Below are 57671 nucleotides of genomic sequence, written 5' to 3' on the forward strand. Positions count from 1 at the left end.
TCCTGGATAACATCAGCTTCACCATCGAGCGCGGCGACCGCGTGGCCCTCGTAGGCGCCAACGGCGCGGGCAAATCGACGATGATTCGCCTGCTGAGCCAGCTCGAGAAGCCGACCAGCGGCGAGATCACGCTGGGGCACAACGTGCTGTCGGATTACTTCGCGCAGGACCAGTACAAGGTGCTGAACCACGATAACGAGATGCTCGACGACATCACCGGGGCGAACCCCAAGGTGGACGTCGTCACGTTGCGCTCGCTGCTGGGCTGCTTCATGTTTTCCGGTGACGATGTCTTCAAGAAGCTCGGAGTGCTCTCGGGCGGCGAACGCAATCGTTACGCCATGGCCAAGATGCTGGTCTCGCCGTCGAATTTCATCCTGCTGGATGAGCCGACCAACCATCTCGATCTGCGCGCGAAGGACGTACTGCTGGATGCGATCAAGAACTTCTCCGGCACGGTGCTGTTTGTCTCGCATGATCGCTACTTCATCGATGGCCTGGCGACGCGCGTCTTCGAGGTGGAAGACAAGCGGCTGCACATCTATCCCGGCAACTACGAGGATTACCTCTACCGCAAGAACAGCGGCGGGGCCGCTGCGGAAGCGGCGAAGAAGGCGGTGCTGGACTCGGGGGCGAAGGTCGATTCGGCGACCGGAATGCTGAAGCCGGTGAAGCAGGTGGGCGTCGTCCAGGAAAAGGCTCAGGAAAAGACTCCGGCCCCGCAAGCGAAGCCTGTGGTGGCACACGCAAAGCCTGCGGCAGCACAAGCAACGCCTGTCGCCGCCGCGCAGCCCGTGGTGATCGAAGGCGGCTACGATGAGCCGGCGGTCTCGGTGTCTGAGCCTGCGGGAGCGAACAGCACGCACGAGATCGAAGGCTCGCTGGCTGCGGTCACTTCGGCCCCGAAATCGAACGCAAAGCGCCTGAATCCCATCAAGCTCAAGCAGCTTGAGGACCGCGTGACGGCGGTCGAGGATGAGCTTGCTGACATGGAGTCGCGTATCGCGGCCGCGGAGCAACAGCAGGGCTTCTTCACCAACGCCGAGGCTGCACGCTCGCTGGCTGCGGAGATCGACTCGCTGCGCGAACAGCACGCCGCCCGCACCAGCGAGTGGGAACACCTGGCGATGCAGCTCGAGGAACAGGCCACGGCGTAGCTCGCTACGCAGCGAACCACTGGAGGGCAGTGTGAGTCCTTCGAAGCCACCGCAACCACATCGCGATTACTCCGGCACGCCCCTCGAGCGAAAGCTCGGCCTCATCACCGCGAAGGGTGGTGTAGGCGAAGTTGCGCTGTTGGCAGAGCCCGAAGGTTTTCGCGATCTGCTTGGCGAGTCGGAAGGCGTCACGCTGCAGACGAGGCTCCGGCCCACGACCGCGTTAGCGTTGGCTTTCGTGCGTTCGCGACGTGAGTTGGTCGCGATGATGGAGCTGCTGACGGTGCAGCTGCCTGCGGCGGCGCATGTGTGGATCATCCACCCCAAAGCCCATCGCAAGCCCGACTTCAACCAGAACGATGTGCGTGCCGTGGCGCTGGCAGCTGGCTTCGTCGACTACAAGGTCTGCTCGGTTGACCAGGATTGGTCGGGGCTGAAGTTCGCTCGCCGCAAGGAAGCATCCAAAGTCAGAGAATAGAAAAGGCGATGACGATGAAGAGTTTGAGATGGATGGTGGTGGCTTTGGCAGTGTTTGCTCTGGGTGCGGTCGCGCAACAGGAGCAGCCGTGGGAGGTTGCGCTCGCCAAGCGGCACGATGAGCTCGTGGCGAAGAACGGCCCGGGCACGGATGCGGCGCTGCGCGACCGTCTGCTCGCCATGGGCAAGGAAGACCAGGGCGTGCGCTTCCGGAGCGGCAACGCGCCGACGGATCAGAAGAACGCGACCGCGGCAGAGCTGTCCGCCGTGGACCACAAGCTCACCGCGGAACTGCAGGATATCTACGCTGCGCATGGCTGGCCCACGATCCAGATGGTCGGCTACGACGCGTCGCAGGCCGCGATGGTGATCCTGACGCATTCGCCCGACCACGCGTGGCAGCGTGCGCTGCTGCCTAGACTCGAAGGTCTGGCGCACGCGGACCGCATCGATGGCGCGCAGGTGGCGGTGGCCATAGACAAGGAGCTGGTCTCCGAGGGCAAGCCGCAACGTTATGGCTCGCAGTTCAAGTTCGTGGATGGCCAGGGCATGATGGTTGCGGTGGAAGATCCCGCCAACCTCGACAAGCGCCGCGCTGAGGTGTTGCTGCCGCCGATGGATGCGTACCGCAAGCAGCTCGGCGACATGTTTCATGTGCCGGTCTCGGACATGATTGTGCGTCCCGACGCGCCTCGCTAACCTTCGCTCTCCTGCAATTCGCTGCGGCTCTCAGCGAGGTCGAGGTCGCGCTCCATGGAGCGGATCACTTCATCGCCGACGCTGCTGGCGTTGCGCAGCTCCATCAGGGCCTCGCGTTCGACGGTGATGGTTCCGCGGATAAGGTCGAGCCGCTGGCGCGCGCGTCCCGCAAGCCGTTGCTCTTCGTCTTCGTCGATCGTTCCCGCACCGTGACGAGTGGCTTCCAGGCGATGCTCGTACTTGTGCTTCAGGTCGTCGATATCGTGCGCGAGTTCGTGATTGGCATCGACGCGTTTCGCATCAAGGAAGCTGATGGCGCTCTCTGAGAGCACACGCAGCGCGTAGCGGCGTTCTTCCGCGATGGCATGATCGCCGCCGCCCAGGCCCAGCCGCCGAATCAACGGAGGCAGCCCGAGGCCTTGCACCACCAGCGTCACGAAGATGATGGTGAAGGTGAGGAAGAGGATCAGGTTGCGCTGCTCGAAGGGCTGGCCGTTGGGCAGCGTCTCTGGCAAGCTGAGCGCCGCGGCCAACGAGACCACACCCCGCATGCCCATCCAGCCCACCATGAAGATGGACCGAGCAGGCGGCATTTGCAGCTCCGCCGGCAACGTCTTGAAGATCCGTCTGCGCAGCCAGAACGACACCTTGGCGCCGGGAAAGACCCACGCCATGCGCAGCGCAATCAGCAACGCGCTGAACACTACGCCATAAAGGATGAGCGTTCCCACGCTGTAGCCGCGGATGCCATCGAGGATGTAAGGCAGCTGCAGGCCGATGAGCGCAAAGAGCACGCCGTTCATCAGGAAGTCCAACGCGCGCCACGCGCTCAGCAGCTCCAGCCGCGCGCCCGGGGAGAGATACGTGGCGCTCTTGCGGCTGAGGAAGATGCCGCACGCCACCACGGCCAGCACACCGGACGAACGCAGCTCTTCCGCCGCGAAGTAAGCCACGTACGGCACGATGAGGCTGACCACCATCTCGATCGGGCCTTCGTCCACCCAGCGCTCGACCCATGCCATAACCCACCCCAGCAGCAGTCCGATGCCCCCACCTCCCACGATGAGCCACAACAGCCGCTGCACACTGGCGCCGACGGTGGGATCGTGCCCGCTGAGCAGCATCGTCGTCCCGAGCTCGACGGCCAGCAGAGCGGTCGCGTCGTTGAGCAGCGACTCGCCTTCGATGATGGTGACCAGCCGGCGTTCGAGGCCCAGCGAGTTCGCGATGGAGGTCGCGGCGACGGCGTCGGTGGCCGCCACGATGGCCCCGAGCAGAAAGCCCGAGCGGAAGTCGAAGGCGGAGATGAAGTGATCCGCAAAAAAGGCGACGCTGAGCACGGTAAAGAGGACTAGCCCTGTCGCGAGCATGGAGATGGAGACAATCTGCCTTCGGAACTCCGGCCAGTTGATGTTCCACGAGGCGGCGTACAGCAGCGGCGGCAGCGCGACGTTGAAGACCAGCTGTGGCTCCAGCCGCACGTGCGGCACATGCGGTACAAACGAGAGCACCAGCCCGGCGATGACCAGCAGGATCGGGTAGGAGACATTCCATCGCCGCGCCAGCGTTCCGAAAAGAGCGACCAGTACCAGCACGAAGAGCGCGATGCCCTGGGCGGTGTGCGTGATCGGGGTGACGTCGGGCATGGCAAGCTCCTGGCGTTCGGCCCGTGCGCTGCGTCGGGCCCGAGCTAAGAGAATATCGAAGACAGAGGCGATAGGTTGTAGCAGGCGCGTGGGCAGATGGCGAACTCTTCATCCCGCGCTCGACCTGCCGCGCGTAGGATGTGGCGAAAGCCCGAAACATCATGCAGACCACGCTTCGTAGTCTCGTTACGTCCATGCACGGCCTGCTCTTCGGCGGCCTGTTCCTCATCGCCCTCGCTGCGGCGGTGCTGGAGCTGCTGCGGCATCGCGCCACGGTGCGCCCCGCCGAGCTCACGCCACGCGGGCAGCTCTTCGAGCGCATCGCATACATCAAGATGGCCGCGTTTGGCTGGATCGCCGTGCTGCTCGGCACCTACGTTATCTACCCGTGGTATCGCGCCAAGCCTCCTGCGGGTGCGGACGTCAGCGCCTATCCTCGCAGCCTGCTGCTCTCGAATCCCAACACGGCCGCGTGGCACAACTTCGGCATGGAGTGGAAGGAGCATGTGGGCTGGATCGCCCCGATCATAGCGACGATGCTCGCCGTGGTGATGATCCGCCATGCGGCGGCGCTGCGTGCCGACAAGCGCCTTGGCCGCGCTGTGCTGCTGTTCGCGTGCGCCGGGTTGTTCGCCACAGCCGTGGCTGGCTTCTTCGGCGCGATGTTGGACAAGACCGCGCCGGTGGTCGGCGGAGCGACCTACACCGTGATGGCAGGCCACCATGACTGAGCTGAGGAAGCCCATCGAGCATGCCGGCGCATCCACCGCGCAGGGCAGCGTCGCCGCGGCACTGGTCAGCGCGGGCGTCGGCTGCTTCCTGCTGGGGCTCACGGATGTCCTCGCGGATGCCATCCCCGCGATGAACAAGCTCTTCAATATCTACAACCCTACCGGCGCACTCTCCGGCGAGACGACACTAGCCGTCCTGCTGTGGCTGGGGACGTGGTTCGTGCTGGAGCGGAAGTGGTCCGCGCGGCCGCCCAAGCTGGGTGCCGCGCTGGGATTGGCGCTCGTGCTGCTGGCGCTGGGGCTCGTCCTTACCTTCCCGCCGATCGTGGACCTCATCACGAAGCACTAGCCCTGCAGGATCTCGTGCGCGGCATCACCGCAGGTGGGCTTCCCGTTGGTAGCATGGGTGCCATGCGCATTCTTGTGGTCGGCGCCGGCGCGGTCGGCGGATACTTCGGTGCTCGTCTCATCGCTGCCGGGCGCGATGTCACCCTGTTGGTTCGCGAGGGCCGCGCGGAGCAGCTCCGCACGCTTGGCCTGCAGGTCATCAGTCCCTTCGGCGACCTCAACCTGCAGCCCAAACTCGTCACCGCAGCCGAGCTGCGCGCGACGCCAACGCCTTACGACCTCATTCTGCTCAGCACCAAGGCGTACTCGCTGGAGGCTGCGATGGAGGACTTTGCCCCCGCGGTCGGCGCGCAGACTTCGATCCTTCCGCTGCTGAACGGCATGCGCCATCTGGATGCGCTGGAAGCGCGCTTTGGCGCCCACGCTGTGCTGGGAGGCTCCACGCGCATCGTCTCGGACATGGATGCCGAGGGCCGCATCCTGCACCTCGAGCCGCTGCACGACATCGTCTTCGGCGAACGGGACAAGAGCGTGACGCCGCGCATCCAGGCTGTCGCCGCCGCGCTCCAGGACGCCAACTTCGAGGCCAAGCTCTCGCCCGATGTGCTGGCCTTCCTGTGGCAGAAGTGGGTCTTCCTCGCCGCGCTGGGCGGCATCACCTGTCTCATGCGCGGCAACATCGGCGAGGTTGCCGCTGCTCCTGGAGGCCTGGAGACGGCGGCTGCCATCCTCGATGAGACCGACGCCATCGCCACGGCGAACGGCTATCCCACGCCTCAGGCTTTCCTGGAGAACACCAAGTCGCGTCTGCTCAAGAAGGACTCTCCGCTGACGGCCTCCATGTATCGCGACCTGGAGCGCGGAGCAGCAGTGGAAGCGGACCAGATCCTTGGCGATCTCATCCGTCGTGGCCGCGACAAGGGAGTCGCCGCACCGCTGATTACCGCAGCGTACGCGCAATTGAGTGTGTATTCCGCTCGCCGCGCGAAGGCCTGAGCCAAACCATCCGGCGCCGCGCATGTCATCATCGGATATGCCTTCGTTTTGGAGCCCGGCCAGCTGGTCGGAACGTCTCGCCGAGCTGGAAGCCCGCACGGGTGAAGCCAAGCAGGCGCCGCTGCGTCGCGATGTCCGCTCGTTGGGAGCCCTGCTGGGGCAGGTGTTGCGCGAGCAGTCCCGCGACCTGCCGAATCATGCGATCTTCGACGCAGTAGAGACCCTGCGCCGTACGGCCATCGCCCGCCGCGAAGCCGACGCCAAGGGGCCCGAGCATAGTCCCGAGGCCCAGCGGCTTCTGGAAGTCGCGCTGGACCAGGTGCACCAGGCCGCTGGGGACATGCAGACCGGCGAGCATGGCCGACCGTCCGCTGCGTATCGCCTCGCGCGCGCCTTCGCGTTCTACTTCGAGCTCATCAATCTCGCCGAAACCAATCATCGCAAGCGCCGCCGCCGCGCCTCGTTGCTGGACGAGAGCACGCCGCCGCAGCGCGGCAGCCTGCGCGGCACCTTTCGCCGTTTGCGCGAGGTCGGCGTCACGCGCGACGAGGCGCTGAGGCTCCTCGAACGTGTATGCGTCACGGCAGTCTTCACCGCGCATCCCACCGAGGTCGCGCGCCGCAGCGTGATGTTCAAGCGCCGCCGCATCTCGGACCTGCTTGCCGCGCTTGACGCCGTTCCTCTGCCTGCTGCCGAGCTCGAGATGCTCGAGTCTTCGTTGCTCGCCGAGATCACCGCGTTGTGGCAGACCGATGATGTGCGCTCCGAGCGCCCCACCGTTCGCGACGAGATCCGCATGGCGCTCGACTACTACGAGGCCTCCATCTTCGAGACCATGCCCGTGCTCTATGCCGAAATCGCGCATGCGCTCGACGCCGAGTTTCCGACGGGCCAGCCGACACGGCTCTCCGACCTGCCCATCGTCGCGAGCTTCGGCTCGTGGATCGGCGGCGATCGCGATGGCAACCCGTTTGTCACTGCATCGACGACGGCGGAGGCCATGTCGATGGCGCGCAGTCTGCTGCGCGAGCACTATCTCGGTCAGCTCTCGCTGCTCTTCGAGCAGCTTGCGTCCTCGACGCGGCAGGCGCCCATTTCGCAGGCGCTGCACACGCGGCTCGAGGAGTACCTGGCGCAGCTCCGCTCTTCAGGAGCGAATGCCTTCGGCGACCGCTTCCCGCATGAGGCCGTGCGCCTGCATCTCGCCTGCATCACGCTGCGGCTGGGCGGCTCGCCACCGACGACGATGCACCGCAACCTCTCGTTGAGCAACCGGGCCACGTTGCCGGAGTACCGCAGCGCTTCCGAGCTGCTCGACGACCTGACGCTGCTGCGTGACTCACTCGCGGAAAACCTCGGCGAGCGCCTCGCCGAACTCTACGTCGATCCGCTGCTCATCACCGTGCGCACGTTCGGGCTGCACCTGCAGACGCTCGACATTCGCCAGCACGCGCGCGTACATGCGGCAGCGGTGGAGGAGCTGAGCGCCTCCACGACTTCGCCGGAGATGGCTACGCCGCTGAGCCGCGAGACCGCGGAGGTGCTTGCGACCTTCCGCGCCATCGCGGAGCTGAAGCAGCTTGAACCCGTTGCGATTCGCCAGTACGTCATCAGCGGCGCGAGCTCTGCCGAAGATTCGCTGCGCGTGCTGTGGCTCGCCCGCCTGGGAAACGTGCGCGTGGAAGGCGGAGATGTGGACGGCCGTCACGATCCCGGACTGCAACCCGTACCTTTATTCGAGTCCATCGAAGACCTGCAGCAGGCGCCGGCCATCTGCCGCGAGCTTTGGTCGAGCGAGCTCTACAAGCCGCTGTTGAAGGCCTGGAGCGGCACGCAGGAGGTTATGCTCGGCTACTCCGACTCCAACAAGGATGGCGGCATGATCGCCTCCACGTGGGAGATCTGGAAGGCGCATCGCGCGCTGCATGAAGTGGCGCGCGAGTGCGGCGTCACGCTGCGGCTCTTCCATGGCCGCGGTGGGACCGTAGGACGCGGCGGGGGACCGACGCATCGCTCCATCTATGCGCAGCCCTGGGACAGCTTTACTGGTGAGCTTCGCATCACGGAGCAGGGCGAGGTGCTGAACTGGAAGTATTCCGACGTGGTGCTGGCCGAGCGCAACCTGGAGCTGATGATCGCTGCCTCCCTCGATGCCATCGCACGTCCCGACAAGAAGGCCAATCCCGATTGCCAGGCGCACCTCACCGGCGAGATTCTGCCCGCGTGGGAAGCCGCGTTCGATGAGCTCTCGGAGTCGTCTTTCCGTTACTACAAGCAGCACATCATCGATAACCCGGACATCTTCACCTACTTCGAGCAGGCGACTCCCGTAGCCGAACTTGAGCATGCCCGCATCGGCTCGCGGCCGGCCAAGCGTGTGGATGCCAGCGCGACGAAGCAACGATCTCTCGCTGACTTGCGCGCGATCCCATGGGTCTTCGGATGGATGCAATCGCGCCACGTCGTGCCGGCGTATTTCGGCGTGGGTCACGCCATCGAGAGCTTCCTCGAGAAGCATGACGATGGTCTCGCGAGGCTGCAGCAGATGATGCGCAGCTTCCCGCTCTTTCTCGACATGATCCGCAACGTGGAGATGGCGCTGGCCAAGGCCGACTTCGGCATCGCGAGGCTCTACGCCGGTCTCGTCGAAGACGAATCTCTTCGCGAGCGAGTATTCCTCATGCTCGAAGACGAGTTCGATCGCACCCGGCGCATGGTGCTGGCGGTGACGGAACAGAAGGAGCTGCTGGAGCGCAATCCCGTGCTCTCCAACTCCATTCGCCTCCGCAATCCGTACGTGGATCCGCTGAGCCTGCTGCAGGTAGAGCTGCTGCGCCGCAAGCGCGCGGGCGAGCGTAGCGATGAGCTGGACCGCGCCATCACAGCGACGATCAATGGCATCAGCGCGGGGCTGCGGAACACGGGCTGATTGGCTTGCGCCGTCCCTACTTGAGCGCGTTCTTGTAGGTCTGCAGGGTTCCGGTCCCGATGTCGCGCAGTGCGCCAAGGTTCGCCAGCGCATCGCGTACAACTGGCTGTGCCTGACGCAGCTCCTCGTCGGTGAGGTCTGCCGGCTTCTTGGTGGCCACGAAGCTCTCGATCTTCAGGTAGGCCTCCAGCGCATGCTCCTCCATGCGCTCGTACTGATCCTGCTCCTTGTAGCACTCGGCGAAGGCTTCAACCTCGGAGTAGTCCATGTAGGAGGCGACGCCCGTGGTGGACGCTGTTCGCCACGCCGCGTCCTTCAACGGACCTTCGCTGAGACCAATATTGAGCATGCTTGCGTCGAATGGCTTCTTCGCGAGCCGAGCATCAATGAAGTGGAGCACCATCATGAGGTCGCTGGTCTCGGACTTGAGGCTCTTCGCTAACTCTTTGAGCTCAGCCTGATTTTCCTTCAACTCTTCGCGGATCTTCTCTTCCGCCTCGCGGCGCTGGTGGCGATGGTGCCATGCCTCGGCGGCGTTCTCCAGGGCCAGCGCAATCAGCAAACCCACGGTGATGGTTGCGAGATGCACGAAGAAGTCGCGTACCCCACTCACTCGGTGCTCCGGTGCATGCACGTCCAGCATGATGTCTGCTCCTGCCTGGTTTCGAAGGTTGACGGTAGACTACCAGCCCGCAGATGTGGCTCAATAGCTCGCATGAATCTTCTGAATCTTCGCCTGCTTGTCCTGCTCTTCGCCGCCGGAACCTCTGCCGGAGCGACCCTCTCCGCGCAGCTGATGCCCAACAAGCCGGTGGAGTACAAGACGCACGAGGTGAATGCGGACGACTCCATCACCTTCCGCTACGTGGACGGAGTCGCAAAGCAGATCGCAGTCGCAACGGACGCTGCTCTGAAGCCGCTGGAGATGACCCGCGACGAAAGTGGAATGTGGACCGTGACCACGCCGCCGCTGCAGCCCGAGGTCTACGCCTACACCTTTCTTGTGGATGGCGTGCAGCACCTGGACCCGCGCAACAGCGATGTGAGGCCCAATTACAACTCCTTCGTCAGTAACATTACCGTGCCGGCTATGCCGCCTGCGCCGTGGGAGATGAACTCCGTGCCGCACGGCCGCGTCGATCACCACACCTTCACCACGCATGTAGTGAAGAACCTGCCGCGCGACCAGGATCGCTACATCGTTTACACACCGGCCGGCTATGACGAGCATAAGAAGGGCGGCTATCCGGTGCTCTACCTGCTGCACGGTTGGAGCGACCCGGAGACGGGTTGGACCGGCGTGGGCAAGGCAGACATGATTCTCGACAAACTGATCGCCGACGGCAAAGCGTTGCCGATGATCGTAGTGATGCCGCTCGGCTATGGGAACTTCGACTTCGCCACCCACGGTGCGGGCGTCTGGCAGGATCCTGCGAAGGTGGCGGAGAACACGAACCTGTACGAACAGATGCTCCTGCAGGAGGTAATGCCCGCGGTGGAGCGCGAATACAACGTCGCGAAGGGCCGCGAACACCATGCGATTGCCGGCCTGTCGATGGGCGGGCTCGAAACGCTGACCATCGGCCTGCGCCACCCCGATCAGTTCGCATACGTCGCGGGCATGAGCTCAGCGCTGCAGGGTGGCAAGTACGACGAGTCGTGGCCGGGACTCGACGCGAAAAAGGCCAACCTGAAGCTGCTTTGGGTCAGTTGCGGAACGGACGATCCGCTCATCAAACCCAACCGCGCATTCGTCGTGTGGGCCAAGGCCAAAGGCCTCGACGTGAATGCGGTGGAGACTTCCGGTGCGCATACGTGGTTGGTGTGGCGAGATAACTTGCTCCACATTGCGCCGATGCTGTTTCGGTAAGACGAAGCTCTTAGCCGTTAGCCTTTAGCTAGAAGCTAATGGCTAGCAGCTAGAAGCTTCCCTACGTTCCCGGCTGCACATACGGCACCTGCCCAAGGTACCGCCGTTCGCGGCCGCGAGGGTCGTCTTCCACCTTTGGTGGATCGTTGAGGATCATCGTCGCGCGCTGCTTCAGGTCGAACGCCGGCCAGCGTGGCAGCTTCGGGTTGTTCGGATTTCCCGTTCGCGCGAAGGCGATGTAGGTCTCGCTGACGATCTCGGCCATGCGCTGCGTGCGTGCCTGGTCGGCGGTGCTCGCTCCCACCATGCCCGGCGAGAGCGCCACGTTGTCGAAGGCCAGCGGAATGTCGAGCGTGTGCGGCGCGCCCCATTTGCCGCCGTCGACGCCGCTCTTCCAGTTCAGCTGATAAACCCACGTGTGCGGCTGCGCCTTCGGATCGGCCGCGCGCCGGTCCGCCTCGATCACCTCACCGCGCCACGAGCGCGAGTCCGTCGTGACGGCGAAGAACACATCGGCGGGACTGTAGTCCGGATGCCACTCACGATACTTCGCGACCACCTCAGCCGCGGGCAACGAGACGATATCGCTGCGCAGGAACGGATCGTTCTTCTCCAGCGCTGCAGGGAGCTGTTCCCACGTCAGCGCGAACAGCGCTGGCTGGCCACCACCGATGAGTACGCGCGTCTCATCGTGCGTGTTGCCGAGGATCATCGGAATATTCGTCGACTGCTGCGGATCGGTGGGTGAGAACGGATCGACCGGCAGCGAGCGTCCATCGCGCACCGGACCGAAGTAGCCCACGCTGCGCGTGGCGCGTTGAATGTCCTCCATGCTCGCTGAGCGGAGTACCTTCGCGGCCTCTGCAGGAGATGCGCTGTCCGCAACGCCGAGCGCTTTGAGCGCAGCCCGCGCGCGAGGCGTGGCGTGTGCAGGTTCAACGCCCGTCACCTGCTGGCCGCTCATTGAGAGCACGCGATGAAATAGGCCCTTCGCAGGAGGTTGCGCCATCAGCGTCGCGCACTTCGCACCTCCACCGGACTGGCCAAAGATCATCACGCGATTGCGGTCGCCGCCGAACTCCGCGATGTTGTCGCGCACCCATTGGAGTGCCAGCACAAGGTCGAGCTGGCCGGCGTTGCCCGAGTCCTCAAAGCCCTGCCCGGGCACTGCCTCCGCGAGATACATGTAGCCGAAGGCGTTGAGCCGATGATTTACCGCGACCACGACCACGTCGCCACGCCGCGCCAGCCGCGAGCCATCGTAGAGCTGCGCGTTGGCGGTGCCGTTCGCGAAGGCCCCGCCGTGGATGTAGAACATCACTGGCCGCTTTTTGTTATCGCGCAACGCGGGTGTCCACACATTGACGTGCAGGCAGTCTTCGCTCTGCGGGCCTTCGTCAGGAGGCAGGTGATAGCCCGTCGGCGGCGGTGCATTGCGCTTGCCGCTCTCATACGTGGGCCGTGCGCCGACGACTTGCGGAGCACGCGGCGCCCACTCGAGGCAGTCACGAACCTCCGTCCAGGCATCGGGCCGCTGTGGCGCGGCGAAGCGGGTCTTCGCTGTATCCATGCCGTAAGGGATACCCTTGAACGCGACCATGCCCTCCGCGCTGCGATAGCCACGCACCGGCCCGTTCCCGGTGTGCGCGACGAGAGGATCGTTGGCATGCGCCTGTGCGAGCAGTTGCAGCGGACGCGACGCGAGAAGCATCGTGCTTGCCAGCGATCCGGACTTGAGAAGTTCTCTGCGGTTCATGGAGCACCTTGTGGAGCGAAAACAGGTGTTGGGTGTTAGTCGTTCGCTGCTTGCTGCAGCCACGCGTTATTTCACTATTCACTACTCACTATTCACTGCTCTACTCACTGCTTCTCCGGCGTAATCTTCACCGCCTTGTTCTTCTCGAACTCCACATCGATGGGATGACCATCGTTGTCGAACTCCACGGAGCGGTTGCCCATGTCGTCGGAGCTTGGTTTGGAGACCTGGCCGAGCGCCATCATCACCTGGTTCTCGCTCATGCCGAGCGTAGGCTCGTGCTTGTCCACGTGCGACCACACCTCCGGACCCCAGTGTTTGTAAAGCTGGTGCGGGTCGTCGTAGAACATGATCTCGTCGGTATAGAAGGTGTACTGGCCCGCATCGTAGTAACCCACCGGCGTTGCATACAGCTGCTTCGGATCTGTCGAGTTCGGCAGCGTGAACGCGAGCAGCACATGCTTCTGGCCGGCGGGGATGCGGAAGGTGGCCTTGCCGGACTTGGGCGGAACCTGCTCGAAGACATCCTTGATCTCGAGCGGCGTCGCGGCCCACAGCGTGTCGACGGGCTTCGAGTAATCCACGTGCTTGCCGGTGTCCTTGAAGTAGTCGAGCTGGCCACCGGCGCTCACCCAGATGGTTTTGCCGATGAGGTCGCGCTCATCCTTCAGGGAGTCGGGCCGTAGCTTGCGTGGGAAGACCGCATCGTCGTCGCTCAGCTTGTACTCTGCCGCGACCGGAGTCTTCGCTGCGCTATCTTCGCCCGTATGGGCTCGATACGCGAAGTAGATGCGTGTGCCGAGCACTGCAATGAGGAGCGCCGTCACTCCGAGCCCGATCTTCATCCCGTTGGTCATCGTGTTGCGTGGCCTCCCGCCTGTCTGTCGAGGATTTTCTTCCTCACCAAGGTAGTAGATGCGGCGCGGACTGCCAACTTCGTGCCCTGCGAACGTGGAAACGGCTATCATCACGGCATCCGCAATTCATTCATATGCTGCTGAGGTTCCTCACGATGAGATGCCGTACGCTCTGCCTGCTCGCCTGCCTTTCGGTTCCGCTGCATGCGCAACTCTCGCCCGCCGTGATGAAGTACGTGAAGGTGCCACGCACGCCAGTGATCGTGCTGGAGCACGTGCGTGTGATCGACGGCACTGGAGCTGCGCCGCTCGAGGACCAATACGTGGTGATCGAGGGAGGCAAGATCGCCGCGATCTCTGCGAGCGCGCCGGCGGCGAACGCTTCGGCTGTGCATATCGATCTCACGGGCCGCACTGTCTTTCCCGGCCTTGTCGGCATGCATGACCACATGTACTACCTCACGAGGCCGAACCAGAATGCTGCGGGGGAGAGCGAGCCTCCGGTGGTGGTGCCGGAGGAGCCGTTCAGCTCGCCCCGGCTGTATCTCGGAGCGGGCGTGACGACGTTGCGGACGACGGGATCCGTCGAACCGTACCTGGACCTGAACCTGCGCCGCGCGATCGACGCGGGCAGGATCGTTGGGCCGCACATGGATGTGACCGGGCCGTATCTCGAAGGCCCCGGAGCGTTCGCGCTGGAGATGCATGAGCTGAAGGACGCCGATGAGGCACGGCGCATGGTGGACTACTGGGCGGACCAGGGCGTGACCAGCTTCAAGGCCTATATGGACATCACGCGCGCCGAGCTGAAGGCCGCCGCCGATGAGGCGCACAAGCGGGGCATCAAGATCACCGGCCACCTGTGCTCCGTGACGTATCCCGAGGCGGTCGAGGCGGGGATCGACAACCTGGAGCATGGCTTCATGGTGAACACGCAGCTCGATCCTGGCAAGGAGCCGGACCTGTGCCCGCGCACGGTGGGAGGTCCCACGATGACCAAGATGACTCCGGACACGCCCGAGGCGAAGGCGCTGATCGCGCTGCTGGTTTCGCGGCATGTCGCCCTAACCTCTACCCTTCCGGTCTTCCAGAGCAATGATCCCGCGCACCTGCAGCTGCAGCCGCGCGTACTCGCGGCGATGTCGGCTCCGACGCGGGAGCAGTACCTGACGACGCGCAACCTGGAGCTGACGCGCGCGTCCGCCGATCCCAAGGCCGCTGCGGCGCGGGCGCAGATCCTGCACAACGACATGGCGATGGAACGCGCGTTCGTCGCTGCCGGAGGCCTGCTGATGGGAGGGCCTGATCCTACGGGCGATGGTGGCACGCTGCCTGGCTATGGCGATCAGCGCGAGGCTGAATTGCTGGTCGAGGCTGGGTTCACGCCGCTGGAGGCGCTGCGTATCTGCACGCTCAACGGAGCAATCTACCTGGGCCGCGACAAGGAGATTGGCTCGATCACCGTGGGCAAGAATGCGGATCTCGTGGTGGTAAAGGGTGATCCCTCGAAGACGATCAGCGACATCGAGAACACGGAGATCGTGTTCAAGGATGGAGTCGGCTATGACTCGCAGAAGCTGCTCGACAGTGTGAAGGGGAGATATGGGCAGTACTGATGAGGGGCAGTGAATAGTGAGTAGTGAAGAAAAGCCTCAGGCTTCGGGCTTTCTTCACGATTCACTACTTCACGATTCACTCTGCTTCATCCCACCGGTTCCATCGACGAGTACTGCTTCTCCATCTCGATCAGGTCCTCGGCGGTGAGCTTGTTGGCTTGGCGCAGGGCGGGGAAGAACACGGACCAGAGGCCGGTGACGGCCAGGGACGCCATGCCACCGAGCACTACCGCGCGCACTGCGCCGAACCAATGTGCGGTGAGGCCACTCTCGTACTCGCCGAGCTCGTTGGAGGCTCCGAGGAAGAGCCAGTTGATGCTCGACACGCGGCCGCGCATCTCGTTGGGCGTTGCGAGCTGCAGGATGGACGAGCGCACGACGACGCTGATCATGTCCGTGGCTCCGACGACGAAGAGCGCGAGGCAGCTGAGCCACAGGTTGCGGCTCACGCCGAAGAGCACCGTGGCCGCGCCGAAGCCTGCGACGCAGAGCAGCATCGTCCTGCCCGCGCGCCGGGTGATGGGCCGGGCGAGCAGCGAGAGCGAGACCAGCAGCGCTCCGACGGATGGCATGGCACGCAGCAGGCCGAGGCCGTGTGGGCCGGCATGCAGTATGGTGTCGGCGAAGATGGGCATCAGCGAGACCGCGCCGCCCAGCAGCACGGCGAAGAGGTCCAGCGAGATGGAGCCCAGCAGCAGACGCGTGCTGATGACGTAGCGCAGGCCCGCCAGCATGGTGTCGACGGTGAAGCCCTTCTTCTCGCCGGCGCCGCGCGGTGGGATCTGGGCGATCATCACCAGGAAGATGGCGAGCGCGAGCAGCGTGAAACAGTAGACCAGTGGAGGCCCGTTGAGCACGGCGAAGCGGCCCGAGAAGTCATGCGCGAGGTCGACGACGAAGAGCAGGCCGCCGATCATCGGGCCGGTGACGTTGGCGATCTGGAAGATGCTGGCGCTCCAGGTCACGGCGTTGACGAAATGTTCTTTCGGCACGAGCATGGGCACGAGCGACCCGGCGGCGGGGCCGGCGAAGCAGCGGCAGGTCCCGATGAGCGCAAGGACGCCATAGACGGCCCACACGTTGCGCACACCGTGCAGGGTGATCGCCAGCAGCAGGGCCGAGGCTGTGAACTGGCCGGAGTAGCAGATCAGGAGCACGTTGCGGCGGTCGTAGCGGTCGGCGACGTGGCCGGCCGGGAGGGTGAAGACCAGCATCGGCAGAAAGAGCGCGAGGCCGGTGTAGCCCAGAGCCAGGGCGGAGTGGGTGAGCTGGTAGATCTGCCAGGCGACGCCGACGGCCTGGGCCTCGGCGGCCATGGTACCCAGGAAGCGCGCGGCGGAGTAGAAGCGGAAGTCGCGGTAGCGCCAGGCGATGGTGGGCGGCAGGCCTGGCAGTTTTCCGGGTGAACCCGGACGTAATTGGTTTTGACTATCCGCTTCGGGCATTGTCCTATGCTGACACAGCGCTTTGGAGGAGGGCCATGGCCGGGGGTACCCCCCTCCCCCCCCTTTCTCTCAAAGTCTTCGAAGAAGAGACTTTAGCTCCGGACCTTGGATTCGGGACCTTGGATTCGGGATTCGGGATGTAAGAGCTGGGGCTGCGTGATTTTGTTCCTACTTCCATTGTAGAGAGTTGAGTGGGTGAGTCTGCCACGTTGGCGGGGTTTATTGGGGTAGGTAGTTTTTCGTGGGAGGGTGCGGAGAAGGTTCAGATTCCAGATGCCAGGAGCCCAGATTCCAGATTCAGGGGGTGCAGTGCGAGGTTTCGGGTTCGCCCACGAATCGCTTCGCCGCCACGTACAATCCAATGAGACGTATGGCGAGCACGCTTCTCCAACCCGGAACCAACGCGCCGAAGGCTGGCGCGGGTCTTGAGCCGTCCAAGGACGCGCTGGCGGGCATGGTGCTGCTTCCGGCCGAGGGCTTCGCGCCGCGGGCGAAGAACGCCGTCGAGATTACGAAGAGCGCGCTGAAGCGCATCCGCGTGGCCATGGCGAAGGAAGGCATCTCGCCCGACGCCGGTGGGCTGCGGCTGGGTGTGCAGGGCGGCGGTTGCAGCGGTCTGAGCTACAACATCCGGTTCGATACGCAGCCTCGCGAGCGGGACCGCGTGTTTGTCTTTGGCGAAGGCCTGGAGACGCCGAACGATCCTTCGGGCGGCAAAGCTGTGAAGGTGTTCGTCGATCCGAAGAGCTTCCTCTATCTGGCCGGCATGGTACTGGACTTCGAGGAAACGCTGATGCGGCAGGGCTTCAACTTCATCAATCCGAATTCGACGAAGTCCTGCGGCTGCGGTTCGAGTTTTTCGGCGTAAGTCGTAGAGGCGTTCCCAAGGACAAGTCAGGAAAGACGGTCGTTCGCTACCGCGAACGATACCCCACCCTTTCACGATGGAGCTGTGAAAGGATAGGCCACCCGGCGGTGGCCCGGGGCTGAAGCCCCTTCGTTCCCTGCTTGCGTTCCGCGGGCTGAAGCCCGCTGCTACTCCGGTTCTGTCTCTGGCAGCTTCGGCGCCGTCTCCATTCGGGTGAGACGTTACGCGGCTTCGGTGTCGCGATCGGCCATCTCCACACGATTTCTGCCTTGCCGCTTGGCGCGGTAGAGGGCGTCGTCGGCCTCGTGCACGAGGATCTCCGGGCGGTCGCCGGGCTGGGGCCAGACGACCGCCACGCCGACACTCAGAGAGACGATGCCTCCTGCTGCCGGGTTCCCCTGGTTGGGAAGCTTCAGCGCGAGGGCTCCCTGGCGGATCTCATCGGCCTTGCGGGAGGCTCCCTCGGCGTTGGCTTCGGGCATGAGCACGGCGAACTCCTCACCGCCGAAGCGCGCGACCATGTCGTACCCGCGCATGGGGATCTCCTGCAGCATTTTGGAAATCCGCTTCAGGCAGGCATCGCCTTGCTGATGCCCCTGGGTGTCGTTGAGGCTCTTGAAGAAGTCGACGTCGATCATCATGAGCGCTACCGGTCCCTGGCGGCGGACGGCGCGGCGGAACTCGGTCTCGAGCATGCGATCGAAGTGACGGCGGTTGAAGAGCCCGGTGAGGCCGTCGCGGATGGAGAGCTCGTTGAGGTCGACGTTCATCTCGCAGAGCGAGGCCTGGGAACGCAGCAGCTCCTGCTGGGCGAACTCGAGCTCCTCGTTGGTGAGGCGCAGCTGCTCGTTGGCCGCGGAGAGTTGCTCATGGGCGTCGTGTAGCTGTTCGTGGGCCTTGCTGAGCTCGTCGTGCGCCTCGCGCAGTGCGGCGATGCGGCGTTCGTCAAAGGCCGCGCCGGCGAGTGTTCCGAGAAGAACAAAGGCTGAGACGAGTCCCACGCCGTACTCGCCGATGACGCCCACGCGGAGTGTGTGAGCCAGGTTGGGCACTACGCGCATATCGTGGAAGCTCACGGTTGCCATGGCAGTGTAATGCATGGCGGCGATGCCAACTCCCATGAGAGCGGAGGCGAGCAGGCGGCGCAGGATCTTGCGGCAGCGGGTGCAGTAGGTGGCGCGGGTTGCGACCGCGAGCGAGATCCAGGCAAAGACTCCGGCGGAGACGATGGCCAGCACGATGCCCCAGGGCTCGTACGCCTCCATGGCGCGAGAACGCATGGCGGCCATACCGGCGTAATGCATGCCGCCGATGCCCATGGCCATGAGCAGCGCGCTCATGAGCTGGTGACGTTGCGAGGTCTCCGCCGTGTGGCTGAGCTGGGAGAGGACGACGGCGGAGGCCGCGACGGCCATCATGGCCGAGAGCAGGACGGTGGGCCAGTAGTAGCGGACCTCTACGGGGAGCTGGACGGCGAGCATGCCAAGGTAGTGCATGCTCCAGATGCCGCCACCGAGGGCGAGTGAGCCTTCGAGCAGCCAGCCGCGGCGCTGCCACGGTGTGGTGGAGGCGCGCATGCGGTCGGCGAGAGTCAGTGCGGCGTAGGCGGCGGCGATGGAGGTCGCCACCGAAGCTACCACCAGCCACGGAAGGTATCGCACGGTGAGATGTGACATGCGGATGCCCGATTGCGCCGTCCCGGAACCTACCCAGGTGCGGCGCGTCCTTTCGAGGTATGACCTATCGGTTGAACGCACGAAGCTGTGCACGGCTTCTTTTGATACTCCAGGTCGAGGTAACAGCCACGAAGGTGGGATGGCGCGCGGGCGGTCCTGTCCGGATCCGGGACAATTCGCTACTGCAGATAAGCAAAACGTGGGAAAAAGTTTCGGTTTGCCTGATCGAGTGGCTAGGAAGCGCAGGTGCAGGTCGCGTCCCGGCACCCAACTTGCGGTCGTTCGAGACGTGAGCACCTTTCCCGGGTCTTTCTAAGGGAACGGCTCAGCGGGACCTGTACATCCACTAAAGTACAGCGCGGGTCTCGCCGATGGAGTAGCCTGAAATAGGTCCGAACGTTTCACGGTACGTAGAGGGGCTTGGGCGCATCCAACCCTCAAGCGGGTGGAACCGGGATCGAGCGCGGATGCCTCCTTCCGTGGGAAACGTCTCAAACAAAGAGGACTCACGTTGCACTTTTTTCTTGCGCGGAATTAGGTCCTCTGGAAAGATGGCTCGCAATGGCCCTACATTTGTTGTATGCGGTTGCTGAAGCAGAGTGGGATACGGCAATCGAACCGACGCCCGGCGCGAGCTCCGAACAGAGCCCGGTGGCTGCAGCTGTCTCGTCGTCACCACATGGTGAGGAGATCCAGCCGGTCGATCCTGGTCCGATCCTCAACCGCAAAGATTCGTTGAAGGCCATGAAGGAGATTCACCGCAAGGCCAATGAGTTGCGGCGTCTCCTTGTCCCAAAGCGGAGGCAGCAGTCAACCTAGCTGCCTATGATGCGGTGGGAGTTTCACTTAGGAACGAATTTCGCACTGGCGTTCAATCAGCAAGAGGCGGAATATAAGCGGCAGTCCCTTCTCGGGCATTCGGTGTTGCGTGCGCCCTATGAGAAGGAGCTCGCTGCCTTCTTGCGTATTGAAAATAAGCTGAATCGAATGGCCACGTTCCGCCTTGATCCGGCTAACATGCCTGCGGCTTTCGATCCGCCGCACCGCGACTTCCCAAATTTTCGAGTTATCGACGAAGATCCGTGGTTCGCCTATTTCTGCCTGAACCCCTTCGGAACTCCCCGAGTTACGTTTCTCGTCCTCCGCTATGGGAAGATCTCTTCGCGAGAAGGACTCGAAGCATTATTGTCGCAATCGCGGGAGAACTGTCTTTAAGGGGATACGCATTGGTCCGTTTAGTCACTGTACCAACCTGGCTACTGCAGTTCGTCATCGTTGTGATCTGCTCAGGCCTGATGGTTGGCGGGATTTGGGTTGCATTCGCTCGGCAGGAAGAGACGATCGGGGGACTGGGCGGAGCCGCAGCCGTCATATTGTCCTACGCCTTGCTATTTGTCCGAGACGGAAGGCCCGGCATGGCGGTCTCACTGCTGCGATTGCGGCCGCTTCGGCCCGGCAGGTACGACCCTCCGAATCCGGCTTCTGAACCAACCTTCGAGGAGCTGACCTCGAGAGTCCAGGCGCTTGAGGCCAACCTTACCTTGACAGCAAAAGCGGTTAGCCAGCAAAACATCTGGCTTGCCGTGGCTGCGGTGATCGGCAACAGCGGCTGGGCAATTGGCCAGTACCTTGCCTCTGTTTGTATCCGGGCGCACAGCATGAATCCGTTGGTGTTGTTGCATCTCCGCTAGAAACGCAGACCGACGCGACGCACGTAATGCGCGTCGGTCGGTCTGTCCCGTGAATACCTCACCTCGCGTCGAGACCAGGCTTGGCTTCGGGCTTGGCATCGCCTTTGGGTTCGGCTTTAGGGTCTGGCTTCGGCTTGGGCTGGATGCCGCGGACGTAGAGGTCGTACCACTCGAACCAGTGGTCGTAGCGGTCGCGGATGTAGCTGGGGCGGGTGAAGCCGTGGAACTGGTTGGGGTAGACGATGAGCTCGGCGGTGGTGCCGACGGACTTGAGGGCCTGGTACATCTGCTCGCCGCCCTGCAGCGGGACGTTGAAGTCCTTGTCGCCGCCCATGAAGAGCGTCGGCGTCTTGATGCGGTCGGCGTGCAGGAAGGGATAGGACATCTTGACGTACTGGTCGAGCGCCTTCCAGGGCGGGCCAATCTCGTTTTCGTACTGCAGGATGTACTGGTCGATGCCGTAGAAGCCGAGTAGATTGCCCATGCCGGCTCCGGAGCTGGCGGCCTTGAAGCGCGTGGTGGAGGCGATGGTGTAGTCGGTGAGGATGCCGCCGTAGCTCCAGCCGCCGACACCGAGCTGGTTGGGATCGACCTTGCCGGTGGCGACGGCGGCGTCGGTCATGGCGAGCAGGTCGAGGACTTCCTTGTTGCCCCAGTCGTTGTTGATGGCGAAGCTGTACGCCTCGCCACGGCCGGTGCTGCCACGGTAGTTCACGTTGAGCACAGCGTAGCCATGCGCGGCGAAGAGCTGGGTGTCGGTGTTGAAGCCGTGCGCGTCTTGCGCGGTGGGGCCGCCGTGGATGCGGAGGATCATCGGGACCTTGGTTCCTGCGACGTAGCCCACCGGCAGAGTGAAGAGGCCGTGGGCTTCGTTGCCGTCCTTGGTCTTCGCGGAGAGATCGGTGACGGTGGCGAGGTCGAGCGTGGCGACGAGGGCGTCGTTGTAGTGCGTCAGCGGACGAAGGCTGCCGTTCTCGAGCGCGAAGATCTCCGACGGCGCGGTGTCGCTGGACCAGAGCAGAGCGACGTGGCCGGCTTTCTCGTCGAGGCCGCTGGCTGCGCCTGAGCCTTGCGTGATGCGCTGGACTTTTCCGGAACCATCGAGAGCGATGGACGCGATGAAGTCCTGGCGGTCTTCCTGCACCTCGGTCAGCACGGCGTCGCCAGAGGCGGTGAGCACGGGAGCACCGACCCAGTGGTCGTACCTGGGTGCGAGGAGCTTTACGGGGCCGCCATCGGCGGAGACCATCGCCATCTGCTCCAGGTCATAGATGGAGTAGTGCGGGGTTACGCCTTCGCGAAAGATGATGCTCCTGGAGTCTTTGGTCCACTCCAACGGGCCGCCGTCGCGGCCGGTGAAGGTGGTGAGCTGTTTGGGGTGCGAGCCTGGCTTCGCGTCCACGACGAAGATGTCGGAGTTGGCGAAGCGATCGGGATCGGGCAGCGTCTGGTTGCTGACGAAGGCGACCTTCGTGCCGTCGGGGCTGAAGGCTGGCTGGCTTTCGCCGTAGGCGGTCTTGCCCGCGGCGGGACCGTCGGTGAGCTTGGAGAGCTTCTTCGTGGCGATGTCGAAGAGGTAGAGGTGAGGCTCCTTGTCGGTGACGTAGCCCTGGACATCTTCCTTGAAGTGGAAGCGGTCGATGACGATGGGCTTGGGGGCCTTGGGCTTGGCTCCGGGAGCCGGCTCGGGTTCTTCCTTCTCTTCGAGCGTGAGCAGCAGGGTTTTGGAGTCGGGCGACCACTTGTAGCCGTTGAGGCTCATCTTGACGTCGGTGATCTGGTGGGCCTCGCCGCCGCGGCGGTCGAGCACCCACACCTGCGAGCCCTTGGCTTCGCCCTCACGGCCGGAGGTGAAGGCGAGGTAGCGGCCATCGGGGCTCCACTGCGGCGAGCCGGCGCCGTCCTTGCCGTAGGTCAGCTGGATCTGCTGCGTGCCGTCCCAGCTGATCATCCAGAGGTTGTTCACGGATTTGTCGTCGCCAGTGTCGACGTGGGAGACGGTGTAGGCGATCCATGCGCCATCGGGAGAGAGCACGGGCGCGCCCACGCGTTGGATCTTCGCCAGGTCATCGAGCGTCATGCCGTGCTTCGCAGGCGCCTGCGCAAGAAGCGCGAGCGCGCACAGCGGCAGCAGGGCCGCGGGAAGGAGCTTGTTGAGTCGCATTGCGGAAGTGTAGCAAGCGACCGCCCGCTGCGCGTCCCCGTCGCAAAATCTTGCGCAGCTAGAATGGACCGGGGACGATCCAATCAGCCTATGAGTCACGACGGACAGAACAACTACTTCACGCAGTTTGAGCTGCCCATGCATCTGCACATCGATACGGCGGCTCTGGAGAAGAGCTTCTATGCGCAGTCGCGACGGCTGCATCCGGACCGGTTCGCGGCGAAGCCCGCGGCCGAGCAGGAGGCCGCGCTGGCGGCGAGCTCGCGGCTGAACGATGCGTATCGCACGCTGCGGGATCCGATTGCGCGGACGGAGTATCTGCTGGGGCTGGAGGGGGTTCAGCTGGAGGAGCAGTCGCGCGCGGCGACCGATGCGGCGAAGGCTGCGGGCACGGAGAAGAAGCAGGTGGCTCCGCCGGATCTGCTGGAAGAGGCGTTCGAGCTGAATATGGCGCTCGAAGAGTTGAAGATGGGCGGCGACGATCCGGACGTGCGGGCGCAGCTGGAGGGCGAGCGGACGAAGTTTACGAAGATGCTCGACGAGGCGGGGCGGGAGCTTGAGGGGATCTGGACGGCGTGGGATGGCGCTGTCGATGCGAGCGATGAGGCAGGGAAGTCGGCGGCGAAGGATGCGATGGTCGCGCTGCTGAACCGGCGGAGTTATATCCGCAACCTGGTGCGCGATGTGAACGCGGCGTTGGATCGGTAGCCTGCCTACCCCCCTCCCCCCGTTTCTAGTAAGTGCTCATTCGATGGGAGTTAGCTGGGTACCTTGTAACATCTTTCGTCTGAGGGAGTTACAGGCAAAGTCCTGATTGCATGGGGCTTAGCGGGAGCGTTGGGCTGTGTTGTGAGTGCAGCAATGCGCTATAACGGCCAAGGCCGGCGTGCCGGGCTGTATCCAGTGTAGGCCGTTGAGAGGATCGTTCTGCCAAGCGGATCGGCTGCGTGCTCAGTGAGATGAGGAATTTCGCGGTTGACGGGTTATTGCCTAGCTTCGTCTCGCGGAGGGTGAGGCCTTCGAGGCGGACGTCGAGGGCGCGATAGTCTTCGCTGAAACGCTGTAGGAAGGTGCCGTACCTGTGCGCCCGATGACCAGCGCAGTCCGGCGAGTTGCGCCATGCCACTCATCGCAACGGCGCAACGACGTTCGGGACGTCACAGCGATGGAGCGCCATGCTTTACGGGCCATGACGCGAGCGCACCAGGGTTGGGCAAGCCCTGGCATCCGAGTATTGAGACCAATTGAACGTCAACGCGCGCATCCGCTGGGATGTCTGGTCGACGTGCGCCATGAAGCTCGGAGCAGGTGCTCCGAGCGGCGGTCGCCGGCTGTGGGGCGAGGTTTTTCTGGTTGTCTGCGCAATCTTTTGTGGGCGGATGATGAATACAGCTTGACGAATATACAAAAACGCACTACACAATAAATACCAATTTGTACACGCAACTAGTCTTCTGCGGCCTTCCGCCGAGGGCGAGCGACACGCCTCACGTCCCTGAGGTCCCGGTCGGTCTGCATCCAGCAGCCCCCGACGCTGTCGTGTACTTCGAACTATCCGCTCTCCCCTGTTGTTGCACTCACCTGATGTTTTGTTCACGTAGCGCTACGGAGGTCACGATGTTTCGCCGCTATTCTGCCGTCTCTCTTTGTCTTTGTTTGCTTCTCCTGGCGATGCCACGCATGGCGGGAGCGCAGGCCAGCACCACCGGTAACCTCTCCGGCACGGTGACCGATCCCACCGGGGCAGTCGTTCCGAACGCGACGCTGACCCTCGCCAACCCCGCGGTGGGTGCGTCCGTGACGCAGCACTCCAACGCGCAGGGCGAATATGGTTTTTCCGATCTACAGGTGGGCACGTACAACCTGACCGTTACCGCGCCAGGTTTCGCGAGCACGGTGATGCATAACGTCGTCATCGATACCGGCCGTACAGCGAACCTCAATCCGTCGCTGGTTGCGGGAGGGGCGAACGACCAGGTCAGCGTGAATGCCAGCGCCGAGGTGCTCGAGACGACGACCAACACGCTGGCTGCGACCATCCGACCGGACGCGGTGCAGGACCTTCCGTTGAGCGGTCGCGATGCTTCTCCGCTGACGCAGCTGGCGCCCGGCGCCCAGACGAACGGCGACGCGCGCTACGGCACCTTCAATGCGTTGCCTACGGGCGCCATCAACATCACCGTCGACGGCATGAACTCCAACTTCCAGAAGTTCCGCACGCAGAGCTCTGGCAACTACTCTCCAGCGCCGGTTCGCCTGGGCGCGGTCGAAGAGGTCTCGGTCTCGACGACCGACCTGACTGCCGACTCCGGCGCCGAGGGCGCGGTTGCTATCCGTTACCAGATGAAGCGCGGTACGAACAAGTTCCACGGCAATGGCTTCTGGGAGTTTCAAAGCAGTGCGCTCAACGCCAACTCTTACTCCAACGATGCCTCCAAGACGGCCAAGACCAAGTTCCACTACAACGATGAGGGCGGCAATATTGGCGGTCCTTTCTGGAAGGACAAACTGTTTTTCTTCGTGAACTACGAGCAGGAGATCACGAACGGCAAGACCCAGGGTTCGGGCTATCTGCTGACCCCTGCCGCGCAGGCAGGCAACATCACCTACACGGACGCGGGCGGTGTCGTACACCCCGTCAATGTATTGACGGCACTGGGGAGCCAGGGATTCTCCTCCGCGATCAATCCGATCATCGCCTCGCAGCTCGCACTGGCCAATCAGTACAGCGCGAGTGCGCAGCTCACGGGCGGCTCGTTGCCTTACCAACAAGCCGCGAAATGGACCTTCCCGACGACCACCTACAACATCTACCCCACAACCCGTCTGGACTGGCAGATCAGGCCCACGATGGACTTCCACGTGGCGTATGACCTGTGGTGGCGCAAGCTGCCAGGATCGCAGGTCTACGCGGGCGACCCGATCTATAACAACAACTTCAAGTCGAGCTACCAGACGATCTCGTTGGGCTTCGACTGGACGATCACGCCGCATCTCGTGAACCAGGTGAACGCCGGCATCCTCAACGTCCAGGAACACTACAGCTACGACAACCCCTACAACCTGTTCGGCTCAGTGAACGATGTCCTGTACACGGCGCCAACCTTCACCAACGGCGGCTTGGCGCTTGCAGAGACGACGCCGACGGCCGACACGGAGCCTCGCAACAACCCGGTGCGCGACATCTTCGACAACGTGACCTGGACGAAGGGCAAGCACACCGTAACCTTCGGCGGCGACTGGCGCTACTCGTCGGCACATGACCTCTCCATCAGCAACCCGCCGACCCAGACCCTGGGCATCGATACGGCGAACGATCCAGCGAACGTCGCGTTCACTAACGGCACCCTCTTTCCGGGCCTGGTCACCACCGGCGCCAGCACACCGGACCTCAACAACCTGCGGTACCTGTACGCGACGCTGACGGGCCGCCTCAACGGAATCTCCGGCACGAACAACTACGACACTGCCTCCAAAGCGTACAAGTCAGAAGGCGCCCTGGTGGAGCTGGATGCGCAGACGGTCGGCGGATTCTACGTGCAGGACAACTGGCGTGTTACACCGCATCTGGCCATCAACGCCGGCTTCCGATGGCAGATGTCTGGCGCGATCCACACGCCTACACCCCAATACACGCAGCCCACCATCGCGGATCTGTTTGGACCGTCGAAGGCGCCGTTCCAGCCGGGTGTACTGACCGGCGTCCAAAACCCGATGCTGTACGCGCAATCTTCCACCTACAAGTCGGATTTGCGTGAGCCCGCACCGAACTTTGGCTTCGCCTGGAATCCGGCCTTCTGGGGCGGCAAGCTCGTCGTTCGCGGCGGCGGCGCCATCAGCTACTACGACGAGGGCTGGGAGCCGTGGGAAGAGGCTGCCGTTTTCTATAACCCTGGCGTAAAGCAGACTGTTTCTCTGAACTCCAATACTCCAGGAGCCAACCAGCCGGCTGGCTACTACTCGGCGGGATCACTCTCGCTCAGCAGCACGATCCCTTCAAACGTGGCTGTCACGCCTGCGGCTTACGCGCCACCCTTTGCAGAGTCAGCCTTTACCTACAAGAGCACGTTCTACGCCACCGATCCAAATCTGAAGACGCCGCAGGTGCAGAACTGGAACCTGGGCGTGCAGTACAAGATTGGCTGGGACACCGTTCTGGAGGCCAACTACGTGGGCAACCACGTGATCCACGAGTGGCAAAACTTCAACATCAACGAAGTTAACATCTTCGAGAACGGCTTTCTGAACGAGTTCCAGAACGCCGTGGCTAACTACAACAACTCCGGCGGCAAGACCTTCGGCGGCACGAATACGCCAATCATGAACCAGGCCTTCGGTGCAGGTGGCTCGGGCTTCACCAACGCCACCTTCCTTAACTACGTGAAGACTGGCCAGGCCGGCGCGCTGGCCAATGCCATCGCCACCAGCAGCACGTATTTCTGCAGCCTGGTTGGTGGCGCGAACTTCTCTCCCTGTGCAGCGAAGGGCTACACGGGCTCTACCGCGTATCCGATCAACTTCTTCACCCCGAACCCGTACTCGGCAGGCGCGGCGACACTGCTCTCGGATCCGGGCGCCTCCAACTACAACGGCCTGCAGACACAGATCAAGCATCCGATGGGCCATGGGTTGACGCTCCAGGTCAACTACGCCTATAGCCACGCCTTCTCCAACCGCTATATTTACACGGATACCGGAGCTGCTAACTTCACCACGCTGCGCAACAAGAAGCTGAATTGGGGTCCGGCGCCAAGCGACGAACGAAACGCCTTCAATGCTTACGCCGTATATAACATCCCCTTCCATGGCAGTAACACCCTGATGAAGGAAGTTGTCGGCGGGTGGACCGTGTCGCCGATCTTTACCTGGAACACGGGCCGTAACTTCAAGCTGGCCGGCGGCACGGACACCGTCAACACCAGCGACTCCGGTGTCGTCCTCAACGGAGTCAGTGTGCATCAGCTGCAGAAGAAGGCTGTGGGCTACTACAAACAGAACAACAGCACCAGCAATCCGCTGCTCCTGCTGAACCCGGCGTTGTTCAACCTGAGCAACCAAGCACAGGCGACCGTATCTTCACCCTCTACGCCGGGCCAGTTTGGCCAGTTCGTCTACCTCACCAGCCCGCAGTTTGTGAACACCAACTTTGCGGTCACGAAGAGCTTCCCAGTGTTCGAGAAGGTAAAGCTCAACATCCAGACGGAGTTCCTGAACATCTTCAACCACCCTAACTTCGCGATCGAAAGCACGGGAGCCAACGACCCGGGCCAGATGGCGACCATTACCTCTGCTCCCAGCACCCAGGGCGCGGTCAGCACACTGGGAACGGCGTTCGCGAACGGAGGCAGCCGCGCCATCCAACTCCGCGTAAATATAGCCTTCTAACCCCGACGAACGCAGCCCGATGCCCCGCATGCGCTAAGGATGCGGGGCATTCGTTTAAGATCCAGCGGGGGACTTACCGTCGCCAAAGGCGAGATGAGCAGCGTCGCACCGCGGGACGGGAGATTTCCTACTTACGGCACAGGTCCGCTACTGAGATATCCTTTTTCTGATAACTCGGTAAGAAGCGCAAATGTTGGTCCAAGGTCCGCCGTCGCGCTTGGCTGGAAACCATGTATCCGATATGTTTGGTAACGGAGCACGCTCAGGGAAACTGAAGTTTCTCCCCTGCGTTAAGGATGTTGTTCTCACCGACCGCGTCGCAGAGCGCACCGGCCGAGCAGCGCCTTCTGAGGCCTCGTATTCTCCGCCTGCGCGTGAGCGGGTTGGCCGTCTGACTCGGTTCTGGTTCGGGAGCACCCTTCAACTGCTTTCCGGGAGTTACAGCTCGTTCTCGGGCGGGAAGACGAGTCGTGGGGATGGCCTCTTTGACGTTTGCGCAGAGATTAAAAAGTGAGCTTGTGGCATAGTTTGTATGCAAAATAGTCTACAATCACAGTCATGGTTTCCTGGCAGATGAGCAGGCGTGTGCGTGTGCTTGATTCGCACACGGAGGGAGAGCCGACGCGTGTGGTGGTTGAAGGCGGGCCGGATCTCGGGGCAGGACCGTTAGCGGAACGTGTTGAGGTTTTTCGCAGCCGATATGATTCGTTCCGCGCCGGAGTTACGTGCGAGCCTCGGGGATCCGAGGTTGTGGTGGGCGCGCTGCTCTGCGAGCCGGTGAATCCGGCGTGCGTAACAGGAGTCATCTACTTCAATGATGTGGGCTATCTGGGCATGTGCGGGCACGGCACCATCGGGACCGTGCGCACCTTAGCGCATCTGGGGAGAATCCAGCCCGGCAAGCACCTGATCGAAACTCCCGTGGGCGAAGTGGAGACGGAACTGCATCCCGATGGCAGAGTCTCCGTACGCAATGTGCTGAGTTATCGATACCGCTTCGCGGTCCCTGTGGAGGTTCCTGGAATTGGGACGTTGAAGGGTGATATCGCATGGGCGGGAAATTGGTTCTTCCTCATCGGCGAACACCCGTTCGAGCTGAAGATGAGCCGTCGGGCCGAGTTGACTGCAGCGACGCAAGCGATTCGTGCGGCGCTGGTCGAGCAGGGAGTGACGGGCAAAGATGGCGGCTATATTGACCATATCGAGCTCTTCGGCCCCCCTGAGCATGCGGAGAACTCCAGCCGAAGCTTCGTTCTGTGCCCGGGTGCATCTTTTGACCGATCGCCGTGCGGCACGGGAACGAGCGCGAAGATGGCTTGCCTCTATGCTGACGGTAAGCTGGGTCCGGGAGAGCCGTGGCGCCAGGAGGGCTTCCTTGGAACACACTTTACCGGCTCGGTAGAGGCGCACGGAGACTGCGTGCTGCCGACAATCAGCGGCCGTGCCTGGATTACCGGAGAGTCATGGCTGATCTTCGATGAGGACGATCCGTTCGCAGGTGGCATTGAGTTCTGATGGAAACGTTTGACGTACTGATCCTTGGGGCAGGCATCGTCGGGGCAGCATGCGCGCATGAGCTTGCCTCTGCCGGCCTGCGCGTCGGGGTTGTCGAACCTGGAGTGCCCGGCGGCGGAGCGAGTGCGTCCGGCATGGGCCACCTCGTTGTGATGGACGACTCTCCGGCGCAGCTTGCGCTCTCCCGCTACTCGCGGGAGCTGTGGCGCGAGATGCGCGACGCCTTGCCTGCGGGTGTGGAGTACGAGGAGTGCGGCACGCTATGGGTCGCTGCTGATGCCGAAGAGATGGACGAGGTCTTTGCGAAACGCGCTACGTATCGTGGTTGCGGTGTGGCGTCGGAGGTGTTGGACGAGCATGCCCTGCGCGAGGCCGAGCCGAATCTTCGCCCGGGCATGGCGGGCGCGCTGCTGGTACCTCACGATGGGGTGATCTATCCCCCCAGCGCCGCGGCGTTCTTTCTGCAACGGGCGATCAGCAAGGGCGCCCGTCTGCTGCGAGGCCGGAGGCCGTTGCATGCTGCTGCCGGTGAGGTGGTGCTGGAGGACGGAACGCGGCTAAAGGCCGGGCATATCGTCGTCGCGACGGGAACGGATACGACGTTCTGCCCGTGGCTCACGATCCAGCCGCGGAAGGGACATCTCGTGATTACCGACCGCTACCCGGGATTCGTGCGGCACCAACTGGTGGAGCTTGGCTACCTGAAGAGTGCGCACTCGATCACGACGGATTCGGTGGCGTTCAATGCGCAGCCGCGTAAGACGGGGCAGATTCTGCTGGGCTCTTCGCGCCAGTTCGGAGCAGTGGACGGAAGCTCCGAGCCACAGATGGTGAAGCGCATGCTGGATCGTGCGATGGAGTATCTGCCGGCATTGGGTTCGCTCTCGGCGATTCGTGTTTGGACGGGGTTTCGCGCGGCGACGCCAGACAAGCTGCCGTACGTTGGGCCGACGCCGGACAGGACGGTCCTGGTGGCGATGGGCTTCGAGGGCCTCGGGATTACGAATGCTCCCGGAGCGGCGAAGCTTGTGCTGCATCACCTGACTGGAGCGCCGGTCCCGCTGGATCCGACGGCCTTCCTTCCCAGCCGCGCGACCGCCACGGAGGCGCTCTATGCCTGACGTGATGATTCAGCTCAACGGCGAGCGCGTTCGGCTGCCACGGGGCTCGACGGTGGCGGCTGCACTGCTGAATGCTGGGATGCTGTGCCGTCGCTCCGTCAGCTCCGAGCCTCGGACAGCGTTGTGTGGCATGGGGATCTGCTTCGAGTGCCGCGCTGTGGTCGATGGCATCCAGCAACAACGCACATGCCAGATCCTCTGCCGCGACGGGATGACCGTGGAGACCCAGCCATGAGCGGAGAGGCTAAAGCCATCCATAGCCCGGCGCCGATGAGTTCCGTGGCGACGGGTCAGCGTCCTTTCGAGGTTCTCGTTGTGGGCGCGGGTCCTGCGGGGCTTGCCGCTGCGACGTCCGCAGCCCGCGCAGGTCGCAGCGTCGCTGTGCTTGATGACAATCCTCGGGCGGGCGGACAGATCTGGCGTGAAGGCCTCGGCGCATCGCATAAGGACCGCGTCCGTGACCGTGTTGCGAAGGCCTTTGCCGAGTCGGGAGTGGAGTTGTTCGGCGGCCGGCAGGTTGTGGAGGCATCGGTCTCGGGCGCACCCAAGGGCGGGCTGCTGCAGGCATGGAATGCGGTGGCGAATCAGCTCGAGAGCTTTGGTTTCGACAAGCTCATCCTTGCTACGGGAGCTCGCGAGAGATTCCTTCCGTTCCCAGGCTGGACGCTTCCGGGAGTCTTTGGCGCGGGCGGATTGCAGGCATTGGTTCGCGGCGGCTTCGACGTGCGGGGTAAGCGAGTGGTTGTCGCGGGCACGGGACCCTTGCTGCTTGCGGTGGCGGCGCATCTTCGCCACGAGGGAGCTGAGATTGTAAGTGTGGCGGAGCAGGCTTCTATGCGGACCCTTGCGCCGTTTGCTGCGTCGCTGCTGAAGCGGCCCGGAAAGATTCTGCAGGGTATCGAACTTCGCGGGCAGATCGCCGGCGCTGCCTATCGCGCCGGCTGCTGGCCGGTTACAGCGGAAGGCTCGAGTTCGCTGACTGCGGTGCGCCTGACCGATGGCAAGAAGGAGTGGACGGAGTCCTGCGACCTGCTTGCGTGCGGGTTTCACCTAGTGCCGAATACAGAGCTGGCTTTGTTGCTTGGCTGCCGTGTTGCGGAGAGCGGTGTCGTGGTCGACGCGAACCAGCAGACGACAGTACCCGGCGTTTACTGCGCGGGCGAGCCGACGGGGATTGCCGGTGTCGATGCAGCGCTGGTGCAGGGAGAGATCGCGGGACTGGTGGCCTCGGGCAAGGCTTCCGCTGCGGTGCGCCTTCATCCACATCGTGACGCCGAGGTTGCCTTCGGCCTTGCGATGAGCCGTGCCTTCGCGCTGCGCGATGAGCTTCGGAGGCTCGCCGCGCCGGAGACGATCGTCTGCCGTTGCGAGGATGTTCGTTATGCCGACCTCGCAGCGCAGGCCGCGCCCAACAGCAGCTGGACCGATGCCAAGCTGCAGACGCGTTGCGGTATGGGACCGTGCCAGGGGCGCATCTGCGGTCCTGCTGTCGAGACACTCTTTGGCTGGCGCAATGTCTCGGTGCGTGCCCCGTTGTACCCCGTTCCCATCGCGGCGATGGGTTCCCAAGCTTCCAACAAAACGTAATTGCTCTACGTAATCCCTATATCTGTTGCACAGGAGACCTCTCGATGAACTGGTTTGGCGTAATGCCTGCGATGACTACCCCCTTTACCGCGGACCTTGCCGTGGACCATGCGTTTCTTGCCCACCACGCGGCCTGGCTGCTGGAGAACGGTTGCCTCGGCCTGGTGATGCTGGGTTCACTGGGCGAAGGTGCGACGCTCGAGCACGCCGAGAAGGTTGCGGTGCTCAAGACGGCCGTGAAGGCTTCCCAGGCCAAGGGCACCCCGGTGGTTGCGTCGATCTCGGCGCTCTCCACGCGCAATGCCGTGGCGCTGGCCAAGGAGGCCGAAGAGGCCGGTTGCAGCGGCCTGATGGTGTTGCCTCCGTATGTGTATACCTCGGACTGGCGCGAGATGAAACAGCACGTGTCGACGGTGATTGCCGCGACCAAGCTACCCTGCATGCTCTACAACAATCCCATCGCCTATAAGACCGACTTCCTGGCGCACCAGATTGCGGAGCTGGCGCAGGAGCACGAGAATCTGAAGGCGGTGAAGGAATCCAGCGCGGATGTGCGACGCGTGATGGCGGTACGAGAGCTCCTGGGCGAGCGCCTGAAGATCTTCGTCGGTGTGGACGATGTGCTGGTGGAGGCGGTGGACGCGGGTGCGACCGGATGGGTCGCCGGCCTGGTGAATGCCTTCCCACGCGAGTCCGTGGAGCTGTTCGAGCTTGCGCTTGCGGGCAAGCGCAAGGAAGCCTACGCGCTCTACCAGTGGTTCCTTCCGCTGCTGCGCATGGATACTGTTCCTAAGTTCGTGCAGCTCATCAAATGGGTGCAGGGTGAGACGGGCACCGGCACGGCAACCGTACGTGCTCCGCGGCTGGAGATCACAGGCGCGGAGCTGGCCGAGGCGCAGGCGGTGTTGAAGAAGGCGCTTGCCAACCATCCCGCCGTGAAGTCGACGGCATTGAACGCGCTGCAGGAGGCGTAATGGCTCAGGACCTGCTCGAAGGTCTTTCGTTGGTTGCCGGTGTTCCCGCTCCCCCGAGTGGGAACACCAGCTTCTTTGGCTACAACCCCGTTGATGGCAGCGCGCTCGAACCGGCTTATGTCTCAGCCTCTGCCGCGGATGTGGAGCGGGCGGTGAAAGCCGCCGAAGATGCCGCGGTGTTCCTGGCGACGACCTCAGGAGCGGATCGCGCTCGCCTGCTTCGCGCCATCGCGGATGGCATCGATGCGGCGGCCGAGAACCTCATTCAACGCGCAATGCTGGAGACGGCGCTGCCGCGTCCTCGTCTGACAGGCGAGGTGGGCCGCACCAGCGGACAGCTTCGGCTCTTCGCCACGGTGGTGGAGGATGGTGGATGGTTGAACGCGCGCATCGATACGGCGGATCCTCACCGCACGCCACCGAAGCCTGATGTTCGCTCGATGCTTCGTCCGCTGGGGCCGGTGGTGGTCTTCGGTGCGAGCAATTTTCCGCTGGCTTTTTCTGTGGCTGGTGGTGACACGGCATCGGCACTGGCCGCGGGAAATCCTGTCATCGTGAAGGCGCACCCCGCGCATCCCGGCACGGGTGAGCTTGTTGGGCAGATCGTCGCCAAGGCTGCGCAGGATGTGGGTTTTCCGGCTGGCACCTTCTCGCTGCTCTTCGATGGTGGACACGAGATCGGAGCGGCGCTGGTGCAGCATCCGGGCGTCAAGGCGGTGGGCTTCACAGGCTCATTCCGTGGCGGCCGTGCACTGATGGACCTCGCGGGGCAGCGTAAGGAACCCATCCCGGTATACGCGGAGATGGGCAGCACGAATCCTGTGTTCGTTCTGCCGGGAGCCCTCGCCGAGCGTGGGGAAGCACTGGCTACGGGACTGTTTGCCTCGTTCACGCTGGGTGGCGGACAGTTCTGCACGAAGCCGGGCATGGTCTTCGCGGAGAAGGCTCCGGCCGCGGACTTCACAGAGACTCTGCGCAAGAACGTGTCAGGCGGCGGCTCGTTCTCTCTTCTTACCGAGGGCATCGCGTCCGTCTTCCGCAAGCAAGTGGAGCAACGCAGCTCACTGACAGCAACGACGGGTGCGGCGGCCGGCGAGGGCTTCTCCGCGCAGGCGACGCTGTTGGAGGTCGATGGTGCGGACTTTCTCGCCGATCCTCACCTGTCGGAGGAAGTCTTTGGGCCGACGACGCTGCTCGTTCACTGCGATTCCCGCGAGCAGATGCTGAAGGCGGCGCGCGAGCTCGAAGGGCACCTGACGGCTACGCTGCTCGCCACCGAGAAGGACCTGGAGGAGAACGCGGAGCTGCTGCGGATTCTCGAGACCAAGGTGGGGCGAGTGATCGTGAACGCTTTCCCGACGGGCGTTGAGGTGAACCACGCGATGGTGCATGGAGGGCCGTATCCTGCTACCTCGGATGGACGCTCGACCTCGGTCGGTAGCCTTGCAATCCTGCGCTTCGCGCGGCCGGTTGCGTATCAGGGGCTGCCGCAGTTTGCGCTTCCGCCCGAGCTGCAGGATACCAATCCGCTGAAGGTGCCGCAGCTGGTGAATGGCAAGCTGCAACTGCCAGCGAAGGACTGAACGAGCATCGTTGCAACGGCAAGAGCCACGCCTTGGGGCGTGGCTCTTCTGTTTGGGCCGATAGCCGCGTTACGCTCGCGACTGCATCCAGACTTTGGAGTCCACCTTGCGTGGACCACGCGCCCGTCGCGGCGCTGTGGCTGGAGTTCCTGGGACGGTTGAGCCCTGGAACGCTGCAGCACTGTTTGCCGTTGCGGGCTTATTGTTGATCGCTGCGGTCGTGGTCGCACCTGGAGCATAGTTCACCGAGGCATCGCCCCCGGCAATCTCGGGACGATCATGGGCTATGCGATTCATGCGGGCGTAGTTGGGAATCGCGAGCATCGGCGAGCCGTCCGCCCACTTGCCGCTGATCGTCATGACGCCTCCGAGCAGCTCAGGACGCCACTCCGGCTTCAGGGGCTCGTCGCTCAAGGCCAGATCGAGGTTGTGCTGGTCGGCAGTCTCCACGTTGTAAATCAGCGGGCCATACTGCAGTGCAATCAGGTTCGCGTCCGCGTGGATGCGAGGATCGGCCTTGAGACGCTGTATCTCCATCGGCATCTCAAGTTCGATGGTGTCACCTTTCTCCCAGCGGCGTGTGATGACGGCGTAGCCCTTGATGATGTGCGGGGTTACGGACTTGCCGTTGACCGCAAGCGTCTTCAGCCCGCTGATGGAGGGTGTTGCGGTGTACAGCTTCGAGGTCGAGCGGTTGGGGACGCGCACATAGATGCTGAAGGTGTTCGCCTCATCTGGGTTTACGGTGATCGCGACAGCACCCTTCCAAGGGTATTCGGTCTTCTGCACCATCTGGACATCCGTACCGGCAACCTTGCCTACGTTGACGCGGCCTCCGATGTAGAGGTTCACGTGGAGCGCATCGGGACCCTTGGTGTAACTCCAGGTGGGGACCATCAGCAACGTGCGCGAGATGTTGCTGACGCAGCACGGGCACACGTGCCACGGTGTGCGCTGCGTATTCACGAGCGGATTGGTGTAGCAGAAGTTCCTGCCTTCCATGTCCACGGCTCCGAAGAGAGCGTTGTACATGGTCTGCTCGTAGAGATCGGCGTAGCGAGCGTCGTGGTAGGCGAGGTTCATCTTGTACTGAAAGAAGATGAGGCCGCAGCTCGAGCAGGACTCGCAGTAGGCTTCGTTGCGCAGCGAGTAGTTGGGGCCGAAGCCCTCCGAGGTTTCTCCGCTGCCGATGCCGCCGGTGATGTAGAACTTCTTGTTCACCATGTTGTCCCAGAGGGACAACACGGCGCTCTGGTAATCCTGGTCGCCAGTCTCGGCGGCGACGTCGGCCATGCCGGAGTAGAAGTACACCGCGCGCACGGCGTGGCCCACCGCTTCATACTGGCGGCCCGGAGGCAGATGGCTCTGGTCGTACTCCTGGCCACCGCGGCGGGAGTCGAGCAGGAACTTGGCTAGCACGATGTAGCGATCACCGCGGCCATGGCCCTCCTGGTCGTTGACGAAGCGACCGAAGCGCACCAGGGCCTGCTCCATCTCCTGGTGGCCGTCGAACCACTCTTTCTTCCCGACGCCGATGTTGGATGACCAGCAGTCGGCGAGCTTCTTCGCCGCGTTGTAGAGGCGCAGATCCTGACCATTGGTCAGCGTGTAGTGGTTGATGGCCGACTCGATGAAGTAACCGGCGGTATAGCCTTCGTGGTTGCCGCGATGTTCGGGCATCCAGTGCTCCGGCCATACCTTGCGGTCGGCGAGCGTGTAGGCCGTCTGCATGTAGCCATCGGGCTCCTGCGCGGCGAGCACGATAGGGATCCAGCGTTCGAGCGTAGCCCTCATGTGCTCCTGCGATGCGATGATGTCGGCGTCGCCCTGCGGGTCCACCATGAGCGCGATGCACATCGCTTCGACCGTCTGGTGCACCCAGGCATTGGAGAAGACATAGCCTTTGTGTTTCGCGTGCGACTCGCCACGCAGCGCTTTGGCGGCTTCGATGAAGTTATCGAGGCCACCCTGGCCCTGGGTCAGATCGGTGCGCTCGCACATATCGATGCAGTGAGGAATCCAGTTGACGATCAGGGTCTTCGCGCGCTCATTCCACATGGGATTGTCGATGGAGTAGCGCGTGGTGTAGACGACGTCGAGACGCTGCCTGGGCGGAGCGTGCTCGGCCTGCACGACCAATCTCGAGGTTTTGTTTTCGTTCTGGCCGAAGGCCGTCAGTTCGAGCACATACTCGCCTGGGACGGAGAAGACCGCAGTGGTCTCAGGCGAAGTTGCCTCGGCGAAGACCACAGCACCTGGGCCCGACGCCTTCGACCAGCGCACGCGTTGCACCGCGGGAGTTACAAGCCAGTCGGCTTTGCCGGACAAATAGGACTTACCGCCGAGCACAACGGAGCGATCAATGCCGGCTTCCACGATGGGAGGGAAGAGCGGCACAGGGCCGGAGCTGAGGACCTTCCACTCGAGTATGCCGATGGAGTGCGTGCCGTCGGACTCGATCTCGAGCCGAAGTTTGTCGGTGGTTACGGGATCGAAGCTGGTGCTGTTGAATGCATTCGCTTCCAGGCCGAAGCCCTGCGCATTGGCGACGGGCACAAAGGCCGATCCGTTCCAGTAGCTCAGCTTGCAGGAGGCAGGCTTTCCGACGCCCTGCCCATCGATCCACCAGTAGACCTCGATGCGGTTGGTGGTGATCTTGCGGGACCACTCATACTGCACCCACTGCGGGTCGGTATGTGGCCAGGCGCCGAATGCGCCGTGGTGCTGATCGCGCGAACTGGCAGGGTCGAAGCCGTCGTTGAGAGCCTGCAGCTTCGTATCTCCCGAGGAGTAGGAGGCTGTGGGCGTCGCTACCTTTGCGAGATTTACCGAGACGCCGTCCTCCGCCATTGCGGACAGGGCCTTGGAGCGATCCACTGCCGTCAGCAGCGCCGTGCCTGCGACTCCGGCGAGGAAGTGTCTGCGGTTTACCGCGGGGGCTGCGATCTGCGAGGTCTCATGGATCCACGGACGGACGGGCTTCATCGTCGATTCCTTTCCAGCTAATTCGCGGGCTGGCTGCGGCATAGTCTCCCGATCTCCCTTTTTAGACGACGAGGAAGAGGCCGGAGGGCCAGCGCTCCGACACGAGAACTTTACCTCTGGCGGCGTTCCTCGATCCACGAGAAAACGATTTCCAGCGGTGAATTTGTATACGACAATGTACGCATCAACTGTGGACTTGTCCAGAAATTCTTGCCGAGGCCCGTTTGGGTAGGTATTGCGGGCAAAACCGCAGGACTTCCCGGGAGCGGGTTGCCGCTGCGAAAGAGCGCCTGGAGCCGGAAGGCAGATTCACGAAGCCATGGATACATCCGTGTGCACGCGAATAGTTTGCAAAAAAACTGCAAACTTTCGTTGACATTGGATACACAGTTGAATACAAAGTAACACACATCAGTGAGAAAACGATCTCTCAGGCGTATTCGTGGTCTTCAGGCCGTGACCGCGATCCCTTTCCTTGCTGGTGTTCGCTGTTCCTACGGAGGCTGTATGACTTTCACACGTACCCCCGCTATGCGCCTGACGCTCTGTCTCGCAGCGCTTATGTTCATCTTGCCGGGGAGACTCTTCGCCCAGTCCGGCAACCAGGGAACTGTCACGGTTACAGTTCAGGACACGTCCGGGGCAATGATCCCTGGGGCCAAGCTCGAGCTTGTCGAGAATCAGTCCAACAGCGCCCGGAATGCCGCCACGGATTCCAAGGGCCTGTACACCTTCGTCAACCTGAGCATCGGAACCTACCGTCTCACGGTGACGCATGACGGCTATCAAACGAAGATCTACAGCAACGTGCTCGTGGACAGCTCCACAACCACCACGTTGACGGTTGCTCTGCCCGTGGGGGACATCTCCGAGACGGTGAATGTGAGTTCTCAGGCCAATGCATTGCTGCAGACCACATCGACCGAGGTGGGCACGGTCATCAACACGACCGACATCGAGAACCTTCCGATCTCCGGAAGAGCGATCTCCAGCCTGACGCAGTTGACGGCGGGCTACAACGGCACATGGAACGGTTTGCCCGAGCCGGCGGAAGGAACAAACATCGACGGCGCTGTTGGCAACAACGGCCGCACCAAGTACCAGGGCACGATCGCCACCGCTATCTCTCCACGGATCGAGTCTTTCGAGCAGGTCAGCGTGGTGACCGATGGTCTGAATCTCGGCAACGGATTTGGCACGGCGACGATGCAGCTGAACTACGTTTCGCGCCGCGGCAGCAACCAGTTTCATGGCCGCGCGTACTACGACTTCCGCAACGATGGCCTGAACGCGAATTCGTGGGTCAACGACGTCGCGGGTAACCGCAAGACCAAGCTCATCCAGCATGATTTTGGCGTGAGTATCGGCGGACCCATCTTCAGGGACAAGCTGTTTTTCTTCGGCACCTACGCGGAGTTCAAGCAGCCGGGAACGGCAACAACGACGAACAATATCTTCCCCACGTCGGTTGTGAACGGCAATTACACTTACACCGGGACGAACGGGCCGGTGACCGTGAACCTCTTCCAGTTGGCGGCAAAGTACAGCCCCGCGCTGCCCAGCGCGATCGACCCAGCGATCAATACTTTGATTCAGAACGCTCTGACTGCGTCGCAGGGGTTGGCGACCGCGCCTTACACCGACAAGAATCTGGTTGAGGTCTTGTTCAACGAACCGGGTGCGCAGACGCAGTACTACCCAGTGGCCCGGTTGGACTACAACATGAACCAGAAGGTCCGTATGTACCTGTCGTGGATCATGAGCCAGAGCAACCCGGTAGGCAGCTATCCCCCGCCATTTCCGGGCTCCTCGTTCGCCAGCCAAAATGGCAACAACTTTACGCGCAACTTCAACGGCAACTATGGTCTCGACTACATCATCACGACGAAGCTGATCAATCAGTTCAAGTTTGGGTTCATGTACAGCGATCAGCAGTTCGCTTCCACGGCGGCACCGAATTGGTTGACGACGCCGCCAGTCTTCTTCAACATGACGGGCGACAGCGCCAACCGCATGTCAGGTGTGAACTACACACTACCCAGCGGCTATGAGTATCCCGTCTTCAGCCTCTCGGACAGCATTACGTATGAGAAGGGGGCGCACAACCTGAACTTCGGCTTCCAGGGCTATCGCGAGCAGGACCACTACTACAACCCGCCGGTGGGCTTCCCGAACATTAACCTGGGCCTGGTTACAGGTGATCCAGCGCAGAACGCTTTCACGATCGGCACGAATGGGACATTGCCAGGGACGACGGCGGCCAGTAGCACGATTCAGTCGGAGGCGTGGCAGATCTATGCCATCCTTGCCGGCCGTATCTCCAGCGTTAGCGGAAGCAATGGCTATGACCCGGTGAAGCAGACTTATGCGGGGCACTCTTTCAACCTGGACGAGGTCGCGCTGGCGAGCGGCATCTGGGCGCAGGACTCCTGGAAGCTCCGTCATGACCTTACATTCAATTACGGTTTGCGATGGGACTTCGTGGTCGATCCGCATGATGTGAAGTCGGCGTACCATAATGCGCTGCTGGACAGCATCTACGGTCCGACCGCAGTTGGCCAGTTGTTTGCTCCTGGCGTGCTGGCTGGCAACCAGAACCCGGCATTCGTGCTGAATCCACGGCCGTTCCATGGCTTCTACAAGACGCCGCAACCGCAGGCGGCACTCAACTGGAGCCCTCGACCGGCGGCTGGAGGCTTCTGGCGTAAGGTATGGGGCGATGGGGCCAGTTCCATCCGCGCCGGCTTCGGTCTGCGTAACTTTACGCAGCCCTACCAGTTCTATTGGGATGCGGCCTCGGACCAGGCGTTGCTGTACTACCAGACGTTCGCTCTCACGGCGAACACCACTGGAGCGACAGGCACGTTTGCTCCTGGAGCGCTGACCTACGGCCAGGCGCTTCCGCCGTATGCCTTCAACCCTATAACCTTTCCGACGACGGCTCCGCTGGCGAACTTCACGTTCATCAACAGCGGCGTTCCAGTAGGGGGCATCAAGTCCAACATCCGCATGCCGTACACGGAGTCGTGGAACCTTGGCATCCAGCGCACACTCGCGCGCAACACAGTGCTGGAGGTGCGTTATAACGGCAATCGCACGATCCACAACTGGACCTCGCTCAACTACAACGAAGTGAACATCTTCGAAAACGGCTTTCTTACCGACTTCAAGAATGCGCAGTTGAATTACGCGGCCAGCGGCAACGCAAACTTCAGCGATGCCGGCCGTATCCACACGCCGATCATCGACGCGGCATTCACCAACACGCCGAGCGCCTACACCAATGCCACCTTCATTGGTTATCTGCAGCATGGAGCGGCCGGATCCTTCGCGCGTCAGCTGGCCGGCAACGGCCAGTCGACGCCGGCATACTTCTGCGCCCTGGTGGGTTCGGCCTTCGCTCCCTGTGGCGTGAACGCGAAGTTCACAGGCGGGGGTGCGGGGTATCCCATCAACTTCTTCCAGGCAAATCCCTATGCCGCTGGATCGAACACGAACTACATGACCGATGCGGGTTACTCCAATTACAACGGTCTGCAGGTGGACCTCCGCGAAGGCGGATGGCATGGTCTGCAGGGCGACTTCAACTACACGTACAGCAAGACGCTGGGCTTCGGCACCAACAACAACGACTATCTGGCTTCGGCCGACAACTTCTACACGCTGCGCAACCTGCACCTTGCCTATGTGCCGCAGTCGTTCGATGTGCGTCACGTGATCCATGGTTACGGCACCTATGAGCTTCCGTTTGGCCATCACAAGGCATTCCTCCACAGCAACACACTGGAGAATGAGGTCTTCGGCGGATTCACGCTGGGTTCGGTCATCACTTATCAAACGGGCTCTCCGTGGCTTCTCACAGGCGGCTATGACACCTTCAATCAATACGATGGTGGAGTTCAGCTGACCGGCACCACTGCCAAGGCCCTGCAGAGCCAGGTGGGTATCCATCATGTGGCGAGCCATACTACGGCGTTGGCCCTGAACCCATCGCTGTTCTCGGGTGGAGCGGCGGGCGGAACGGCGAACTACTCCACGATTGCGCCGAACACGACGCCGGGTACGATCGGCAGCATCGTCTGGCTCTATGGTCCGCACGCGTTCAACCAAAGTATGGAGCTGTCGAAGCTGATCCCGATCAAGGAAGGCATTGCACTGAACGTGCAGGCGGTATTCAACAACGTCTGGAACCATCCGACCTGGGGAACACCTTCGGGTACGATCCAGTCCACCAGCTTCGGTACATCGAGCATTCTGAACAGTGCTCGCCAGATCGAACTGCGCGCCAACATTACGTTCTAGGACAACAAAGAGGCTGTCCTTGGATGCAACCTTATCCTGGCTGATGCAGCGACGACCGTCGCTGCATCAGCTTTGTCCTGTTGAACCGGGAGCGAACCGGCCCCCGCGCACAGCACGAGGATCCACTGATGCATAGTAATCGCCGCGAATTTCTACAAGGAGCGGCCGTGCTGGCTGCCGCTGGCGCCGCTCCAACGCTGGCTCGCGCCGCAACGGTAACTCTGCCGCGGAGGGCGAAGCCTCTGCCGCTATCGGCTGTCAGGCTGCTGCCTTCCGACTATGCGACCGCTGTCGATGTGAACCGGCAGTACCTGCTGAGCCTCAGCGCGGATCGCTTTCTGCACAACTTCATGAAGTATGCCGGCCTCCCGCCGAAGGGAGAAATTTACGGAGGGTGGGAGAGCGATACCATCGCGGGCCATACGCTGGGGCATTATCTCTCCGCGCTGGCGTACACCTATCAGCAGACCGGAGATATGGCCTGCCGCGAACGTGGGGACTACATCGTTGCAGAGTTGGATCGAGCACAGCAGGCGCGTGGCACGGGATATGTCGGTGCGCTTGGCCGCAAGCAGAAAGGCGGCGTTATCGAAGATGGCGAGGTGATCTTCCACGAGGTGATGAAGGGTGACATCCGCTCGGGCGGATTCGACCTCAACGGCTCCTGGTCGCCGCTCTATACCGTGCATAAGCTGATGGCCGGCCTGCTGGACGTAGATGCTGCATGGGGCAATCCGACCGCGATCAAAGTCAATGTCGGCCTCGCCGACTATTTCTCGAAGGTCTTTGCCGCGCTGAGCGATGAGCAGATGCAGCAGATGCTCAACACGGAATATGGCGGCCTGAATGAGAGCTTCGCCGAGCTATCCGCACGCACCGGAGAGGGACGCTGGCTCGTGGCAGCGCAGCGCATCTATGACCGCAAGGTGCTGGACCCTCTGGAAGCCGGTCAGGATAAGTTGGCGAACTTTCATGCCAACACGCAGGTGCCGAAGCTGATTGGTCTTGCTCGCATTCACGAATTGAATGGCAAGCCCGAGCCTGGGAATGCAGCACTGTTCTTCTGGACTGCGGTGACCGAACATCACAGCTACGTGATCGGAGGAAATGCGGACCGTGAGTATTTCTCCGCGCCCGATACGATTGCCGCTCACATCACGGAGCAGACCTGCGAGCACTGCAACACCTACAACATGCTGAAGCTTACGCGGCATGTCTATAGCTGGAAGCCGGACGCCGCGTACTTCGACTACTACGAGCGTGCGCACCTGAATCATGTGATGGCCGCGCAGGATCCCGCGACGGGTGGCTTCACGTATATGACGCCGCTGATGACGGGATCGCGGCGAGGCTACTCCAGCCCGAAGCATGATGCGTTCTGGTGCTGCGTCGGCAGCGGCATGGAGAGCCACTCCAAGCATGGCGAGTCCATCTTCTGGGAGGGTGACGGCACGCTGCTGGTCAACCTGTATATTCCCGCCGAGGCGACATGGGCTACGCGCGGCGCGAAGCTGAAGCTCGAGACGAGATACCCGATGCAGCCGGAGTCGAAGCTCACACTCACCGAACTGCACAAGCCAGGGAGCTTTGCGATCGCACTGCGGGTTCCCGGTTGGGCGAAGGGCAAGGCGGTGCTCGCGGTGAATGGCCGCGCCGTGACGCCGGCGCTGGCGAATGGCTATGCTGTCGTGGATCGCCGCTGGAAGCAGGGCGATGTGGTGTCGATCACATTGCCGTTGGAGCTGCGCATCGAATCAACGCCGGGGGATGCGAAGACGATCGCTATTCTGCGGGGACCGATGGTGATGTCGGCCGATCTCGGCCCGGTGTCCAAGGAGTGGGACAGCACCGATCCGGCGATGGTGGGATCGGACCTGCTGGGGGGCTTCACGGCGATGCCTGCGGCCGAGCGTGTGGCGTATGAGACTCACGGTATTCTGCGACCAGCGGACCTGACGTTCGTGCCGTTCTACAGTCAGTACGAACGCCGCAGCGCGGTGTACTTCAAGCGCTTCACGGATGACGAATGGAAGGTGGAGGAGGCGGCGTTCGTGGCGGAGCAGGCGCATCAGCGCGATATCGCCGCTCGTTCCGTGGACGTGATGCATCTCGGCGAGATGCAGCCGGAGCGCGATCATAACCTCGTCTCCGAGATCAGTTATCCGGTGACCTATCGCGGCCGCAAGGGCCGCGACGCGCGCGCGGGCGGCTTCTTCGAGTTCACGATGCAGACCAAGCCTGGCCCGCTGGTGCTGCTGGCCACGTACTGGGGCGAGGAGCGCGGCAACAACTTCGATATTCTCGTGGACAACGTGCTGCTGTCCGCGCAGATGTTGAAGAACGATAAGCCGGGCAAGTTCTTCGACGTGGAGTATCCCGTGCCCGAGGCGCTGACCAAGGGCAAGACGAGCATCAAGGTGCGCTTTGTCCCGCACAGCCGGTCGACCGCGGGACCGGTCTTCGGCGTGAGGCTGTTTACGCAGAAGCCGGCGGAAGGAACGACAGGGAGCTAGAGCCTCTCTGGCAACAAAAGCCCGGGTCCGAGAATCCGGACCCGGGGCACTCGATTACCGAGTCGCAAGCTACGCCAGCGTCACCGATGCGGCGCCTGCTCCTAACGTGACGATCTTCTCTTCACCACGAATAAGTTTCACGCGGAATCTCTTCGGCTGTATGCGTGAACCCTTGGCGTGGCGCAGCGACAGCGTCTTCGTAGCATCGCTCCAACGCAGTGAGATTTCGGCGAAGTCGCCATGCTCGTAGGCGAAGCTCTGGCCGTCGTCCTCGTAGAGCGTGAAGCTGCCATCGGCTCCGGGATAGACGGTGATGGTCAGCGGCTCGGTGGAAGGTTCGTCGGCGTACTGCTTGACGGGACCGGTGGGGACGATAGCGCCTGCGCGGACGAGGAGCGGCATGGACTCAAGTGGAGCGTCGAGTGTGACGACGCGGCCACCTTCGAGGCTCTTGCCGGTCCAGAAGTCCCACCATTGGCCTGCGGGCAGGGTGAGCTTGCGCGAGGTCGCGCCGCGCTCAAAGACCGGTGCTGCCAGCAGCGAGGGCCCGAAGAGGAAGGCGTCAACGGTTGCCCAGGCTTCGGCGTCGCTGGGGAACGCCAGCCCCAGGCTGCGAATGATGGGCATGCCGGTGGTGTGCGTCTCGTAGGCAGAGGAGTAGAGATAGGGAAGCAGGCGGTAGCGTGTCTCGAGAAAGGTGCGGCAGATGGGCTCGACTGCGGCGTTGTGCAGGTCTTCGGGCTTGGGCAGGAAGTTGGCGGCGTTCGCTCCCATCTCGGAGGGGCCATAGCTTCCGGTGTCCCAACCCCACGGGCGGCGCAGTTGCCAGGTGCGGCCATGGCAGCGGAACGATGGGCAGAAGGCTCCGAATTGAAACCAGCGCACGAAGAGCTCCGCGGTGAACTCGCGCGTGGGTACGAAGCCGCCGATGTCTGTGCCCCAGTACGGAACGCCGTTCAGCCCGGCGTTGATGCCTTCCATGATCTGCGTCTCGAGAGTCTTCCAGGTCGAGTTGGTATCGCCGGACCACAGCCACCCCCAGCGCTGAATGCCCGCATAGCAGTTGCGATGCAGAGCGAAGGGTCTGCGATCGGGGCGAGTCTTGCGGCCTCCCTCCCAATACATGCGATTGCGGACCAGGCGCGAGGGTGTCGGCAACACGTCGCCTTCATCGGGCCACCAGCCATCGACACCGAGATGCACGAAGGGTTCATGTTGCATCCAGTAATTGGCGGCGTTGCCGGGGACGGTTGCGGCCGTCCCTGTGTCAGAGACGCGACCATGCAGGGTTTCGGGAGGGTTGACGACGTGCAGCACCACGTTGAAGTGCTGCTCATGGAACTCGCGCAGCTCCTGTTGTGGGGCAGGGAAGACGCCGCGATTGAAGACGAACGAACCGTGGCCGGTGTTCCAGCCAGAGGGGCAGAAGCCAGTGCCGAGGTAGATCATCGCGTCGCAGGGAAGCTTCTTCTCGCGGAAAGTGCGGGCTTCCGCGAGTATCTGGTCGCGGCTATCGAGCGTGCGATGCGACTGCTGGAAGCCGAATGTCCAACGAGCGGGAAGATGAGGATAGCCGGTGAGCTCGGCATACTGACGTAAGAGTTCGGTGGGAGTATCCCCGACGATGAGATAGATATCCTGCGCTCGCGCACCATCGCTGGGATGCCAGATGCCGCTGTCTCCTCTGAGATCGAGCTGGCCGGTAGGCAGGTGGAAGTACAGCCCCCAGCCCGTGCCCATGAGCCAGGGAATCGGGTTGCGCGCTCCGAAGATGCGGAGGTCGTCGCCGGCTCCATTGCGCATGATGTCCTTGGTTCCGCGACGGTCGAGGGGATGGGTCCCAGGCCCAAGGCCATAGACCGGAGCGGAGCCATACTCGAAGAGGACCTGGTTGCTTTCCGGATGAAACGTCAGCGTCTGCACAGGGCCGCGCTCGCGGTGTTGGACGCTGAGGCGCAACGGTCCGGTCTCCACACTCAGCTTGTACTCGCCCCAGTCTTCGCTATAAGGCTGCGCAGACTGATCGGAACGCTGCGTGTGCCTTGGCGTGACGGGGGCGCGCTCCACGAGGCTGCCATCGTCATAGTAGAGATCGATATCTTCCGCGACCGCGGCTACGGTGATGCGCAGCATGTGGGGCGTCACCGGAGTGAGTGTGAGCTGCATTCCTGCGTCGGCGGCGCGAATGGGCTGGGTGGCCGTTGGGTGGCTCGGCATGGAGGGTGCGGAGTGACCTGGCTCGGCGGCGGCTGCGGAGCCGGGCGTCAGCAGCGCACCCGCCGTAGAGGCCCCAGCGGCCTTCAGCATCTGACGGCGGGTCATGGAGGAGAAGGACGAGGGCATTGGGAGCTCCTTGTGCAGGCGCGGAGAGCGCTACGCGGGGAAGATGGCAATGTGGCATCAAGATATACGAATACCGATTTGTATACAAACTCGTAGACGTGTATAAAGGTCCAACACGCGGCAGATCCCATACGAAAGCGACCCACCTGGCCGCTCCCTTCGCTGGTCTTGCGCGTTATCTGCCCCCTGGGAGTGCGATATGTGTCGATCGTGGAGGAAGACTGTCAGCAGTCTGGCGATGGCGGCTTTGTTTGCGGGATCTGCGTGGGGCGCGGCCCCGGCTTCGGCTTCTGGATCGGTGGATGGGAGCCCGGTGATGCGGCCCATCCTCGAGCAGTACGCGGCCGATGGCATGGCGCTGCAGCGGACTTACCCGCTGGCGATCTCCACATCTCACATGGCCCGCTTTGCGAAGTTCTATGCGGATGAACTCGCATCTCTGAACGCTATTGATTTCGACCGTCTTTCGCATGAGGACCAGGTCGACTACGTGCTCTTTCGTAACTTGCTGGTCTCGCAGCAGCACCAGCAGGCGATCCAGCAGAAGCAAATCGAGGAGATGCTGCCACTGCTGCCGTTCGAAAAGAACGTGGAGGCGCTGCTGGACGCGAGGCGGGAGATGAAGACGCCGAATGCGGAAAAGACCGCGGCGACGCTGACGGAGATTGCGCGGCAGATTGAAGAGGTTCGCAAGGAGTACGATCCTTCGCCTCGTGGCCCGCGTGGGGCGGCGAAGACGGTTGATGCCGCGCCGGCAGCAGCGAAGCCAAAGGTCGATCCGGTTGTCGCCAACCGCGCTGTGAATGCCACCCGCCAGATCGGCATGGCGCTGCATGACTGGTTCGACCAGTACAACGGCTATGACCCGCTGTTTACCTGGTGGGCGGCGCAACCATTCAAGGATATGGATAAGTCGCTGACGGGCTACTCCGGGTTTCTGAAGGAGAAGCTGATCGGCATCGCGCCGGATGACAAGACGACGATCATCGGCGACCCCGTGGGCCGCGACGCTCTGTTGGCGGAACTGCAGGACACGATGATCCCGTACACGCCGGAAGAGCTCATCGCGATTGCACAGACCGAGTACGACTGGTGCATGAAGGAGATGCTGAAGGCGTCGCATGAGATGGGCTATGGCGACGACTGGCACAAGGCCGTCGAGAAGGTGAAGTCCATGCATGTGGAGCCCGGCGAACAGCCGGAGCTGATTCGCAAGCTCGTTGTCGAAGGCAGCGACTTTGTGAAGAAGAACGATCTCGTGACCGTACCGCCGCTGGCCGATGAGACGTGGCGCATGATCATGATGACGCCCCAGCGCCAGCTGGTGAACCCGTTCTTCACCGGCGGCAATGAGATCAGCGTGTCGTACCCAACGGATACGATGACCTTCGATCAGCGCGAGATGAGCATGAAGGGCAACAACATTCCCTTCGCCCACGCGACCGCGTTTCACGAGATGATCCCGGGCCACTTCCTGCAGTTCTACATGGCCTCGCGATATCACACGTATCGACGGCCATTCTCCACGCCGTTCTGGAGCGAGGGTAACTCGTTCTATTGGGAGATGGTGCTCTGGGACAAGGGCTTCGATCGCACTCCTGAGGAACGCGTGGGCGCGCTAGTGTGGCGCATGCACCGCTCCGCGCGCGTGATCTTCACGATGAACTTCCACCTAGGCAAGTGGACACCCCAGCAGTGTGTGCAGTTCCTCATCGATGCAGTAGGCTTCGAGCCGGACAACGCAACAGCCGAGGTGCGGCGTTCGTTCGATGGTTCGGTGGGACCCCTGTATCAGTGCGCGTACCTGATGGGCGCCCTGCAGTTCCGTGCGATGCGGCATGAGCTGGTGGACTCGAAGAAGATGACCGAGCGTCAGTTCCACGACGCGATTCTGCATGAGGGAGCGATGCCCCTCGAGATCCTGCGTGCCGATCTCGAGAACCAGAAGCTCAGCCGCGATTACAAGACAAGCTGGGAATACTACGGCGCGCATCCAACGCATCCGTAAGCGCCCTTCGTGTGGAAGCATGCTAGCGGCTCTAGAACCGAAAGGTGACGTGCACCATGGATCGACGCAGGTTTTTGCAGACGGTCGCTGCCAGCGCGGCGGCTGCCAATACCCTGGGCGCTATCGCTGAGCAGAAGGCCAGCAAACCCGCTCATGCCGCAGGCACGCTGGGCAGCGTGCCTGCGGGCAAGGTGGATGTTGCCGGGCACGCGTTGATGGCAAGCTTCACTCACAACGGCGAAAGCTGGAAGGCGTATGAGGATCTGCGTACACGCGACGGCGCGATCACATTCGTCTCGATCTCGGGACGTGCGCGTGTGATGCCCAAGAGCGCCGAGGCCAGTTTCGCTTCGGATGATCCGCAGCACCTTGGTCTCGACATCAAGGACATCGGTATGGCCGGTCCTGACTTACTTGCGGACAAGCTGCTGGAGCATGGCGATCCAAAGGAAGATGAGGTTCGTGCCGCCGCGCCTCCGATGCACTCGTCGCATCCGAAGACACCGAACCCTAACTATCGTCCAAGCTGGGACACCTTCGTGGGCACGCGCGAGTGCAGTGACACGATGCCGGTGTTTCCCAGCGGCAACACGCGAACTTACCATCCGGTGCAGTACTTCAAGGAGCTCACTCAGGAGCGTTCCAACGAACGTCATGATGGCCTGATTGGCGGCTGGATGCCGGCAGTGCGCAAGGTGATGCCGGCTGATAATGGCGGCCACTATGAGATTGTCGTCTTCGGCGATGTGCTGGCGAAGGGTCGCTTCATCGTGCAGACATGGCATCGTATGGCGCATGTGCAGGATGGCAAGGTCGTGAAGGTGGAGTACGGCTACAGCTATCCGGCGTACACGCGGCGGCGTCAAGATCCGAAGCCCGAGGAGTTCTTTCAAGCTCTGCTGGTCTTTGCCGAATACTGGGAGCATCAGCTTCGCGACATGAGCACGATCACGCTGCCCGATGCGAGTTGGACCAACATGGCACGCTATGCCTTCGTGAAGGAGTTGATGGTGCGCCCGGGTGGCGTGTATCCCAAGTACGGCGCGGTGGATCGCGACTACTACGGCTCGGAGTATGACGGGTTCCAGGACATCTTCACGATGTCCTTCTACGCGAACATGGAGTGCGGGCGGCTGGAGCTGGCGCGCGAGGTCTTCGAGAATTACTTCTCCGACTTCACCGATAGCAAAGGCATGGTCAACATGCGGGGTCCGGAGACGGCGCAGTATGGGCTGACGTTGCTGCTGATCGCGCAGTATTACGGGGCCACTGGCGATCGCGCGCTGCTGACGAAGCATCGCGAGAAGATCGAGGCCATCGCCACAATGCTTGCCGAGCTTCAGGACGAAGCGCTCGCGCTGCCTGAAAGCGACCGTGGTCACGGGCTCATCCACGGCTGGTGTGAGTCCGATGCGTGTCTCTCGCCCGATCCTTCTGTGTGGTGGAAACCGTACTACGCGAACAGCGCGTTTGCGGTGCGTGGGTGGCGCGAACTCGCGACGACATGGCGCACTCTGGGCTTTACGGCGAAGACTGCCGACTGGGAGAAGCGCGCCGATCGTCTGCAGGAGACGCTGCTGAAGAGCCTTGACGCCAACACGCGCGTCGACATGAAACCGGCCTATGTGCCGCTGCTGCCTGGGTCGCAATATACCTTCCGCGAGGCGCTCGAGAAGGAGCATCCCAGCGAGCAACAATGGCCACATCGCTGCTACGCGGAGCTGCTGCAGGCTAACGTGTTGCCGGAGGCGAAGGCGAATGCGGTCATCGACACGATGCGGGCGTATGGAGCGACGACGGTGGGTGTCGTAGCGAACGTGGGGCGGGCGAATCCTAACGGGCGTGCGATCCTCGGCTTCATTTCGTATGGCTATGCGCAGATGCTGCTACGCCTGGGCCGCATCGAGGAGTACATCCTTTTCCTGTACGCGCATCGTTATCACGATCACACGCGCGGCAGCTGGACGGCGGGTGAGGTCTCCGGGATCACCGGTGGCGGGGCGATCTTCTGCATCCCCGCGCAGCAGACGATTCCTCTGCTGGTGCGCTGGATGCTGGTGTTTGAAGATAGCGACAAAGACCAGCTGCATCTCGGCCGTGCCATTCCGAGGGAGTGGATCGCTACCGGTAAGGCGATTGCGATGGAGCAGGCTCCTACGCGCTATGGCCGCGTGAGTTACAAGCTCGAGTCGCGCGGCGGCGACATGCTGGTTGCCACGGTGACGTTGCCGGCGAGCGGCAAGCTACCGAAGGAGATGCACGTGAGCTTCCGCGCGCCGGAAGGGAAGAAGCTGGCGAGTGTTCTTGTGAACGGGAAACCCGGTACAGTGGGCGGTACGCATCGTGAGGCCGCGGTCTTTGCTCCCAACGGTGTTCGTCACTTCGAGGTCGTCGCGACGTTAGCGTAGTTGACGCGAGAGCAGGCAGGTTCACCAGGAGGCACAGCGTTTGAGCGCAGAGATTCATTCCATGCAGGCGGAGACGAGCGGCGAAGGTGGAGAGTTCCAGAGAGCCTTGGGTCTCTTCGACTCTGTGATGATCGTCTCGGGCATCATGGTGGGCTCTGGCATTTTCATTGTGAGCGCAGAGATCACACGGCAGGTCGGCTCGGCGGGCTGGCTGCTGGTTGCGTGGGTCATCACGGGTGTGCTCACGGTGGCGGCGGCGCTGAGCTACGGCGAACTGGCGGCGATGATGCCCCGCGCCGGCGGCATGTATGTCTACCTGCGCGAGGCCTTCTCGCCGCTGGTGGGCTTCCTCTATGGCTGGACACTGCTCACGGTGATCCAGACAGGCACGATCGCCGCGGTGGCGATTGCCTTCGCGCGCTTTGCCGGAGTGATCTTCCCTGGGATCAGCGAATCGAACTACCTCGTCGCGCCGATCAATCTGCTGCCTGGTTATGCGGTTTCGCTTTCCACGGCGCAGGCACTTGCGCTGGGTATCATTCTGTTGATCGCGGTAGTGAACTGCTATGGGGTGCGCTGGGGCAAGCTCATCCAGAACGTCTTCACGGTCGCCAAGCTGTTGGGAATGGTGTTGCTGCTTGGACTCGGTGGTTATGCGGCGCTGCACTCCTCCGCTGTGTTGCGTGCCAACTTTGCCGATGCGTGGACGCCACATGCGACAGCGCAGATTGGGGCGACGAACGTCGCAACCCTCTTCGGCATGATCATTGCGTTGTGCGTCTCGCAGACCGGTTCATTGTTCTCCGCGGATAGCTGGCATGACATCACCTTCGTTGCGGGTGAGGTGCGGCGACCGGAGCGCAATTTGCCCCTGTCGCTGGCTCTGGGCACCTCGCTGGTTATCGTGCTCTACCTGCTGTGTAACCTCTGCTATCTTGCGGTGCTTCCGGTGCATGCCATTCAGACGGCGCCCTCGGACCGTGTGGCCACTCTGGTGGTGGATACCGTGTTGCCGGGAGTGGGGAAGCTCGCGATGGCCGTGCTGATCATGGTCTCCACCTTTGGCACGGTGAACGGCATTACGCTGGCGGGCGGACGGGCCTGTTATGCCATGGCGCAGGACGGGCTGTTTTTCCGCAGTGCGGGGCGGTTGAACCGGCAGGGCGTTCCCGCCTCTGCCCTGATGATGCAATGCGCGTGGGCGCTGGTGCTGGTATTGCCCCGTACTTATGACGCGGCGACTCGCACCTACGGCAATCTCTATAGCAACCTGCTGGACTATGTCATCTCCGCAGCCCTGATCTTCTATATCCTGACCGTGTTCGCGATCTTCCGGCTGCGCCGCACGCAGCCGCATGCTGTCAGGCCCTATCGCTGCTGGGGCTACCCATGGCTGCCGGCGCTGTACATCGTGGGAGCGACCATCGTGCTCGTAGTGCTCTTCGCCTATCGCACGGCAACGACCTGGCCGGGGTTATTTATCGTGCTGAGCGGGGTGCCGGTCTATTGGCTGCTTCGTCGCCGGGCACAGGATGCCTGAGCCTTTCGCCGCAATGTATCTGGAACCGGCTGGAGGTCAGTACACGACTGGCGCACCCCTTCGCATACAGTTTTGCGTTTCAGTCGTGTGATAATAGGTGTTTCCGGGCAATAGACCGCGAGCATCATGACAACGAAGACGAGCAAGAAGTCCGCCTCTGCGAAGAACCCACGAGCGAAGGCCGAGCACGGCACGAGCCTCATCACAGCGTTTCGCGATATCCGCGAGTTGATCGTTCACGGGCGACTGTCTCCCGGGACGTGGATTCTCGAAGCCGATCTCGCCGAGCGGCTGAACATGAGCCGCACCCCTGTGCGTGGGGCCATCCACTGGCTGCAGCGCGAGGGATATGTGCTGGAGCATCGTAACGTCAGCAAGTCGCGCATGATTGTTGCTCCGCTGACGAAGGAAGATGCCAATGAGCTGTACATGATCATTGGCAGCCTCGAGGGCATCGCCGGCCGCGGCGTCGCGCAACTTCCGGAGGCACAACGCAAGCAGATCGCCGCGCAGCTCAGCGCGCTCAACGGACGCCTGAGTGCGATCGCCAGCGGACAGAGCGGGCATCCGGGGGAGATCTTCGAGATCGACCGCGACTTTCATCGCCTGATCATCAAGTACGGCGCCGGACCGCGCCTGACTACGCTGCATGGCGGTATCGAGCCGCAGACGGAGCGCTACTGGAGGCTCTATGCGAGCTCCATCATCAAGGACCTCCATACCTCCGTGGAGGAGCACAAGGTGGTGATCCGCGGGGTTTTGGCGGCAGATCCGGATGTGGTGGAGGTCGGCCTGAAGCAGAACTGGCTGAAAGGCGCCGAGCGTCTTGCCCACGTGATCGATATCTTCGGTGAGCGCGGGAGCTGGTAAACGCCGGCAGCGAGACATGATCGAGATACGGCAGCCCTGGTGGGCTGCCTTTTTCTTTGACATTTTGAGTGCAGCGAACTTTTTTCTTTCCAGTCTTATGCCCGCGCTGATATATACAAAAAAGTATTCATTATTCTCCGGGCCCTGGAGCTCAGAGTCTCTCGCTCCTTCTGAACCAGCAGATCCGGGAAGCACGTACCGGTCTCTTTGGAGTTGCCATGAAGTTCCGCTCGAGCTCTTGCTCATCGCTCTTTGTCTTTGCCGCGCTCCTCACCGTTGGCTCGGTGGGCGCTATAGCGCAGGACCTCAATGGCTATTGGGACGTACGTACACCGCAGCCCAATGGGGATGGGACGTTTCGCGAGACGTATTTCCATATCCAGCAGAGCGGCGAGACGATCTCCGGCGAACTCATACGGCGTCCGACTGGAATTCCGATCGCGGGCACCTTCCAGGGCGGTGCGATTCATTTCGTCACGGTTCCACCACCGCCGCCACCACCGCCGCTCGGACAGCCACCGCGTCGCCAGATGCCGCCCATCACGTATGACGGGACTCTCGAAGGCGGCAAGCTGATGCTGACGACGCAGGGACGCATGGGCGAGATTCACGCGGTCGGCGAGAAGGTGACGAAGGAGGCGACGGAGCCTCCGGCTCCGCTGCCGCTGCCGGCGCTCAAGACGCTGCCGGATAACGGCCTCGCGAAGACTCCTCCGATGGGCTGGAATAGCTGGAACAAGTTTGCCGGCCGCGTAGACGATGCGTCGGTGCGGGGCATGGCGGACGCAATGGTCGCCAGCGGCATGCGCGATGCGGGCTACGTGTATATCAACATCGACGACACGTGGGAGCTGGGCCGGGACGCGCAGGGCAATCTCATCCCGAACAAGAAGTTTCCGGATATGAAGGCGCTCGCGGATTATGTGCACTCGAAGGGATTGAAGATCGGGATTTACTCTTCGCCGGGGCCAAAGACGTGCGCGGGCTATGAGGGCAGCTATGGCCACGTGGCGCAGGATGCGAAGACCTTCGCTGCGTGGGGCATCGACTACCTGAAGTACGACCTGTGCAGCGACCTCGACGTTTACAAGGACGATGCTCCGACGCTACAGGCCATCTACCAGGAGATGGGCGAGGCGTTGCAGGCCACGCATCGGGCGATCGTCTATAGCCTTTGCGAGTACGGCCGCGCCCAGGTCTGGACGGGCTGGGGAGACGCGTCCGGCGGGAACCTGTGGCGCACGACCGGTGACATCAGCGATCGCTGGGAGTCGATGGACCGCATCGGCTTCGGGCAGCTCAAGCTGGCTGGCTATGAGAAGCCCGGACACTGGAACGATCCGGACATGCTGGAGATCGGCAACGGTGGTATGACGGCCGATGAGTACCGCACGCACATGAGCTTGTGGTCGCTGCTGGCCGCGCCGCTGATTGCAGGCAATGACCTGCGCTCGATGACCGACGAGACGAAGAGCATCCTGCTCAACCGCGAGGTGATCGCCGTCGATCAGGATCCGAACTACAAGCCGGTTGCCTCGGTCTCGAGCAAGGATGGGCTTGAGGTGTTGATGCGGCCGCTTGCGGATGGATCGGTGGTGGTGGGGCTCTTCAACCGCACCGGTTCGGCAGCGGAGATGTCGTTCCCGAAAGCAAGCCTACCGGCGTCTCTCGCGGGAAAGAAGCTCACGCTGCGTGACCTGTGGAAGCATGAAGCCGCGTCGATGACAGGCGAGAGCCTGACGGCGACGGTGCCGACGCACGGCGTGGTTCTGGTGAAGATCAGCGCGAAGTAGATTGTTGCAGGATGGCGGAATGGGCGTCTGTGCCGTAGAAAGGATCGGATCGTGCCGTCTCTGCCCGCGTATTTGAGGTTGTCCATCGGTGAGGCCGCCGCCTGGTTCGCGGCGGCCATTTTTTTGCCGTTGTGCGCTGCGCAGACGGGAGCACCGACGCCTACGATCCTCCATACCGGTGGCAATCCGATTCTCTCCGATGGATCGTATTACTCAGCTGATCCCGCGCCCGTGGTTGCGGGCGACACGCTGTACATCCTCGCGGGACGCGATGAAGCTGCGCCGAACCGCAATGACTTCGTGATGAACGAGTGGCAGATCTTCGCCACAAAGGATGTGGCGTCGCATACGTGGCAGCACTATCCTAATATTCTTCGGCCGGAGTCTCTCTTTGCATGGTCGAAGCCTGGGCATGCCTATGCCGGGCAGATCATCGAAGGCCCGGATCACCGGTTCTACCTGTATGCGCCGGTGCAGGAGGGCCAGCGTGAGCATCGCGATCCTTTCGTCATTGGCGTTGCGGTGGCGGACAGCCCGCTGGGACCGTGGAAGGATGCGCATTCTGCGGGTCCGATCGTCTCGCAGTCTCTGCCCGAGCCCAACAATATCCAGAACATCGACCCGACGGTGCTGGTGGATGACGATGGCCGCGTGTATCTCTACTGGGGCACCTTCGGTCAGCTTCGGGGTGTTGAGCTCGAGCGCGACATGGTGACGCCGAAGGGCCCGGTGGTGACGGTGAAGTCGCTGACGGGCTTCTTCGAAGCTGCATGGCTGATGCGGCGTGGGGATACTTATTACATGGTCTATGCCGACAACCAGGCTGGACCGAACTCGCCCTGCACGCCCGCGATCTATCACGCGTGCATTGCCTACGGCACGGCGCCTACGCCGCTGGGCCCATGGACGTACCAGGGAGTGATCCTCGATCCTGTGTCGTCCACGACGTCGCATCCGGGCGTGATCCAGTTCAAGGGGCAGTGGTACCTCATCTATCACACGGCGGATGCTAAGGATGGCGGCCACTTCCGCCGCAGTGTGGCGATCGACAAGCTGGAGTGGGACGACAGCGTGAGGCCTGCGCGGATGCTGAAGGTGAAGCCGACGCATGAGCCGCAGCCTCCGCCGCAAGCGACGCGCAACGTCGCGATGGCCGCCTATGCGGCGGCGAGCAATGATCCCGTGCCGGTGCAGTACTGGATCAAGGCGCTGAACGACGGCATCGTTCGAGCGAATCCGTTGCCGCCGGATATGTGGGGAAGCTGGTCGAGGAACAATCCGCCCAGCCAGTGGATCGAGTATGCGTGGTCGAAGCCGGTGAAGCTGAATGGTGCGCGCATTGTCTTCTGGGGCGATCATCCGGCAGGAGCGGCGGAAGGCGTCGCTCCCCCGGCCAGCTGGCGGCTGGAGTATCTGGCGCATGGGGTATGGACGCCGGTCCCGCGGCCGAGCGTCTATCCGACGCAGCCCATGCGTCGTTTCCTCGATGTGAGCTTTGCTCCGATCCGCACGCAATGCCTGCGCGCGGTCTTCGAGGCGTCGGGCCAGGACGGCAAGTATGCCGCGGTCGCGGTGGAGGAGTGGGAGGCGCTGACGCCCAAGGCGGAGTTGCCCTCCCGCCGTCCGGCGCCGCCTGCGGATGCCAGCGTCTGCCGAGGCGCCGGCGCGCGAGAAGACAAAAAATGACGGACAGGTGCGTCTAATAAAAATACTTTTACGTATACTTCTTCGTGTCCCTCACATTCTCGCGATGCCTTCGCCTGTCCCCATCGAAGCTCTGTCTTCGGCGTATCGGTAGGCACCGCAAAGGAGCCCTTC

Annotated in this window: 38 protein-coding genes (1 of these 38 cut by a window edge); 29 read left to right on the plus strand and 9 right to left on the minus strand. The window is 62.5% G+C overall.

The annotated features are described in order from the left end of the window. The 3 genes in view from AC5E6W_RS09100 to AC5E6W_RS09110 are tightly spaced (at most 31 nt apart) and all read left to right on the plus strand, a layout consistent with a single transcriptional unit that may run on beyond the window. Positions 1-1157, plus strand: partial view of an ABC-F family ATP-binding cassette domain-containing protein gene (locus AC5E6W_RS09100; protein WP_491751967.1) — the 3' portion only. 1033 nt of this gene lie to the left of the window's left edge; only the last 1157 of its 2190 coding nucleotides appear in the window; its start codon lies off the left edge, out of view; it ends in the stop codon at positions 1155-1157. A gap of 31 nt (positions 1158-1188) precedes the next feature. Beyond that, positions 1189-1635 carry a DUF3052 family protein gene (locus AC5E6W_RS09105; RefSeq protein ID WP_491751968.1) on the plus strand — a complete coding sequence of 149 codons (447 nt, stop codon included), beginning with the start codon at positions 1189-1191 and terminating at the stop codon, positions 1633-1635. A 14-nt stretch (positions 1636-1649) separates the two neighbouring features. Next, positions 1650-2333 carry a DUF6624 domain-containing protein gene (locus AC5E6W_RS09110; RefSeq protein ID WP_491751969.1) on the plus strand — a complete coding sequence of 228 codons (684 nt, stop codon included), beginning with the start codon at positions 1650-1652 and terminating at the stop codon, positions 2331-2333. On the opposite strand, the gene AC5E6W_RS09115 is transcribed toward AC5E6W_RS09110, so the two are convergent. Next, positions 2330-3979, minus strand: coding sequence for a Na+/H+ antiporter (locus AC5E6W_RS09115; protein WP_491751970.1), 1650 nt, complete (start codon positions 3977-3979; stop codon positions 2330-2332). The genes AC5E6W_RS09110 and AC5E6W_RS09115 overlap by 4 nt on opposite strands. A gap of 161 nt (positions 3980-4140) precedes the next feature. On the opposite strand from AC5E6W_RS09115, the gene AC5E6W_RS09120 reads away from it, so the two are divergent. From AC5E6W_RS09120 to AC5E6W_RS09135, 4 genes are all read left to right on the plus strand, one after another. Then, the gene (locus tag AC5E6W_RS09120) at positions 4141-4710 is read left to right on the plus strand and encodes a hypothetical protein (RefSeq protein WP_491751971.1); all 570 of its coding nucleotides are present in this window, start codon (positions 4141-4143) and stop codon (positions 4708-4710) included. Beyond that, entirely contained in the window at positions 4703-5059 is a 357-nt protein-coding gene (locus tag AC5E6W_RS09125) for a hypothetical protein (protein WP_491751972.1), read from the plus strand. The genes AC5E6W_RS09120 and AC5E6W_RS09125 overlap by 8 nt, the downstream gene beginning before the upstream one ends. 62 nt (positions 5060-5121) lie before the next feature. Next, positions 5122-6054 (plus strand): ketopantoate reductase family protein, encoded by a 933-nt coding sequence (locus tag AC5E6W_RS09130; protein ID WP_491751973.1) that lies wholly within the window; start codon positions 5122-5124, stop codon positions 6052-6054. Positions 6055-6091: 37 nt separating this feature from the next. Then, positions 6092-8983 carry a phosphoenolpyruvate carboxylase gene (locus AC5E6W_RS09135; protein ID WP_491751974.1) on the plus strand — a complete coding sequence of 964 codons (2892 nt, stop codon included), beginning with the start codon at positions 6092-6094 and terminating at the stop codon, positions 8981-8983. 16 nt (positions 8984-8999) lie between these two features. On the opposite strand, the gene AC5E6W_RS09140 is transcribed toward AC5E6W_RS09135, so the two are convergent. After that, positions 9000-9626, minus strand: a complete 627-nt coding sequence (locus AC5E6W_RS09140; protein WP_491751975.1) for a hypothetical protein — start codon at positions 9624-9626, stop codon at positions 9000-9002. 72 nt (positions 9627-9698) lie between these two features. On the opposite strand from AC5E6W_RS09140, the gene AC5E6W_RS09145 reads away from it, so the two are divergent. Further along, positions 9699-10853, plus strand: coding sequence for an alpha/beta hydrolase-fold protein (locus AC5E6W_RS09145; RefSeq protein ID WP_491751976.1), 1155 nt, complete (start codon positions 9699-9701; stop codon positions 10851-10853). Between the two features lie 61 nt (positions 10854-10914). On the opposite strand, the gene AC5E6W_RS09150 is transcribed toward AC5E6W_RS09145, so the two are convergent. Further along, positions 10915-12609, minus strand: coding sequence for a carboxylesterase/lipase family protein (locus tag AC5E6W_RS09150; protein WP_491751977.1), 1695 nt, complete (start codon positions 12607-12609; stop codon positions 10915-10917). Between the two features lie 104 nt (positions 12610-12713). After that, the gene (locus tag AC5E6W_RS09155) at positions 12714-13577 is read right to left on the minus strand and encodes a hypothetical protein (protein ID WP_491751978.1); all 864 of its coding nucleotides are present in this window, start codon (positions 13575-13577) and stop codon (positions 12714-12716) included. Positions 13578-13621: 44 nt separating this feature from the next. Here AC5E6W_RS09155 and AC5E6W_RS09160 point away from each other — a divergent pair, with 44 nt between their 5' ends. Continuing rightward, on the plus strand, positions 13622-15082 hold the full coding sequence (locus tag AC5E6W_RS09160) for an amidohydrolase family protein (RefSeq protein ID WP_491751979.1): 1461 nt from the start codon (positions 13622-13624) through the stop codon (positions 15080-15082). An 86-nt stretch (positions 15083-15168) separates the two neighbouring features. On the opposite strand, the gene AC5E6W_RS09165 is transcribed toward AC5E6W_RS09160, so the two are convergent. After that, positions 15169-16527, minus strand: coding sequence for an MFS transporter (locus tag AC5E6W_RS09165; protein ID WP_491751980.1), 1359 nt, complete (start codon positions 16525-16527; stop codon positions 15169-15171). Between the two features lie 370 nt (positions 16528-16897). Here AC5E6W_RS09165 and AC5E6W_RS09170 point away from each other — a divergent pair, with 370 nt between their 5' ends. Next, the gene (locus AC5E6W_RS09170) at positions 16898-17395 is read left to right on the plus strand and encodes a HesB/IscA family protein (RefSeq protein ID WP_491751981.1); all 498 of its coding nucleotides are present in this window, start codon (positions 16898-16900) and stop codon (positions 17393-17395) included. A gap of 221 nt (positions 17396-17616) precedes the next feature. Here the strand turns inward: AC5E6W_RS09170 and AC5E6W_RS09175 are convergent, their stop codons facing one another. After that, the gene (locus AC5E6W_RS09175) at positions 17617-19071 is read right to left on the minus strand and encodes a sensor domain-containing diguanylate cyclase (protein ID WP_491751982.1); all 1455 of its coding nucleotides are present in this window, start codon (positions 19069-19071) and stop codon (positions 17617-17619) included. Positions 19072-19632: 561 nt separating this feature from the next. Here AC5E6W_RS09175 and AC5E6W_RS09180 point away from each other — a divergent pair. The 3 genes from AC5E6W_RS09180 to AC5E6W_RS09190 are packed head-to-tail and all read left to right on the plus strand — an operon-like array spanning position 19633 to position 20762. Next, positions 19633-19890: a hypothetical protein gene (locus AC5E6W_RS09180; RefSeq protein WP_491751983.1), complete on the plus strand. Its 258-nt coding sequence runs from the start codon at positions 19633-19635 to the stop codon at positions 19888-19890. Between the two features lie 6 nt (positions 19891-19896). Next, positions 19897-20286: a hypothetical protein gene (locus tag AC5E6W_RS09185; protein ID WP_491751984.1), complete on the plus strand. Its 390-nt coding sequence runs from the start codon at positions 19897-19899 to the stop codon at positions 20284-20286. Positions 20287-20297: 11 nt separating this feature from the next. Continuing rightward, positions 20298-20762 (plus strand): hypothetical protein, encoded by a 465-nt coding sequence (locus AC5E6W_RS09190; protein ID WP_491751985.1) that lies wholly within the window; start codon positions 20298-20300, stop codon positions 20760-20762. A 58-nt stretch (positions 20763-20820) separates the two neighbouring features. On the opposite strand, the gene AC5E6W_RS09195 is transcribed toward AC5E6W_RS09190, so the two are convergent. After that, entirely contained in the window at positions 20821-22926 is a 2106-nt protein-coding gene (locus AC5E6W_RS09195) for a S9 family peptidase (RefSeq protein WP_491751986.1), read from the minus strand. Between the two features lie 90 nt (positions 22927-23016). Between AC5E6W_RS09195 and hscB the strand changes: the two genes are divergently transcribed. The 8 genes from hscB (at position 23017) to AC5E6W_RS09235 (ending at position 35091) form a co-directional block, all read left to right on the plus strand. Continuing rightward, entirely contained in the window at positions 23017-23634 is a 618-nt protein-coding gene (gene hscB, locus AC5E6W_RS09200) for a Fe-S protein assembly co-chaperone HscB (protein ID WP_491751987.1), read from the plus strand. 909 nt (positions 23635-24543) lie between these two features. Then, the gene (locus AC5E6W_RS09205) at positions 24544-28311 is read left to right on the plus strand and encodes a carboxypeptidase-like regulatory domain-containing protein (protein ID WP_491751988.1); all 3768 of its coding nucleotides are present in this window, start codon (positions 24544-24546) and stop codon (positions 28309-28311) included. A gap of 573 nt (positions 28312-28884) precedes the next feature. Beyond that, positions 28885-29826 (plus strand): proline racemase family protein, encoded by a 942-nt coding sequence (locus tag AC5E6W_RS09210; RefSeq protein WP_491751989.1) that lies wholly within the window; start codon positions 28885-28887, stop codon positions 29824-29826. Beyond that, positions 29826-30947, plus strand: coding sequence for an NAD(P)/FAD-dependent oxidoreductase (locus AC5E6W_RS09215; RefSeq protein WP_491751990.1), 1122 nt, complete (start codon positions 29826-29828; stop codon positions 30945-30947). The genes AC5E6W_RS09210 and AC5E6W_RS09215 overlap by 1 nt, the downstream gene beginning before the upstream one ends. After that, complete coding sequence (locus AC5E6W_RS09220) at positions 30940-31182, plus strand: (2Fe-2S)-binding protein (RefSeq protein ID WP_491751991.1); 243 nt, start codon at positions 30940-30942, stop codon at positions 31180-31182. Before AC5E6W_RS09215 ends, AC5E6W_RS09220 begins: the two co-directional genes overlap by 8 nt. Further along, complete coding sequence (locus AC5E6W_RS09225) at positions 31179-32534, plus strand: FAD-dependent oxidoreductase (protein WP_491751992.1); 1356 nt, start codon at positions 31179-31181, stop codon at positions 32532-32534. Before AC5E6W_RS09220 ends, AC5E6W_RS09225 begins: the two co-directional genes overlap by 4 nt. Positions 32535-32578: 44 nt before the next feature. Next, entirely contained in the window at positions 32579-33508 is a 930-nt protein-coding gene (locus AC5E6W_RS09230; RefSeq protein ID WP_491751993.1) for a dihydrodipicolinate synthase family protein, read from the plus strand. After that, positions 33508-35091 (plus strand): aldehyde dehydrogenase (NADP(+)), encoded by a 1584-nt coding sequence (locus AC5E6W_RS09235; protein WP_491751994.1) that lies wholly within the window; start codon positions 33508-33510, stop codon positions 35089-35091. The genes AC5E6W_RS09230 and AC5E6W_RS09235 overlap by 1 nt, the downstream gene beginning before the upstream one ends. Positions 35092-35160: 69 nt before the next feature. Here AC5E6W_RS09235 and AC5E6W_RS09240 read toward each other — a convergent pair whose 3' ends face one another. After that, positions 35161-38076 (minus strand): glycoside hydrolase family 127 protein, encoded by a 2916-nt coding sequence (locus tag AC5E6W_RS09240; protein ID WP_491751995.1) that lies wholly within the window; start codon positions 38074-38076, stop codon positions 35161-35163. Positions 38077-38583: 507 nt separating this feature from the next. Between AC5E6W_RS09240 and AC5E6W_RS09245 the strand changes: the two genes are divergently transcribed. Both AC5E6W_RS09245 and AC5E6W_RS09250 read left to right on the plus strand, forming a co-directional pair. Continuing rightward, complete coding sequence (locus tag AC5E6W_RS09245; RefSeq protein ID WP_491751996.1) at positions 38584-42378, plus strand: outer membrane beta-barrel protein; 3795 nt, start codon at positions 38584-38586, stop codon at positions 42376-42378. Between the two features lie 128 nt (positions 42379-42506). Continuing rightward, a complete protein-coding gene (locus AC5E6W_RS09250; RefSeq protein ID WP_491751997.1) occupies positions 42507-44891 on the plus strand; it encodes a beta-L-arabinofuranosidase domain-containing protein in 2385 nt (794 codons plus the stop codon). Positions 44892-44960: 69 nt separating this feature from the next. Here the strand turns inward: AC5E6W_RS09250 and AC5E6W_RS09255 are convergent, their stop codons facing one another. Then, the gene (locus AC5E6W_RS09255) at positions 44961-47234 is read right to left on the minus strand and encodes a TIM-barrel domain-containing protein (protein WP_491751998.1); all 2274 of its coding nucleotides are present in this window, start codon (positions 47232-47234) and stop codon (positions 44961-44963) included. Between the two features lie 238 nt (positions 47235-47472). Between AC5E6W_RS09255 and AC5E6W_RS09260 the strand changes: the two genes are divergently transcribed. The 6 genes from AC5E6W_RS09260 to AC5E6W_RS09285 all read left to right on the plus strand — a co-directional run bounded on the left by AC5E6W_RS09260 (position 47473) and on the right by AC5E6W_RS09285 (position 57539). Continuing rightward, on the plus strand, positions 47473-49242 hold the full coding sequence (locus AC5E6W_RS09260; RefSeq protein ID WP_491751999.1) for a DUF885 family protein: 1770 nt from the start codon (positions 47473-47475) through the stop codon (positions 49240-49242). Between the two features lie 56 nt (positions 49243-49298). Further along, positions 49299-51650 carry a glucosidase family protein gene (locus tag AC5E6W_RS09265; protein ID WP_491752000.1) on the plus strand — a complete coding sequence of 784 codons (2352 nt, stop codon included), beginning with the start codon at positions 49299-49301 and terminating at the stop codon, positions 51648-51650. A 40-nt stretch (positions 51651-51690) separates the two neighbouring features. Further along, on the plus strand, positions 51691-53190 hold the full coding sequence (locus tag AC5E6W_RS09270; protein WP_491752001.1) for an APC family permease: 1500 nt from the start codon (positions 51691-51693) through the stop codon (positions 53188-53190). A gap of 126 nt (positions 53191-53316) precedes the next feature. Next, positions 53317-54060 carry a GntR family transcriptional regulator gene (locus AC5E6W_RS09275; protein WP_491752002.1) on the plus strand — a complete coding sequence of 248 codons (744 nt, stop codon included), beginning with the start codon at positions 53317-53319 and terminating at the stop codon, positions 54058-54060. A 218-nt stretch (positions 54061-54278) separates the two neighbouring features. Next, positions 54279-55853 (plus strand): glycoside hydrolase family 27 protein, encoded by a 1575-nt coding sequence (locus tag AC5E6W_RS09280; RefSeq protein ID WP_491752003.1) that lies wholly within the window; start codon positions 54279-54281, stop codon positions 55851-55853. Positions 55854-55904: 51 nt separating this feature from the next. Continuing rightward, positions 55905-57539, plus strand: a complete 1635-nt coding sequence (locus AC5E6W_RS09285) for a family 43 glycosylhydrolase (protein WP_491752004.1) — start codon at positions 55905-55907, stop codon at positions 57537-57539. The last annotated feature ends 132 nt before the right edge of the window (positions 57540-57671 follow it).

It is taken from the genome of Bryocella sp. (genome assembly GCF_058498515.1).

Bases quoted from the DNA above. Each gene is read 5' to 3' on its own strand.
- AC5E6W_RS09195 (WP_491751986.1), bottom strand. From the start codon at position 22,926: ATGCGACTCAACAAGCTCCTTCCCGCGGCCCTGCTGCCGCTGTGCGCG.
- AC5E6W_RS09280 (WP_491752003.1), top strand. From the start codon at position 54,279: ATGAAGTTCCGCTCGAGCTCTTGCTCATCGCTCTTTGTCTTTGCCGCG.
- hscB (WP_491751987.1), top strand. From the start codon at position 23,017: ATGAGTCACGACGGACAGAACAACTACTTCACGCAGTTTGAGCTGCCC.
- AC5E6W_RS09135 (WP_491751974.1), top strand. From the start codon at position 6,092: ATGCCTTCGTTTTGGAGCCCGGCCAGCTGGTCGGAACGTCTCGCCGAG.
- AC5E6W_RS09150 (WP_491751977.1), bottom strand. From the start codon at position 12,609: ATGAACCGCAGAGAACTTCTCAAGTCCGGATCGCTGGCAAGCACGATG.
- AC5E6W_RS09120 (WP_491751971.1), top strand. From the start codon at position 4,141: ATGCAGACCACGCTTCGTAGTCTCGTTACGTCCATGCACGGCCTGCTC.
- AC5E6W_RS09255 (WP_491751998.1), bottom strand. From the start codon at position 47,234: ATGCCCTCGTCCTTCTCCTCCATGACCCGCCGTCAGATGCTGAAGGCC.
- AC5E6W_RS09175 (WP_491751982.1), bottom strand. From the start codon at position 19,071: ATGTCACATCTCACCGTGCGATACCTTCCGTGGCTGGTGGTAGCTTCG.
- AC5E6W_RS09220 (WP_491751991.1), top strand. From the start codon at position 30,940: ATGCCTGACGTGATGATTCAGCTCAACGGCGAGCGCGTTCGGCTGCCA.
- AC5E6W_RS09215 (WP_491751990.1), top strand. From the start codon at position 29,826: ATGGAAACGTTTGACGTACTGATCCTTGGGGCAGGCATCGTCGGGGCA.
- AC5E6W_RS09265 (WP_491752000.1), top strand. From the start codon at position 49,299: ATGGATCGACGCAGGTTTTTGCAGACGGTCGCTGCCAGCGCGGCGGCT.
- AC5E6W_RS09160 (WP_491751979.1), top strand. From the start codon at position 13,622: ATGAGATGCCGTACGCTCTGCCTGCTCGCCTGCCTTTCGGTTCCGCTG.
- AC5E6W_RS09260 (WP_491751999.1), top strand. From the start codon at position 47,473: ATGGCGGCTTTGTTTGCGGGATCTGCGTGGGGCGCGGCCCCGGCTTCG.
- AC5E6W_RS09185 (WP_491751984.1), top strand. From the start codon at position 19,897: ATGATGCGGTGGGAGTTTCACTTAGGAACGAATTTCGCACTGGCGTTC.
- AC5E6W_RS09245 (WP_491751996.1), top strand. From the start codon at position 38,584: ATGACTTTCACACGTACCCCCGCTATGCGCCTGACGCTCTGTCTCGCA.
- AC5E6W_RS09250 (WP_491751997.1), top strand. From the start codon at position 42,507: ATGCATAGTAATCGCCGCGAATTTCTACAAGGAGCGGCCGTGCTGGCT.
- AC5E6W_RS09130 (WP_491751973.1), top strand. From the start codon at position 5,122: ATGCGCATTCTTGTGGTCGGCGCCGGCGCGGTCGGCGGATACTTCGGT.
- AC5E6W_RS09225 (WP_491751992.1), top strand. From the start codon at position 31,179: ATGAGCGGAGAGGCTAAAGCCATCCATAGCCCGGCGCCGATGAGTTCC.
- AC5E6W_RS09170 (WP_491751981.1), top strand. From the start codon at position 16,898: ATGGCGAGCACGCTTCTCCAACCCGGAACCAACGCGCCGAAGGCTGGC.
- AC5E6W_RS09145 (WP_491751976.1), top strand. From the start codon at position 9,699: ATGAATCTTCTGAATCTTCGCCTGCTTGTCCTGCTCTTCGCCGCCGGA.
- AC5E6W_RS09110 (WP_491751969.1), top strand. From the start codon at position 1,650: ATGAAGAGTTTGAGATGGATGGTGGTGGCTTTGGCAGTGTTTGCTCTG.
- AC5E6W_RS09125 (WP_491751972.1), top strand. From the start codon at position 4,703: ATGACTGAGCTGAGGAAGCCCATCGAGCATGCCGGCGCATCCACCGCG.
- AC5E6W_RS09180 (WP_491751983.1), top strand. From the start codon at position 19,633: ATGGCCCTACATTTGTTGTATGCGGTTGCTGAAGCAGAGTGGGATACG.
- AC5E6W_RS09235 (WP_491751994.1), top strand. From the start codon at position 33,508: ATGGCTCAGGACCTGCTCGAAGGTCTTTCGTTGGTTGCCGGTGTTCCC.
- AC5E6W_RS09205 (WP_491751988.1), top strand. From the start codon at position 24,544: ATGTTTCGCCGCTATTCTGCCGTCTCTCTTTGTCTTTGTTTGCTTCTC.
- AC5E6W_RS09115 (WP_491751970.1), bottom strand. From the start codon at position 3,979: ATGCCCGACGTCACCCCGATCACGCACACCGCCCAGGGCATCGCGCTC.
- AC5E6W_RS09275 (WP_491752002.1), top strand. From the start codon at position 53,317: ATGACAACGAAGACGAGCAAGAAGTCCGCCTCTGCGAAGAACCCACGA.
- AC5E6W_RS09165 (WP_491751980.1), bottom strand. From the start codon at position 16,527: ATGCCCGAAGCGGATAGTCAAAACCAATTACGTCCGGGTTCACCCGGA.
- AC5E6W_RS09240 (WP_491751995.1), bottom strand. From the start codon at position 38,076: ATGAAGCCCGTCCGTCCGTGGATCCATGAGACCTCGCAGATCGCAGCC.
- AC5E6W_RS09155 (WP_491751978.1), bottom strand. From the start codon at position 13,577: ATGATAGCCGTTTCCACGTTCGCAGGGCACGAAGTTGGCAGTCCGCGC.
- AC5E6W_RS09210 (WP_491751989.1), top strand. From the start codon at position 28,885: ATGAGCAGGCGTGTGCGTGTGCTTGATTCGCACACGGAGGGAGAGCCG.
- AC5E6W_RS09140 (WP_491751975.1), bottom strand. From the start codon at position 9,626: ATGCTGGACGTGCATGCACCGGAGCACCGAGTGAGTGGGGTACGCGAC.
- AC5E6W_RS09230 (WP_491751993.1), top strand. From the start codon at position 32,579: ATGAACTGGTTTGGCGTAATGCCTGCGATGACTACCCCCTTTACCGCG.